Annotated in this window: 57 protein-coding genes and 1 tRNA gene (2 of these 58 cut by a window edge); 19 read left to right on the top strand and 39 right to left on the bottom strand. The window is 62.5% G+C overall.

From position 1 onward, the window contains the following. Together A0W34_RS20100 and A0W34_RS20105 are read right to left on the bottom strand one after the other, a co-directional pair. Nucleotides 1-693, bottom strand: the 5' portion of a protein-coding gene (locus A0W34_RS20100) for an ABC transporter permease (protein ID WP_047268975.1). 66 nt of this gene lie to the left of the window's left edge; the window shows 693 of its 759 coding nt (coding positions 1-693); the start codon lies at nt 691-693; its stop codon lies off the left edge, out of view. Next, nucleotides 693-1,682 carry an ABC transporter ATP-binding protein gene (locus tag A0W34_RS20105; protein WP_081558160.1) on the bottom strand — a complete coding sequence of 330 codons (990 nt, stop codon included), beginning with the start codon at nt 1,680-1,682 and terminating at the stop codon, nt 693-695. The genes A0W34_RS20100 and A0W34_RS20105 overlap by 1 nt, the downstream gene beginning before the upstream one ends. A 211-nt stretch (nt 1,683-1,893) precedes the next feature. Here A0W34_RS20105 and A0W34_RS20110 point away from each other — a divergent pair, with 211 nt between their 5' ends. After that, a complete protein-coding gene (locus tag A0W34_RS20110; RefSeq protein ID WP_007726246.1) occupies nt 1,894-3,114 on the top strand; it encodes an HNH endonuclease in 1,221 nt (406 codons plus the stop codon). Here A0W34_RS20110 and A0W34_RS20115 read toward each other — a convergent pair. From A0W34_RS20115 to A0W34_RS20150, 8 genes are all read right to left on the bottom strand, one after another. After that, entirely contained in the window at nt 3,111-4,712 is a 1,602-nt protein-coding gene (locus A0W34_RS20115; protein WP_042926345.1) for a substrate-binding and VWA domain-containing protein, read from the bottom strand. The two genes, A0W34_RS20110 and A0W34_RS20115, sit on opposite strands and share 4 nt — an antisense overlap. Before the next feature lie 213 nt (nt 4,713-4,925). Beyond that, complete coding sequence (locus tag A0W34_RS20120) at nt 4,926-6,338, bottom strand: acyl-CoA synthetase (RefSeq protein ID WP_081558844.1); 1,413 nt, start codon at nt 6,336-6,338, stop codon at nt 4,926-4,928. A gap of 12 nt (nt 6,339-6,350) precedes the next feature. Next, nucleotides 6,351-7,031: a hypothetical protein gene (locus A0W34_RS20125; RefSeq protein WP_030536218.1), complete on the bottom strand. Its 681-nt coding sequence runs from the start codon at nt 7,029-7,031 to the stop codon at nt 6,351-6,353. Nucleotides 7,032-7,095: 64 nt separating this feature from the next. Further along, nucleotides 7,096-8,199: a succinyldiaminopimelate transaminase gene (gene dapC, locus A0W34_RS20130; protein WP_039972669.1), complete on the bottom strand. Its 1,104-nt coding sequence runs from the start codon at nt 8,197-8,199 to the stop codon at nt 7,096-7,098. 5 nt (nt 8,200-8,204) lie between these two features. After that, a complete protein-coding gene (gene fdxA, locus A0W34_RS20135; protein WP_003945248.1) occupies nt 8,205-8,528 on the bottom strand; it encodes a ferredoxin in 324 nt (107 codons plus the stop codon). 146 nt (nt 8,529-8,674) lie between these two features. Then, nucleotides 8,675-9,433 (bottom strand): hypothetical protein, encoded by a 759-nt coding sequence (locus tag A0W34_RS20140; RefSeq protein WP_007726264.1) that lies wholly within the window; start codon nt 9,431-9,433, stop codon nt 8,675-8,677. Further along, nucleotides 9,433-11,991 (bottom strand): bifunctional FO biosynthesis protein CofGH, encoded by a 2,559-nt coding sequence (locus A0W34_RS20145; protein ID WP_003945208.1) that lies wholly within the window; start codon nt 11,989-11,991, stop codon nt 9,433-9,435. The genes A0W34_RS20140 and A0W34_RS20145 overlap by 1 nt, the downstream gene beginning before the upstream one ends. Nucleotides 11,992-12,109: 118 nt before the next feature. After that, nucleotides 12,110-12,298 carry a hypothetical protein gene (locus A0W34_RS20150; protein WP_003945217.1) on the bottom strand — a complete coding sequence of 63 codons (189 nt, stop codon included), beginning with the start codon at nt 12,296-12,298 and terminating at the stop codon, nt 12,110-12,112. Nucleotides 12,299-12,380: 82 nt separating this feature from the next. On the opposite strand from A0W34_RS20150, the gene A0W34_RS20155 reads away from it, so the two are divergent. Beyond that, entirely contained in the window at nt 12,381-12,884 is a 504-nt protein-coding gene (locus A0W34_RS20155) for a PH domain-containing protein (protein ID WP_042926352.1), read from the top strand. After that, complete coding sequence (locus A0W34_RS20160) at nt 12,881-14,452, top strand: PH domain-containing protein (protein ID WP_081558162.1); 1,572 nt, start codon at nt 12,881-12,883, stop codon at nt 14,450-14,452. Before A0W34_RS20155 ends, A0W34_RS20160 begins: the two co-directional genes overlap by 4 nt. Here A0W34_RS20160 and A0W34_RS20165 read toward each other — a convergent pair. From A0W34_RS20165 to typA, 6 genes are all read right to left on the bottom strand, one after another. Then, nucleotides 14,412-15,257: a uroporphyrinogen-III synthase gene (locus A0W34_RS20165; RefSeq protein WP_007726271.1), complete on the bottom strand. Its 846-nt coding sequence runs from the start codon at nt 15,255-15,257 to the stop codon at nt 14,412-14,414. The two genes, A0W34_RS20160 and A0W34_RS20165, sit on opposite strands and share 41 nt — an antisense overlap. A gap of 51 nt (nt 15,258-15,308) precedes the next feature. Beyond that, the gene (locus tag A0W34_RS20170; RefSeq protein WP_030536224.1) at nt 15,309-15,725 is read right to left on the bottom strand and encodes a hypothetical protein; all 417 of its coding nucleotides are present in this window, start codon (nt 15,723-15,725) and stop codon (nt 15,309-15,311) included. A gap of 92 nt (nt 15,726-15,817) precedes the next feature. Further along, nucleotides 15,818-15,976, bottom strand: coding sequence for a hypothetical protein (locus tag A0W34_RS33215; RefSeq protein WP_003945210.1), 159 nt, complete (start codon nt 15,974-15,976; stop codon nt 15,818-15,820). Nucleotides 15,977-16,083: 107 nt separating this feature from the next. Next, nucleotides 16,084-16,968 carry an N-acetyl-1-D-myo-inositol-2-amino-2-deoxy-alpha-D-glucopyranoside deacetylase gene (gene mshB, locus A0W34_RS20175; protein ID WP_081558163.1) on the bottom strand — a complete coding sequence of 295 codons (885 nt, stop codon included), beginning with the start codon at nt 16,966-16,968 and terminating at the stop codon, nt 16,084-16,086. Next, nucleotides 16,965-18,749, bottom strand: coding sequence for an ABC transporter family substrate-binding protein (locus tag A0W34_RS20180; RefSeq protein ID WP_030536226.1), 1,785 nt, complete (start codon nt 18,747-18,749; stop codon nt 16,965-16,967). Before A0W34_RS20180 ends, mshB begins: the two co-directional genes overlap by 4 nt. A 152-nt stretch (nt 18,750-18,901) precedes the next feature. Next, complete coding sequence (gene typA / locus A0W34_RS20185) at nt 18,902-20,809, bottom strand: translational GTPase TypA (RefSeq protein WP_007726276.1); 1,908 nt, start codon at nt 20,807-20,809, stop codon at nt 18,902-18,904. 324 nt (nt 20,810-21,133) lie between these two features. On the opposite strand from typA, the gene A0W34_RS33220 reads away from it, so the two are divergent. Then, entirely contained in the window at nt 21,134-21,310 is a 177-nt protein-coding gene (locus A0W34_RS33220) for a hypothetical protein (protein WP_003945207.1), read from the top strand. On the opposite strand, the gene A0W34_RS20190 is transcribed toward A0W34_RS33220, so the two are convergent. Continuing rightward, complete coding sequence (locus A0W34_RS20190) at nt 21,288-21,713, bottom strand: (deoxy)nucleoside triphosphate pyrophosphohydrolase (RefSeq protein ID WP_007726279.1); 426 nt, start codon at nt 21,711-21,713, stop codon at nt 21,288-21,290. The genes A0W34_RS33220 and A0W34_RS20190 overlap by 23 nt on opposite strands. A gap of 16 nt (nt 21,714-21,729) precedes the next feature. Here A0W34_RS20190 and A0W34_RS20195 point away from each other — a divergent pair, with 16 nt between their 5' ends. The 3 genes from A0W34_RS20195 (at nt 21,730) to A0W34_RS20205 (ending at nt 23,524) form a co-directional block, all read left to right on the top strand. Next, a complete protein-coding gene (locus tag A0W34_RS20195) occupies nt 21,730-22,032 on the top strand; it encodes a 4a-hydroxytetrahydrobiopterin dehydratase (RefSeq protein ID WP_003945236.1) in 303 nt (100 codons plus the stop codon). A 271-nt stretch (nt 22,033-22,303) separates the two neighbouring features. After that, entirely contained in the window at nt 22,304-23,047 is a 744-nt protein-coding gene (locus tag A0W34_RS20200; RefSeq protein ID WP_003945233.1) for an Rv1157c family protein, read from the top strand. A gap of 78 nt (nt 23,048-23,125) precedes the next feature. Continuing rightward, nucleotides 23,126-23,524 (top strand): hypothetical protein, encoded by a 399-nt coding sequence (locus A0W34_RS20205; protein WP_042448789.1) that lies wholly within the window; start codon nt 23,126-23,128, stop codon nt 23,522-23,524. Here A0W34_RS20205 and A0W34_RS20210 read toward each other — a convergent pair. Further along, the gene (locus tag A0W34_RS20210; protein WP_003945257.1) at nt 23,515-23,973 is read right to left on the bottom strand and encodes a MarR family winged helix-turn-helix transcriptional regulator; all 459 of its coding nucleotides are present in this window, start codon (nt 23,971-23,973) and stop codon (nt 23,515-23,517) included. The genes A0W34_RS20205 and A0W34_RS20210 overlap by 10 nt on opposite strands. Nucleotides 23,974-24,058: 85 nt before the next feature. Here A0W34_RS20210 and A0W34_RS20215 point away from each other — a divergent pair, with 85 nt between their 5' ends. Beyond that, nucleotides 24,059-25,489: an MFS transporter gene (locus A0W34_RS20215; protein WP_063316831.1), complete on the top strand. Its 1,431-nt coding sequence runs from the start codon at nt 24,059-24,061 to the stop codon at nt 25,487-25,489. A gap of 235 nt (nt 25,490-25,724) precedes the next feature. After that, nucleotides 25,725-26,225, top strand: coding sequence for a nuclear transport factor 2 family protein (locus A0W34_RS20220; protein WP_042920826.1), 501 nt, complete (start codon nt 25,725-25,727; stop codon nt 26,223-26,225). On the opposite strand, the gene A0W34_RS20225 is transcribed toward A0W34_RS20220, so the two are convergent. Next, nucleotides 26,212-26,994 carry a DUF1906 domain-containing protein gene (locus A0W34_RS20225; protein ID WP_030536231.1) on the bottom strand — a complete coding sequence of 261 codons (783 nt, stop codon included), beginning with the start codon at nt 26,992-26,994 and terminating at the stop codon, nt 26,212-26,214. The genes A0W34_RS20220 and A0W34_RS20225 overlap by 14 nt on opposite strands. 876 nt (nt 26,995-27,870) lie before the next feature. Between A0W34_RS20225 and A0W34_RS20230 the strand changes: the two genes are divergently transcribed. Continuing rightward, nucleotides 27,871-28,101, top strand: a complete 231-nt coding sequence (locus A0W34_RS20230) for a PLD nuclease N-terminal domain-containing protein (protein ID WP_007726301.1) — start codon at nt 27,871-27,873, stop codon at nt 28,099-28,101. On the opposite strand, the gene A0W34_RS20235 is transcribed toward A0W34_RS20230, so the two are convergent. From A0W34_RS20235 to A0W34_RS33670, 8 genes are all read right to left on the bottom strand, one after another. Beyond that, nucleotides 28,089-29,030: an antibiotic biosynthesis monooxygenase gene (locus A0W34_RS20235; RefSeq protein WP_081558164.1), complete on the bottom strand. Its 942-nt coding sequence runs from the start codon at nt 29,028-29,030 to the stop codon at nt 28,089-28,091. The genes A0W34_RS20230 and A0W34_RS20235 overlap by 13 nt on opposite strands. A 1-nt stretch (nt 29,031) precedes the next feature. Next, nucleotides 29,032-30,432: an amidohydrolase family protein gene (locus A0W34_RS20240; RefSeq protein ID WP_081558165.1), complete on the bottom strand. Its 1,401-nt coding sequence runs from the start codon at nt 30,430-30,432 to the stop codon at nt 29,032-29,034. A gap of 69 nt (nt 30,433-30,501) precedes the next feature. Next, nucleotides 30,502-31,200, bottom strand: a complete 699-nt coding sequence (locus tag A0W34_RS20245; protein ID WP_020908494.1) for a CPBP family intramembrane glutamic endopeptidase — start codon at nt 31,198-31,200, stop codon at nt 30,502-30,504. Between the two features lie 168 nt (nt 31,201-31,368). Continuing rightward, nucleotides 31,369-32,331, bottom strand: coding sequence for an ABC transporter substrate-binding protein (locus A0W34_RS20250; RefSeq protein WP_232329890.1), 963 nt, complete (start codon nt 32,329-32,331; stop codon nt 31,369-31,371). 109 nt (nt 32,332-32,440) lie between these two features. Then, complete coding sequence (locus A0W34_RS20255; protein ID WP_007726307.1) at nt 32,441-32,920, bottom strand: VOC family protein; 480 nt, start codon at nt 32,918-32,920, stop codon at nt 32,441-32,443. An 85-nt stretch (nt 32,921-33,005) separates the two neighbouring features. Then, on the bottom strand, nt 33,006-33,992 hold the full coding sequence (locus tag A0W34_RS20260) for an alpha/beta hydrolase (protein WP_232329891.1): 987 nt from the start codon (nt 33,990-33,992) through the stop codon (nt 33,006-33,008). Beyond that, on the bottom strand, nt 33,989-34,993 hold the full coding sequence (locus tag A0W34_RS20265) for an alpha/beta hydrolase (RefSeq protein WP_050656017.1): 1,005 nt from the start codon (nt 34,991-34,993) through the stop codon (nt 33,989-33,991). The genes A0W34_RS20260 and A0W34_RS20265 overlap by 4 nt, the downstream gene beginning before the upstream one ends. Nucleotides 34,994-35,308: 315 nt before the next feature. Continuing rightward, nucleotides 35,309-35,434 (bottom strand): hypothetical protein, encoded by a 126-nt coding sequence (locus A0W34_RS33670; protein ID WP_019744544.1) that lies wholly within the window; start codon nt 35,432-35,434, stop codon nt 35,309-35,311. 271 nt (nt 35,435-35,705) lie between these two features. On the opposite strand from A0W34_RS33670, the gene A0W34_RS20270 reads away from it, so the two are divergent. Together A0W34_RS20270 and A0W34_RS20275 are read left to right on the top strand one after the other, a co-directional pair. Then, the gene (locus A0W34_RS20270; RefSeq protein WP_081558167.1) at nt 35,706-36,827 is read left to right on the top strand and encodes a winged helix DNA-binding domain-containing protein; all 1,122 of its coding nucleotides are present in this window, start codon (nt 35,706-35,708) and stop codon (nt 36,825-36,827) included. Nucleotides 36,828-36,941: 114 nt separating this feature from the next. Beyond that, the gene (locus A0W34_RS20275; protein WP_007726313.1) at nt 36,942-38,639 is read left to right on the top strand and encodes a fumarate hydratase; all 1,698 of its coding nucleotides are present in this window, start codon (nt 36,942-36,944) and stop codon (nt 38,637-38,639) included. A gap of 60 nt (nt 38,640-38,699) precedes the next feature. On the opposite strand, the gene A0W34_RS20280 is transcribed toward A0W34_RS20275, so the two are convergent. From A0W34_RS20280 to A0W34_RS20310, 7 genes are all read right to left on the bottom strand, one after another. Further along, nucleotides 38,700-39,050, bottom strand: coding sequence for a hypothetical protein (locus A0W34_RS20280; RefSeq protein WP_058226011.1), 351 nt, complete (start codon nt 39,048-39,050; stop codon nt 38,700-38,702). Between the two features lie 52 nt (nt 39,051-39,102). Further along, the gene (locus A0W34_RS20285; protein ID WP_081558168.1) at nt 39,103-39,666 is read right to left on the bottom strand and encodes a mismatch-specific DNA-glycosylase; all 564 of its coding nucleotides are present in this window, start codon (nt 39,664-39,666) and stop codon (nt 39,103-39,105) included. A gap of 20 nt (nt 39,667-39,686) precedes the next feature. Then, nucleotides 39,687-41,015 (bottom strand): WS/DGAT domain-containing protein, encoded by a 1,329-nt coding sequence (locus A0W34_RS20290; protein ID WP_081558169.1) that lies wholly within the window; start codon nt 41,013-41,015, stop codon nt 39,687-39,689. Nucleotides 41,016-41,047: 32 nt separating this feature from the next. Continuing rightward, nucleotides 41,048-41,524 (bottom strand): SRPBCC family protein, encoded by a 477-nt coding sequence (locus A0W34_RS20295; RefSeq protein ID WP_030536240.1) that lies wholly within the window; start codon nt 41,522-41,524, stop codon nt 41,048-41,050. 75 nt (nt 41,525-41,599) lie between these two features. Continuing rightward, nucleotides 41,600-41,965, bottom strand: a complete 366-nt coding sequence (locus A0W34_RS20300) for a VOC family protein (RefSeq protein ID WP_042448820.1) — start codon at nt 41,963-41,965, stop codon at nt 41,600-41,602. Then, the gene (locus A0W34_RS20305) at nt 41,962-42,348 is read right to left on the bottom strand and encodes a phage holin family protein (protein WP_003945275.1); all 387 of its coding nucleotides are present in this window, start codon (nt 42,346-42,348) and stop codon (nt 41,962-41,964) included. Before A0W34_RS20305 ends, A0W34_RS20300 begins: the two co-directional genes overlap by 4 nt. Before the next feature lie 40 nt (nt 42,349-42,388). Beyond that, the gene (locus A0W34_RS20310) at nt 42,389-43,354 is read right to left on the bottom strand and encodes an L-lactate dehydrogenase (protein WP_081558170.1); all 966 of its coding nucleotides are present in this window, start codon (nt 43,352-43,354) and stop codon (nt 42,389-42,391) included. 107 nt (nt 43,355-43,461) lie between these two features. Here A0W34_RS20310 and A0W34_RS20315 point away from each other — a divergent pair, with 107 nt between their 5' ends. Together A0W34_RS20315 and A0W34_RS20320 are read left to right on the top strand one after the other, a co-directional pair. Further along, on the top strand, nt 43,462-44,304 hold the full coding sequence (locus A0W34_RS20315; protein WP_037126338.1) for a PE-PPE domain-containing protein: 843 nt from the start codon (nt 43,462-43,464) through the stop codon (nt 44,302-44,304). Between the two features lie 62 nt (nt 44,305-44,366). Continuing rightward, nucleotides 44,367-45,464, top strand: coding sequence for a glycerophosphodiester phosphodiesterase family protein (locus tag A0W34_RS20320; protein WP_198035664.1), 1,098 nt, complete (start codon nt 44,367-44,369; stop codon nt 45,462-45,464). A gap of 296 nt (nt 45,465-45,760) precedes the next feature. Here the strand turns inward: A0W34_RS20320 and A0W34_RS20325 are convergent. Next, nucleotides 45,761-45,836 (bottom strand) — tRNA-His (locus A0W34_RS20325). Nucleotides 45,837-46,024: 188 nt separating this feature from the next. Here A0W34_RS20325 and A0W34_RS20330 point away from each other — a divergent pair. After that, the gene (locus tag A0W34_RS20330) at nt 46,025-46,987 is read left to right on the top strand and encodes a pseudouridine synthase (RefSeq protein ID WP_081558171.1); all 963 of its coding nucleotides are present in this window, start codon (nt 46,025-46,027) and stop codon (nt 46,985-46,987) included. Nucleotides 46,988-47,005: 18 nt separating this feature from the next. Here the strand turns inward: A0W34_RS20330 and ychF are convergent, their stop codons facing one another. Together ychF and A0W34_RS20340 are read right to left on the bottom strand one after the other, a co-directional pair. Continuing rightward, complete coding sequence (gene ychF / locus A0W34_RS20335; RefSeq protein WP_030536245.1) at nt 47,006-48,085, bottom strand: redox-regulated ATPase YchF; 1,080 nt, start codon at nt 48,083-48,085, stop codon at nt 47,006-47,008. 70 nt (nt 48,086-48,155) lie between these two features. Next, the gene (locus tag A0W34_RS20340) at nt 48,156-48,674 is read right to left on the bottom strand and encodes a CD225/dispanin family protein (RefSeq protein ID WP_442971940.1); all 519 of its coding nucleotides are present in this window, start codon (nt 48,672-48,674) and stop codon (nt 48,156-48,158) included. A 92-nt stretch (nt 48,675-48,766) separates the two neighbouring features. Between A0W34_RS20340 and A0W34_RS20345 the strand changes: the two genes are divergently transcribed. The 3 genes from A0W34_RS20345 (at nt 48,767) to A0W34_RS20355 (ending at nt 52,951) form a co-directional block, all read left to right on the top strand. Further along, nucleotides 48,767-50,344 (top strand): FMN-binding glutamate synthase family protein, encoded by a 1,578-nt coding sequence (locus A0W34_RS20345; protein WP_081558846.1) that lies wholly within the window; start codon nt 48,767-48,769, stop codon nt 50,342-50,344. 112 nt (nt 50,345-50,456) lie between these two features. Continuing rightward, complete coding sequence (locus A0W34_RS20350; protein ID WP_007726338.1) at nt 50,457-52,739, top strand: carbon starvation CstA family protein; 2,283 nt, start codon at nt 50,457-50,459, stop codon at nt 52,737-52,739. 2 nt (nt 52,740-52,741) lie between these two features. After that, entirely contained in the window at nt 52,742-52,951 is a 210-nt protein-coding gene (locus tag A0W34_RS20355) for a YbdD/YjiX family protein (protein ID WP_003945213.1), read from the top strand. A gap of 6 nt (nt 52,952-52,957) precedes the next feature. Here the strand turns inward: A0W34_RS20355 and A0W34_RS20360 are convergent, their stop codons facing one another. Further along, complete coding sequence (locus A0W34_RS20360; protein WP_003945253.1) at nt 52,958-53,362, bottom strand: hypothetical protein; 405 nt, start codon at nt 53,360-53,362, stop codon at nt 52,958-52,960. Nucleotides 53,363-53,514: 152 nt separating this feature from the next. On the opposite strand from A0W34_RS20360, the gene A0W34_RS20365 reads away from it, so the two are divergent. After that, nucleotides 53,515-54,708 (top strand): AI-2E family transporter, encoded by a 1,194-nt coding sequence (locus A0W34_RS20365; protein WP_081558173.1) that lies wholly within the window; start codon nt 53,515-53,517, stop codon nt 54,706-54,708. On the opposite strand, the gene A0W34_RS20370 is transcribed toward A0W34_RS20365, so the two are convergent. Further along, nucleotides 54,709-56,854 carry the 3' portion of an AAA family ATPase gene (locus A0W34_RS20370; RefSeq protein ID WP_081558174.1) on the bottom strand. It continues 833 nt past the right edge of the window, so 2,146 of the gene's 2,979 nt are visible here — the last part of the coding sequence; the start codon falls outside the window, past its right edge — the gene reads right to left on this strand; it ends in the stop codon at nt 54,709-54,711. It abuts the gene before it with no gap.

The following is a 56,854-nucleotide window of genomic DNA, read 5'->3' on the forward strand; positions in this document are numbered from 1 at the left end:
GTAGATCAGGCTGCCCCATGGTCCCCAGTGGAAATCGACGCCACCGCTGGAACCGAGAAAATTGTTGGCGTTCATGAACGGCAGGAACGGCATGATCTTCTCGCCGATACTTCCGAACAGGTTGAAAAGATTCTCGATCAGCAAGGGCCACAACAGCAGAAGCGCGATCGCACCTGCAGACTGCCGGAGCAACGCGCCCACTCCTACGGCTAGAACTACGCAGAAGAACGCGTAGATCGGTGTTCCGTAGACGACCCGCCAGTTCTCGTCGCCGGACAGAGTCAAGAATCTTCCGGCGTCACCTGCCGTGGCCTTCGTGAGGGCGAAGGCGCCGAACGACAACACGAGAGTCAGCACCGCTCCGAACCCACCGATGAGGCCCGCTTTGGCGATGAGCACCGAGGCGCGGTTCGGAACTGCCTGGAATGTGGTTCGGATTGTCCCGAAACGATATTCGCTGGTGATCGCGAGGGCCGCCATGATCATCAGAACCAACACACCGAAGCCGGTCACTCCACTGAGTGCCCCCGACACTGTCGGCATCATTGCACCGTTGGGGTTGCTGAGCGACGACTTGGCGCTCAGTCCGAAAACGGTAGCGAGTCCCAACCCGAGCACGATGATGATGACCGAGCACCACAGCGGCGACTTGGTCGTGGTGATCTTGATACGTTCAGCACTGAGAACAGCCATTACAGTGCACCTCCCATAGCCTGCTGCGTGTTTGCCTGCTGTGTATTTGCGTGGTGGGCTCCGGCACCCGGATCGATACCGGATGCGTGGTACTGGACATCGTCCCCGGTCAACTTCATGAACGCATCCTCGAGCGACCCCTGCTGAGAAGCCAACTCGTACAACACGATCCCCTGCGAACCAGCCAAACCACCGATCACATCGGTGGTCGAATCCACGACCACCAATGCCGGGGCAACGCCGGAACCGTCTTCACGCACCGTCAGCCCCTGCGAGAGCAACACACTGCGCAACGCATCGAGCTGTGGGCTGCGCACGCGCACCGTCGACTCCGACGAACGATCCACGAACTCCGCCACCGTCGAATCCGAAATCAACCGACCCCGACGGATCACCACCAACTGCTCCGCCGTGAGCGCCATCTCCGACAGGAGGTGACTCGACACCAACACCGTGCGGCCCTCGGCCGCCAACCGCTGCATGAACTTACGAATCCAGACGATGCCCTCCGGATCGAGACCGTTGACCGGCTCGTCGAACAACAACACCTTCGGATCCCCCAACAACGCACCCGCCAACCCCAGACGCTGCGACATACCCAACGAGAACCCGCCGGCCTTCTTACCCGCCACCTCGGACAACCCGACCAACCCGAGCACCTCGTCGACGCGGGACTTCGGGATCCCGTTCGAAGCAGCCATCCACTGCAGATGCGCACGCGCACTGCGATTGGGGTGCACCCACTTCGCATCCAACAACGCACCCACCGTCCGCAACGGCGTCTTGAGCTCGCGGTACGGCTTGCCCTCGATCAACGCCACACCCGACGTCGGCTGATCCAAACCCAGGATCATCCGCATCGTCGTCGACTTACCAGCACCGTTCGGGCCCAGGAAGCCCGTCACGATGCCCGGCTTGACCGTGAACGACAAATCGTCCACCGCTTTCGTCGGTCCGTAAACCTTGGTCAATCCCCTCAGCTCGATCATGAGGACCAGTCAACCACGAAAACCGAACTGTCGGAACTTTCAGACGCCAACGGAGAAAGGCGTTGCGTCCGTTCGCTATCGAGGCTAGTATCGAATGTATGTTCGACACTACCGGGGGGTAAAAGTGACGACGCAAGTATCTGAACAGGCGATATCCAAACAGGCGATATCCGCAGAGACCATCGGACAATTCCGGGCATCACTCGCCAGCATGGACCGATCCATCGACAACGCAGCACGCGTGGATCTTCTGCGCGCATTGGAAGAGTTGAAGGCCAGTTGCGCTGGTGCCCAGGCATTGCTGGCTGCCGATCTCGACGCGTTCACCCGCAACGACCGCGGCGAACGGGGAGTGCCGCGCGCATACCAAGGCCGTGGAATCAACGCGCAGATTGCCCTCGCACGGCGAGAGTCGGCTTGGTTCGGAACTCAGCATCTGAACCTGGCCCGCGCACTGAACGACGAGATGCCTCACACACTTCGACTACTCGTCGACGGCTCCATCAGTGAGCATCAAGCGACGATCCTCATGCGCGAGACTTCATGTCTCACCGCCCAGGATCGCGCTACATTGGATCGCGAGTTCTGCTGCGACGCTGCAATCTTGGACGGATGCGGCAACCATCAACTGACACAAAGAATCCGCGCACGCACTGCCGAAATAGACTCCGATAGTATTGCCAGACGAGCACGCAAAGCCGTGGGAGACAGACGAGTGACGTCACGGCCTGCGCCCGACACGATGTGCTGGCTCAATGTGTTTCTTCCCGTGGCCGAAGGTATCGCCGTGCACGCCACGCTCAGGCGCGACGCAGATTCCGTACTTGCCGGCGGGGACAAGCGCACCCGAGCGCAAATCATGGCTGATCTCCTGGTCGAGCGAGTTACCGGAATCGGCCGCGCCACACCGACACCCGTCACCGTGAATCTGGTTGTCTCCGACCAGTCATTGTTGGGCGAAAATTCCGACCCGGCGTACGTCCACGGGTACGGACCTGTACCAGCCGCTATTGCACGCGAATGGATCACCAAGGCCAGCGAAGACTCCGAAACGGTGGCAACGCTCCGAAAGCTCTACGCACGCCCCGATACGGGCGCACTGACCGCAATGGAATCCACGGCGAGAACCTTCCCGAAGGGGTTGGCGCGATTGATCGAACTCCGTGATCGAAGCTGCCGTACTCCGTGGTGCGACGCGCCGGTTCGCCACCGCGACCACATTCGCGATCACTCGAGGGGTGGCCTCACCAGCGCAGCCAACGGTGCCGGGTTGTGTGCGGCATGCAATTACGCGAAACAGGGCTCGGACTGGACTGCCGAACCTGTACCAGGTAACCGGCACACCTTCACCACAACGACACCTACCGGGCACCGGTATTCGTCTGAGGCTCCGCCACTTCCGGCACCCTGGACCAGTCCGGATGCGGCCTAAGTTCCTCGGTGAGCCAATGCGTTCACGAACACCTCGGAAATCTCCGAGGGGTCACGAGCGATGTACGTCGAACCGCCCGTCACGCGGGAGATATCGGCGAGCGCCGCCGCATCTGCGTCATCGGTGATGCCGATGGTGACGATGATGACCGGACGCGCCGGATCCTGCTCGCGTGCAAGTACATCGAGCAACTGTTCACGGCTGATGCTGTCAGGATCTTCGTTTGCGCCGTCGGTCAAGATGATGACGCTGTTGACTGCTCGCGGATCGTACGATTCCTGAACCTTACGGAATGCGGCCAGCGTCGTGTCGTACAAACCTGTGGCGCCACGTTTGAGTTCGGTGAGCCGGTTCGCCTGATCTGCCATCAACTTTCGTTGAGTCACACCGTCGACGATCGTGTCGTAGCGCCTGATCGGCACCAATTCTTGGAAGTCCTGGGTTCCGTTCATACCTTGGGAAAACGCCCAGAGACCGGCAGCGACGCTGTCTGGGAAGACCTGATTGCCGGCCAGAGCAGCAGCAGTGGTCAACTGCATGCGCGTCTTGCCGCCTGCCGCCGGGTAGTCCATCGACGCAGACACGTCGATCGCAACGAGTGTCCGGATCGGCTTGGCCATCAGAGCCCAAGCGCCCAGTGTCTGATCGGCCACCGACTGTTCGGACACGGTCAGTGCCGTGACGTCACCGACTCCACCTTCGACGGCTCCACCGCCGGAAGTACGGAACCCGCTGCGCGTCAGCACTTCCTGAGCAGATTCACTGTGCAACAGCTCGGCGATGGCGTCACTCTTCTTGGCTGCGGCGTAGTGCCGGTCCGGTGCCGAAGCACTGACCACCAGGGGGTAATCCATGATCATGGTTCCCGTCGCCGGTACTGTCGCGGAAATCTTCGACTCGGCCTTCGTGAACTCGACGACCTGTTGCTCGGTCGAAACACCGACCTTTCCGGAGCTGACCAATTCGGTGAGCATCTTCTGTCCTACCGGCTGATCTTCGGTACGAACACTCTCCGCTTGCGCATGGGGTACGAGTGCCGCTCGAACGGATTCGGAGGTGGCCCCGGTTTCCGCGAGAGCTCCGAGAATGGGCGCCGACGCAACCCCTGTGAACAACGGATTGCCCAACGCCAGATCGGGAACCTGTAGCGCCGCGAGCCAACTGGCAAACTGTTCGCCACCGCCGGAGGCGAGAACGACAGGCGAGGTGGCGATCGAACCGCCGGCGGCAGCGACCGGCCCCTTGGCCGTCAATGCAGCTTTGCCCACCCACGCTGTCGAATCCGGTATCCACATGTCCGGCGCGTCCACGCCCTTACCCAGGGTTCCCGCAACGTCCCCGGGCAGCGCAGAGGTAACCGTGATCCGCGAACAGCCTGTCTGCTCCGGCGACGATTCTGCGAGGATCTCTGTGACTGCCGGCGCGATCGCAGGATCCGCTGCCAGCGAGTACTCGTCGACGCTCTCGCAGGAATCGGACTGTGTTGCCTTGAAGACCACCACCCCGGTGGCGATTACCGCGACGGCAACCAACCCACCCACTGCGTAGAACCCGATCGACCGCCCGCTGTCAGGACTCGAATGCCGTCCGCCCGCCATGAAATCTGCCCTTCCGAGGCCACTCGCACTCAGGCATACCGACGGTATGCGCGCGACTGGAACTGTCCCTACCGGGCGGTAGTGTAGCCAAGAACACAGAAATTCCAACTAGCGCTGAATCGTCGGAGAACCGGCGAGCCCACATTTCGGGACAGGCCGGCCGAATTCACGAACCTTCGAGCGTCGCAGCGACTTTTCAGCAAACTGACCTACCTAGAGCAGCTCACGCTTCTGAACCTTGCCCATCGCGTTACGTGGCAGAGTCTCGGCAAATCGAACCTCACGGGGACGCTTGTGCGCCGACAACTCCGCCCCGACCAACTCGACCAATTCGGCTTCGGTGACCTCGGGAGTCCCGGGCTTACGGACTACGACGGCGATGATCCGTTGCCCCAGATCGGCGTCGGGGACACCGATCACCGCAACTTCGGACACCGAAGGGTGCCCGAGGATGGCGGTCTCGATCTCGCCGGCGCCGACTCTGAATCCACCGGATTTGATCAAGTCGATGGATTCGCGGCCGACGATTCGGTGGAACCCACCCTCGTCGATGACGGCGACGTCACCGGTCTTGAAGTAGCCGTCCTCCGTCCAGGACTCGGCGGTTGCGTCCGGACGGTTCAAGTAGCCGTCGAAAAGCATCGGCCCACGTACCTGTAGGCCGCCGATACTCTCGCCGTCGTGCGGCACATCGTTGCCCTTCTCGTCACGAAGACGAGTCTCGACTCCGCGCAGCGGCACGCCGACCCACCCCGGGCGTCGCTCGCCGTCGAAACGCGTGCTCAGGGTCAGCATCGTCTCACTCATGCCGTAACGCTCGATGGGCGTCAATCCTGTTCGCTCCCGCAGCTTTTCGAAGACCGGCACGGGAAGCGGCGCACTACCGGAGACCAGAAGTCGGGCACCGGACAACGCGCGGGCAGCTTCTTCGTCTTCGGCGATACGCGACCAGACGGTGGGGACACCGAAGTAGAGGGAGCCTTTGGCCCTTGCGTAGTTTTCCGGCGTCGGCTTGACGGTGTGGATCACCCGGCTGCCGATCCGGAGGGGGCCGAGGATTCCGAGAATCAGTCCGTGCACGTGGAAGAGCGGAAGCCCGTGTACGAGGGTGTCTCGCCGCGTCCAGTCCCAGGCCTCGGCGAGCGCGTCGAGCCCGGCTGCGATAGCCGAGCGACTGAGCAGAACGCCCTTCGGTGGGCCGGTAGTTCCGGACGTGTACAGGACGAATGCTGTGGACTGCGGTGCCGGTTCGGGATAGCTGTGCCACGAGCGAGCGTGCAATCGGACGGGAACCACGGGCAGGCCTTCGCAGTGGTCGTCCGTTTCGCCGAGCCACGCCTGGGCACCGGAGTCACGCAGAATGTGCTCTCGCTCAGCCTTCCCCGAGTCCGGCGGGACCGGCACAACGGTGACGCCGGCAATCAACGCCCCGACGACGGCGAGAATCGTTTTTGCTGTGGGAGTTGCCAATACGGCAACCCGATCGGCTTGCGCCACTCGCTCCGCGACCGAGGTCGCGGCACCGAGAATGGCACTCCGCGAGAGAACCGTGTCACCGATCGTCACGGCGTCATCGAGGTCGTCACCGCGGGCAACAGCAAGGGGGTTCAAGGATCTCAGCAGCACCACGACAGCATCTCACAGCGCGGATGGTCGCAAACTTTCTCCTGCCCGACGCGCGTCCATCGAGTGCGGAGGGAACAGCGTCACCAGCGCAGCCCCCAAGAGCGCCCCGGAAAGTACCGCGAATCCGTGTGCGTCGTCGACCGTCACCAATGTTGCGCCGCCGACGACAATCAGGACCGTCAGAACAATCTCAGGCATTCGCGGGCGCACCAGAACGCCGATGCCCGCGGCCGCCGCTGCCAGAGCAAGCGTGGCACCGGAGTTGCCTGCGCCGGTCGACGGGAAGACTGCGGTGGTGAGCAAACCGAACAACAGTTGACCGAGCAGGAAGAGAGCCCAGCCACGTGCGGCGCCCCAGAGCCGAAACGCAAGCGGTGCAACCACGGCCAGCGTCGCGAGATTGGTGACAGTTCCTGCGGCCCCTCCGTCCTGAACGAGCACGGAGGTCAGAATGCGCCACCATTGCCCGTCACGAATCAACGCGGGATCACGACGAAACATCTCGAGCAGTCCCGGCATCGCCGCCTGCAAGATGGAAGGCACTGCAACCATCAGCCAGAGGAGAGCTGCCGAGAGTGGGAATTCTCCGAAAACTCGACGACTTTTCAACCACACGAGCATCAGTGCAACCGAGGCAGCAACGACAGCAAAAATCAGTACCGCGTCCAAGCCGCCGGTCCCTGAGGTGGTCACAGCGCGACCTTACATCGGACCGATACCGACATCAGGGAACCTGACACCTGGGAAAGCACACGATTCAGGCGGAGAGGCGCTTTGCTGCCGCGGCGATTCGTTCGTCTGTTGCAGTGAGCGCGATCCGCACGTGCTTGCTCCCGCTCGGTCCGTAGAACTCACCGGGGGCAACGAGGATCCCACGATCGGCGAACCAACTGACCGTCGCTCGACATTCCTCGCCGCGCGTCGCCCAGAGGTACAGACCTGCCTCGGAATTGTCGACGGTGAATCCGGCGCCTCGAACAGCTTCGATCAACACACTACGACGCTCGCGGTACCGCTCGCGCTGGATGTTCTCGTGTTGGTCGTCGCCCAAGGCTGCGGTCATCGCCGCCTGGATCGGTAGCGGCAGGATCATGCCCGCATGCTTGCGCACCTCGAGCAGTTCCGACACCAGAGCCGGATCACCGGTGACGAACCCGGCGCGATAGCTCGCGAGATTGGACGTCTTCGAAAGTGAGTGGACCGCAAGCAAACCGGTCAGATCACCGTCGTTGACACGAGGATCGAGAATGGAGAGCGCATCGGCTTCCCACGTCAATCCGAGGTAGCACTCGTCGGAGACGACGATGGCGCCGCGCTCGCGCGCCCAGGCCACGACCTTCTGCAAGTGCTCGAGGCCGAGCACCTTGCCGGTGGGATTCGAGGGCGAGTTCACGAAGATCATCGCCGCCGACTCGGGACCGAGCTTGTTCAAGCCGTCGGCGCGCAGGACACGAGCACCTGCCAGTTTCGCTGCGACCTCGTACGTCGGGTACGCCAACTCCGGAATGACCACCAGATCGCCGGCTCCGAGACCGAGCAATTTCGGCAGCCACGCGATCATTTCCTTGGTACCGATGGCCGGCAGCACCGCTGCCGGATCGACGTCGGGAATGTTGTAGCGGCGATCCAGTGACTCCGCCACGGCCTCGCGAAGCGCGAGCGTGCCATGAGTCGTCGGGTATCCGGGCACCTCGGCAACAGAGGCCAGAGCCTCCTGAATCACCGGGTCCACCGGATCCACCGGCGTCCCCACGGACAGGTTCACGATGCCGTCGGGATGAGAGTGCGCCTTCGCCGTGACATCGGCGAGCGAATCCCACGGAAAATCAGGAAGCCCAGCGGCCACCGGAGTACGAGACAAGATCTCTATTCCTCACCCATGGGAGGCAGCGCTTTGATAAACGGCGTGTCGTAGTCGACCTTGCCGAGCTTGGCCGCTCCACCCGGCGAGCCGAGATCGTCGAAGAAATCGACGTTGGTGCTGATGTACGCGTTCCACTGGTCCGGGACGTCGTCTTCGTAGAAGATGGCTTCGACGGGACAGACAGGCTCACACGCGCCGCAGTCGACACACTCGTCGGGGTGGATGTAAAGCATGCGTCCACCCTCGTAGATGCAGTCGACAGGGCATTCTTCGATGCACGCCTTGTCCATCACATCTACACACGGTTCAGCAATCGTGTAGGTCACTGCCGATCTCCCTGCCTTCCTGTCGTGCATCGCCGCCGCAACACGCAGTTGCAAGGGGCCGAAAATCCGATACGACTCTCACGTACCGCGGGAACAGCCTATTATCCCCCTGCCGACCGACTCTGAGCAGGCGGGGGTAACACATTTCAGCCTACTGCGGTGATGTTCCTCGACCGAATCGCGATCCACTTCTCCCCCAGAGCGGCCGCGCGTACCAGTGCGCCCCGCTCACCGAGGTAATCCGCCACGACGCCGACCACCGGAATCTTGCCGATGATCTCGTACGGTTTTGTCCGAGACGGCCGCTTGTGCAACTCGTCCGTGATGGCACGAAAAGTCTTGGACGTGCGCCACAACATTCCGATGAGCGCGAACGGGCGCCAGGTCTCGTCGGCGCCGCCGGCTGATTTCTCGGCGAAGTCCTCTCCGGTGAGAAGCTCTCGAGACTTCGTCTCACGCCGGCACAGCACCGACGCCAGGAGGTCCACCTGCTGATCCCGTTCGGTCACTCCGTGTTCACGGGCAACCGCAACGAGCACAACGGCCTGATTCGCGAAGGCCAGCAGGTCCTGGATCGGCAACCGATTGAGGAGGACGCCGAAGATGCCGGGGAACGCCACGGCAACGGTGTTGAGTGCACCCAACCGGGTCGTCCACCACTTCGAGCGCTGCTCGTCGGTCATCACCGACCACGCCGCCGTCCCGGGGAACTTGACGACGTCGAGGACCCAAGCGGCCGCGTCCAACACCATCGCAGCAGCGTTTCGCTCGGGATCGGTCGGCTCGAACGTCCGACGCTTGATACCGAGCGGATCGCTGTAGGCGAGGTCGAGAACCGGGTTGATCCCCCACACCGCTCGATCGAGAACCTCGACGACCTTGCGGTCCCCCAGTACGTCAGCCATCAGGCAATCGCTCCTTCGCGTCGTGCATGTGTGGTGGTTCGTTCGCGTGCCGGACGTCCGATTCCCTCGGCGATGGCGCGCAGTTCTGCGACGGTCTTCTCGGAACCGTGTTCGGAGCCGGCCATCCGCGAGATCGTCTCTTCCATCAGCGTTCCGCCGAGGTCGTTGGCGCCGCCGTTGAGCATCATCTGCGTTCCGGTGATGCCAAGTTTGACCCAGCTGGTCTGGATATTGGGTATGCGGCCGTGCAGCATGATGCGTGCCAACGCGTGTGCAGCGCGGTTGTCCCGATTGGTCGGCCCTGGCCGGGAAGCGCCCGCCAGGTACAGGGGCGCGCTCTGGTGAACGAACGGCAGCAGCACGAACTCCGTGAATCCGCCTGTACGGTCCTGGATTCCGCGAAGAACGTTCAGGTGCCCGACCCAATGGTGCGGCTGATCGACATGCCCGTACATCATCGTCGAACTCGACCGCAGCCCCACCTCGTGGGCCGTGGTGACCACTTCGATCCATTCCGCCGTCGGCAGTTTGCCCTTGGTGAGGATCCAGCGCACCTCGTCGTCGAGGATCTCCGCTGCCGTACCGGGAATGGTGTCCAGGCCCGCCTCACGAAGGGCTGTCAGCCAATCCCTGATGCTCTCACCACTGCGCGATGCACCGTTCACGATCTCCATCGGAGAGAACGCGTGGACGTGCATCGACGGCACGCGCTTCTTGACGGCCCGGACCAGGTCGGCGTAACCGGTGACGGGAAGTTCCGGATCGATACCGCCCTGCATGCACACCTCGGTTGCGCCGGCGACGTGCGCTTCCCACGCACGGTCGGCGACCTGCTCTGCCGACAGCGTGAACGCGTCGGCGTCACCCTTGCGCTGCGCGAACGCACAGAATCGGCAGCCCGTGTAGCAGATGTTGGTGAAGTTGATGTTCCGGTTCACCACGTAGGTGACGTCCTCGCCGACGGCATCCTTGCGCAGCGCATCCGCCAGTGCCACAACGGCTTCCAGGCCCGGGCCCTCCGCCGTGGCGAGGGCCAGGTACTCGTCGTCGGAACATCCGGCCGGGTCGCGTTCGGCACTGCGGAGCGCAGCCAGCAGATCGGTGTCGACGCGAATCGGAGCACTGAGTTCGAGGACCTGTTCGCGCACGGTCTCCCAGTCGCCGAACGCACTGCCCAGGTCACTGCGGGTCTCGGTGTTGCGCCCGTCCGTGTCGATCTCGGTATTGAGATCGACGCGTCCGCTCGATTCCCACGACTCGTCCGGTTCCTGCCACGGCCGGCCCACCGGCTTGGTGTCGGGCAGGGCGAGGCCGGTCTTGGGATCCGCCAGCGCTTGCACGTGACCCGCAATACGCGGATCGATCCACGGAGCCCCGGCCAGGACATATGCCGGCTGAGCCGCAGTGCGTTCGGTCAGCGTGAAGCCGCCCTCGGCGCTGATCTCGGCCAAGGTCTCGAGATTCGGCCAGGGACGCTCGGGGTTGACGTGATCGGGGGTCAACGGTGATACCCCGCCCCAGTCGTCGACGCCTGCGCCGAGCAGCGCGAGGCACTCGCTGTTCGAGACGAGATTCGGCGGACTCTGAATCCGCATCGTCGGCCCGAGCAACAGGCGTGCGACGGCGATGGCCGCGAGAAACTCGTCGAGTCCCGCATCAGGCGTATTGCGCATCGCGGTATCAGGCTTGGCCAGGAAGTTCTGAATGATCACTTCCTGGATGTGGCCGAACGCCTTCTGCGACTTGCGTATCGCCATGATCGACTCGGCACGTTCGAGGAAGTTCTCCCCGATGCCCACAAGAATTCCCGTGGTGAAGGGGATGTTCAGTCGGCCTGCGTCGGTCAGGGTGCGTAGCCGAACCGCCGGGTCCTTGTCCGGGCTGCCGTAGTGGCACTCACCCTTGTCGGTGAACAGCCGGGTAGCGGTCGTCTCGAGCATCATGCCCATCGACGGCGCAACGGGCTTGAGCCGCGAGAGTTCCTGCCAGCTCATCACACCGGGATTGAGGTGTGGGAGCAGGCCTGTCTCCTCGAGTACCCGGATCGACATCGCTCGCACGTAGTCGAGGGTGGAGTCGTAGCCGCGTTCGTCCAGCCACTGCTTTGCTTCCGGCCAGCGAGCCTCGGGGCGATCCCCCAGCGTGAACAACGCTTCCTTGCAGCCCAATTCGGCGCCTGCCCGGGCAATGTCCAAAACCTCGTCCGGTTCCAGGAACATGCCGTGCCCAGCGGCACGCAGCTTCCCCGGCACCGTGACGAATGTGCAGTAGTGGCACTTGTCCTGGCACAGACGGGTCAGCGGAATGAAAACTTTTCGCGAATACGTCACGGTGTTCGGCCGACCCGCTGCCAGCAGACCGGCATCGCGAACCTTGGCCGCCGAAGAACACAGATCGGTCAGATCGGTTCCCCGTGCCTGCAGCAGCGTTGCCGCCTCGTCGACGTTCAGGGTCGCTCCGTCGCGTGCACGACGGAGAACTCGCCGCATCGCCGACGCTGACGGGCCGGGCGACGGACTGGACGAGGCGGACGCGGAAATACCTGGCATCGGAAGCATGGTGGGTTTGCCGGAGTCATCACCAGTTCGGTTCACCTAGCGATCATGCGCCATGTGGGACGACTAGTGCCACCCGGTGCCAGAAGTAGGAGGCCTCACCGCCCCCACACCGCCTCGATCACGACGGCCGGTAGTCGTCGTCGACCGCAACCTCGACTCGTTGATCCACCACGTCAGCCACTGGCGCGTCGAGCGGAATGTCGGTCAGATCGGGTTCTTCAGGGGCGTTCGGATCTACGGGTGTCGATTGTTCGAGCGCATCTGATTCCGGAGCCTCCGGGTCGAATGTCGCATCTTGTTCGGTCATCACGTGCTCCCTTCGCGGTCGCCACACTCCACGATAGGGCCGATGTCGACAGATCGCCCCTCACTCGACCAAAGTAGTGCCCATGACTGCGCCGCAACCGCTGACCATGGCCGACCCGTTATGGCGACCCAGCACCAAAGCCCCGAGGCTGTGGGCAATCACTGCCTCACTGTTCTGGGTACCCGTCATCGTCGCCGAAATCGTCTGTGCCGTCTTGGTACCCGGAATCCCGTCCTGGGTGGTCGGCACCGTATTCGCAGTCACCGTACTCTTCGCTGCCACCTACATTCTGATGGTCCCGGCGTGGCGGTATCGGGTCCACCGATGGGAGATCAGTGACACCGCGGTATACACCCGCACCGGCTGGTTCACCCAGGAGCGACGCATCGCACCGATCTCGCGCGTGCAGACCGTGGACACCGAGCGCGGACCGATCGACCGCATGTTGGGTCTGGCAACCGTCACGGTCACGACAGCGTCGTCGGCCGGGGCCGTGAAGATCTCCGCACTCGACCAGGAAGTCGCCGACCGCACGGTGGCTCAACTGACGGAGATCGCGGGTACCAACGTGGGAGACGCGACGTGAACGAGAAACAGTTGGGCGACCCGACCGCGATCGAGATCCCGGTAGAGGCGGAAACGGCAGCTGCCGAGGCCGCGGAAGAGGAACAGCCCTGGCTCCGCCTCGACCGACGCATGCTTCTGGTCCACCCCGTCAACGAAGTCGTCAAACTGCTCCCGGTCCTACTCGTCTCCGTAGTTCTCGGCAGCCACTCCGGAAACCACTGGTGGGGACTCGGCGTCGTCACTCTGCTCGTCATCTTCGGTTTGTTGCGGTATTTCACCACCACGTACCGAATCGGACCCGTCCACGTTCAACTGCGCACCGGGGTCTTCCAGAAAAAGCTGCTCTCCGTCCCGCGTAGCCGCATCCGATCCGTCGACGTCGAGGCCGGGGTCATGCACCGGTTGCTCGGACTGTCGATCGTGCGCATCGGTACCGGCCAGCGCGCCGGGAGCGGCCACGATTCGAACAAGTTCGAGCTCAACGCCCTGTCGACCGCCCTGGTTCCGGACCTACGCGCCGCACTGTTGGCCGGCGCCCAGCAAGCACGGCGACTGGAAACCCCGGGCACGCCGGTCGAAAGCATCACCGAACCGGTCGACACCGAAATCGGTCACTGGGAACCGAGTTGGGTTCGCTACGCCCCCTTTTCGTTCACCGGAATCGCCATCATCGCAGCCATCATCGGCATCTCGTTCCAATACGGCATCGGCACTGCCGTCGCGAAATCCTCGGCAGTGAGCGACAGCTTCGACTCACTCGAGAGCCTCGGCATCGCACTGATGGTCGTCATCGCACTCGTCGTGCTGCTGGTGCTGTCGAGTGCACTCGCCTGCGTCCAGTACCTGATCGCGTTCGGCAACATGAAACTCACCGACAACGGCCGCATCCTGCATGTCAGTCACGGCCTGTTGAAGACTCGGCAAACCACACTCGACCGCGCCCGCCTCCGCGGCACGACGCTCAAGGAACCGCTCCTGCTGCGATTGGCCCGCGGCGCGCGGCTCGACGCCATCATGACCGGGGTCAGCGCCGAGAAGAAGGAATCTTCGCTGCTGCTCCCGCAGGGACCGCGCAGGGAAGCCGAGCGAGTGATGGCCACCGTGATCGGTGACTCACGCCAGGCGTCCGCCCCGCTGATCCCGCACGGCCCGGCCGCGCGGCGTCGCCGGTACACCCGAGCACTGTTCCTCGCCGCGGTGGCGTTCCTGGTCTGTGTGGCATGCGCGGCTTCTGGACTCGATGTACCGATCTACGCGTGGTTCGGGGTCGCCGTACTCGCCATCGGTGGCACCGCCCTCGCCTACGACCGATACAACGGCCTCGGCCACGCAGTACTACCCGGATGGTTGATCACCCGAAACGGCTCGCTCGATCGCCAGCGTCACAGTCTCGAATCCGAAGGTGTCATCGGATGGACGGTGCGCGAGACGTTCTTCCAGAGGCGCGCGGGAGTGGCAACCGTCGTCGCCGCGACGCCCGCCGGCACCGGAAGCTACGAGGTGATCGATCTCCCCGCCGAGAACGCGTGGGAATTGATCGAAGCCGTCACTCCGGGCGGTGGCGACGTGTGGGCAGGTCGTCGATGATGAGCCTCGCCAGCGAACCGAGACGCGATCGCTCGGGCTGGATGGTCGGAACACCGAGGAGTTCCAGCGGAGCGGCCGTGACCGGTCCGACGCAGTAGGTCGGTACCGGTCCGCGCATCGCTGCGACGAACCGCTCCAGCTCGCCCATTTCTTTTGCCGTGCTGAGCATCGAGGAGACCGCGGGGGCACTGGTGAAGGTCAGCGCGTCGATCGCACCGGAACGAACTGCAGCGACCAACGCGCGGACCGGCGACTGATCCGGCGGCCGGATCCACCGATAGACCGATACCGGAGTGACAACCGCGCCGATGTCGGCGAGGGAGGCGCTCAGGTCCGTCAACGGCTCCCATTCGGTGATGGTGCCGTGCAACTGGACTGCGATGCGCAAGCCTGCCACTCCCTCGCTTCCGAGATGTGCCAGAACTTCCTCGGACGACTCACCCGAAGGCGACCATTCCTCGCGCAGTCCGGCGCCTCGGATGGCGCCCGTCGCCTTGGGGCCGCGGGCGATGATGCGCGTGTGGGCGAGCGCCCCGAGGAACTCCTCGGTCAAACCCCACGAGGCGACGGCCTCAAGCCAACCCCTGAAGCCGATCCCGGTACTGATCACGACCAATTCCGGAGGATCGGCAATCAAAGCGGACGTCTGAGTCCTCAGGTCTCGATCGTCCACCAAGGGCAGCACATGGATCACCGGTGTCCGCACGATCTCCGCGCCTCGACGTTCGAGGAGCGTCGCAAATTCTTCGACACGCCGTTCTGCGGTCAAGGCGATAGTCGCACCCGCCAAATCATGTTCAGCCACAGGCTGAGTGTCCCTTATGCACGGGTCAGTTTCCTACGCGCGCGCCGAGAACTATTGCGAGCTGAGGGTGGCAAGTCTGTTGATCGCCACTTTGAAGAGGAAAACGGCGGCCGGAGCGATCGCACCGACCAGCAGCAGGAAGGTCAGAGGGGACGAAAGCACGAGTACGTCGCCGCCGGGGCCGCCCACCATGCACACCAAGAACCCGACGATCCAACCGGCGAGCGGCAATGCGGCCCTACCCGGCGTCGTAACCGTGCGGGCGGCGATCACCAATACGAGGTTCGCGGTCGCGGCTACGAGAATGCTGATGGGAAATGCCGTCGTACCGAGATGAGTCGGCAAGAACAGGACGGACAACACCGCGCACAGAAATCCGTCGAAAATCAGGACGCCGAGGATGACAGGGTCGAGCCACGACAGCGACGTTCCTGTCGAGGCGTCCGTGTTGTTCTCGACGGTCGTCATGGTTTTGATAGTGGTCTATCGGTCGTCATCGCGCGAGCGCGGGGTCCCTCCCGACAAGCACCCCGGCTCGCGCCCGAAAAGCACGAAGCTGATCAGGGAACCGGCGGGAACCCGAGCAGAGTCAGCAAATGACTCTGCTGATCTGCGAATGCGTAGAGCGACCCGTAATACAAGTCGTGGTAATAACCAGCCATCGGACGCAACGAATCGACGAAGGCGACGATCTGGTTCTGCAGGTCCCAGTTGTACATTTCTTCAGCCCCCAGGCTTTGCTGTTACCGAAAGGACCACCCATCCGGTGACACGCATCACACACCACTACGGCGTCGATCGCAATGCCTGTGAGCCGACGCCCAGGTCAGCTGTGCAGCCCGCCGAACAGATCGCGCTCGCGGCCGTCCTCACCCACCGGACCGAGCGCGCCGGCGGCCAATACGAAATGCTCGACCGTCAGGATCGGTTGGACCACGTTGTTCGACAATGCGAACTCGGCTCGGCTCGGGGCTACCGTCACCTGAGTGGCGTGGGCGCTCAATGCCCTCGCCTTCGCATCGATGACGCCTCGAACGTCGATTGCCGTCGTCACGTCTGCGTCCTCGATACTCGGCAATTCCCCGGGCTCGGGCAGGCGCCAGTTCTCCGGGAACTCGGAAATCGCCGCGATGCCGCGTTCGAGTCCGCTGCGCTCGGCTACGGTCCAGTAGAACTTCGGAGTCGACCACGGCTCGCCGGTCTCGGGATACGCGGTCGTTCCTGCAGCTTCGACCGCCGCTGTCGTGATCGCGTGCGCCTGGATGTGATCCGGGTGCCCGTAGCCGCCGTTGGGGTCGTACGTGATCACGACGTGCGGCCGAATCTCACGAATGACGGCGACCACCGCGCCAACTGCTTCGTCGAGTCGAGCATTGACAAAAGCACGGGGATTGGCGGCCGAAGGTGTGCCGATCATTCCGGAGTCGCGATACCGACCGGCACCGGCGAGGAAGCGAGGAGCGGCACTGCCCAAAGCCGACAAAGCAGCGCTCAGTTCCGCGATCCGGTAGCCACCGAGTTGATCGGCCTCGGAAGCCACGAGCCCGGCCCACGCATCACCGATCACTTCGCCTTCCTCCCCCAACGTGCAGGTGAGGACTGTGACCTCAACGCCTTCGGACGCGTATCGCGCGATGGTGCCACCGGTGGTGATCGTTTCGTCGTCCGGATGTGCGTGTACCAACAGAAGTCGCTTCGCCGACGCGGTCACTTTTCCACCCTCACCCAGTCCGTAGCGTTTCCGAATATCCCCACCTGCACCGGCCCGTCGAGGACCACGCCCTCGACTCCGGTCCCGACCGCGACCAGCGCTCGGCTCTGCACGATCGGCAAAACCGCCGCAAGATCCCACAGCTTGGGTTCCGCATCGGCGATCAACGACCCCAGATCCCCGATGCCACTGAGCGCTTCGTCGATCCGACCTTGCAACGCCGGATCACACAGCCCGGACAGGTTGCTCGGAGCCTCGACGCTTGTCGTTCGGATGGGCTCCGGTGTCTGCGACGGCGTCGGTGCGGGCACTGCCGAACTTGTTGCCGGAGTGGAAGGTGCGCTCGGGCAACTGAACCGCGAGGCCAGCGAAGTGGCCGTGTCGGCGCCTGCCCGGCTCCAACCGACGATCATGTCGACGCGTCCTGTCGTCAGGTCCTCGCCGTAGAGTTCCTCCGGCGCCACCGATTCGACGGTCGCCAGGATTCCCACGTCACGCAATTCGTCGGCAGCGGTGTTTGCCACGGCGATCGCGATGTCGTCGTTTTCGGGAGCGCCGATCAGCAGTGTCAACTGGGCGCCGTCACGGACGATCGATCCGACCGTTCCAGTGCCCGTGACGATTCCGGTGGGCGGTGCCGTCAGGTAGCCGGCTGCAGTCAGCTCGCCCAGCGCCTGCTCCCTGGTCGGTTTCGGCGGCGCGGTGGGCGCATATCCCGGATCCGACGGAGCGAGGATCTGAGCTTTCACCGGGGCGGACGCCGATTCACTCCCTGCCGCCACCACGGCGAGCAGGTCCGGATCGAGCAGTCCCAGAACACCTTTACGCACCCGAACATCTGCGAAGTTCTTGCTTCGCCCGTTCACGTTGATGTCGAGAGTGCGCGGAACGTAGGAGAATGCCGTCCTGACACCCGGGATTGCAGACAGCTGAATATCCGTGGCACTACCCGAATGAACCTGCGCCACTTGGGCATCGTCGGTACGCAGCGCATCCGCCAACTGTGCAGCCGTTCCTCCGCGTCGCAGAACTATCTGATCCGGGTCTGAAGGCTTGCCCCAGAATCGGTCGTTGCGTTCGAGCACGATTTCGTCCCGGCCGCGGTCGACCGAGCGCACGTGAAAGTGGGCTCCCGACACCGGAATCCCCTCACTCAGGCCGGTGCTGAAACCGCCGGGAGTGTCCTTGATCAGGTGGGACGGAAGAATATCGGTGAACAACTCTCGCCATGCCGGATACGGCGCACGCATCACGACGTTGACCGTTTTGCCGCCGCCGGACGAGTTCACGTCGTCGATCATCTGATAGCCCGCGGGATTGACCACACCGGGAACCGAGATCATCTGCTGCCACAGGTAGCGAAAGTCTTCTGCCGCAATGGGAGCGCCGTCCGACCATTGGGCTTCGTTGCGCAGTTGGTAGCGAATCGTGAACGGGGCCTCCGACGTCACTTCAGCGGAAACGAGGAAAGAATCGTCGATCGCCCACTCCGTCGCGCCAGGTTGTGTGGGCGAATTGATCGGGCGAAACGCACTGGGCAGTACGAGGTTGCCGACTGCGGAGTTGACCGGCGACTGATCCGCGAGCAGGTGCGGGTTGAATCCGCCTCCCACCTCGTCGATTGCCACAGTGACCTGCTTCATCGCCGGAACGACCGGAGTCGGTGTGGGCTTGACGGTTTCGGTGCTCTCGACCGGAGGCGGCGGATCGGCTGTACATGCAGTCAGTGACAACGCCGTCACTGCCACTGCCAACGCCAGGTAGCGACGTCCTGAGGCCACAGACAATTCCTTCCGTACGGGGCCGCGTCGCCCCTTTGCAACTCGATTCCCTGGCAGATCTTTCGCCTGGAAACCATGAAGGCGAATGTACCTTTCCGCCGAAAACTCGGCTGAAAGGCACATCCGCCTGTCAGGTTGTAACCGACGAAAGACTACAGAGCAGCCTTGTCGCGTGCCTTGCTACGTGAACGCTCGCGAGCGCGCTCGGTTGCGTTGAGGTGCACCTTGCGGACGCGAACGTCCTCCGGGGTGACCTCGACGCACTCGTCGCTGGAGCAGAACTCCATCGCTGCTTCGAGTTCGAGCTTGATCGGCTTTGCGAGGGTCTCCATCACGTCTGCGGACGACTGACGCATGTTGGTCAGCTTCTTCTCGCGAGTGACGTTGATGTCGAGGTCTTCCTGACGCGGGTTGATACCGACGACGTGTCCCTCGTAGGTGTCTGCGCCGGGCTCGACGAAGAAGGTTCCGCGGTCGGCCAACTGGATCATGGCGAACGGCGTCACCGTGCCGGAGCGGTCCGAGACGAGCGAGCCGGTGTGGCGCGCACGGATCTCGCCGGCCCACGGGCCGTATCCGTCGAACACGGCGTTGGCGATACCGGTTCCGCGGGTTTCCGTGAGGAAGTCCGTGCGGAAGCCGATGAGGCCACGCGAAGGAACGATGAACTCCATGCGAACCCAGCCTGCGCCGTGGTTCGACATCTGGACCATCTTGCCCTTGCGGTTGGCCAGGAGCTGCGTGATGGCGCCGAGGTACTCCTCGGGGCTGTCGATGGTCAGCTCTTCGAAAGGCTCGTGAACCTTGCCGTCGACGAGCTGCGTGACAACCTGCGGCTTACCGACGGTGAGTTCGAAGCCCTCACGACGCATCTGTTCGACGAGGATGGCGAGTGCGAGCTCTCCACGACCCTGGACCTCCCACGCATCGGGGCGACCGATGTCGAGGACCTTGAGCGAGACGTTACCGACGAGCTCCTGGTCCAGGCGGGACTTGACCATGCGTGCAGTCAGCTTGTGACCCTTGACGCGACCGACGAGCGGTGACGTGTTGGTGCCGATCGTGACCGAGATTGCCGGCTGGTCGACGGTGATGCGGGGCAGTGCGACCGGGTTCTCCAGATCAGCGAGGGTGTCGCCGATCATGATGTCCGGGAATCCTGCGACGGCGCAGATGTCACCGGCGACGGCGACCTCACCGGGAACGCGCTCGACACCGATGGTCGTGAGGAGTTCGGTGATCTTGGTCTTCGTGACGACGGGCTCGCCGTCGACCTCGCGGCACCAGGACACGGTCTGGCCCTTGCGCAGCTCGCCGTTGTGGATGCGAACGAGTGCGAGGCGACCGAGGAATGCGGATGCGTCGAGGTTGGTGACGTGAGCCTGCAGCGGTGCGTCGACCGAGCCCTTCGGCGCGGGGACGTACTCCATCAGCACCTGGAAGAGTGCGGTGAGGTCCTCGGCGTCGGGAGCCTTGCCGTTCTCGGGCTGCACGGTCGATGCCTTGCCTTCGCGACCGGACGCGTAGAGGACGGGAAGTTCGAGTGCGAGCTCAGCGGCTTCGGCGGCCTCGTCGGACAGGTCCGATGCGAGGTCGAGGAGCAGGTCCTGAGCCTCGGTGACAACCTCTTCGATGCGGGCGTCGGGGCGGTCCGTCTTGTTGACGACCAGGATGACGGGCAGCGAAGCGGCGAGTGCCTTGCGCAGCACGAAACGCGTCTGCGGCAGGGGTCCCTCGGAAGCATCGACGAGCAGGACGACGCCGTCGACCATGGACAGGCCGCGCTCGACCTCGCCACCGAAGTCGGCGTGGCCGGGGGTGTCGATGACGTTGATGACGGTGATGGAACCGTCTTCGTTGACCTTATGTACTGCGGTGTTCTTCGCGAGAATGGTGATGCCCTTCTCGCGTTCGAGGTCGCCGGAGTCCATAACGCGATCGACCAGCTCGGCGCGCTCCTCGAACGCGCCGGACTGACGAAGCATGGCGTCGACGAGGGTGGTCTTGCCGTGGTCGACGTGTGCGACGATGGCAACGTTACGGAAGCTGGTGATGGTCACGCGATGGCTCTCCTGGCTGAGTTGATTCGGCCACGCGAAAGTCAAGTCGCACGGCTCTTCTGGTGGCCGCTGCACGAGTGTGTGATCCGAATCAGGGCACGAATCGCCTGAGAAGGCACCGCGGCCTAGTAAATACTACTCGCTCCGGGCTGATACTCCTGCATTGTGCGGCCTCTATCACCGCCCCCACCAGCGAATAGTGATCTGCACCACGCCGATGCGCGTAGGATTACGACCTGGAGAAACAGGTCATTTGAGGGTACGCTAACCTCGTTCCAAGAGCGGGCTCTCCGCCGTAGTGAAACAGGAAAGCCGCAGCGTCACATGGGAAAAGTCAAGGCAAGCAAGGTCTCGCAGCTCAAGCCGAAGAAGAAGTGCTGCCGCAAGAAGACGCGGTGCATCAAGTGTCCCGTCGTCATCATGCGGATGAAGAAGCTCGAGAACGAGGGCGCATCCAAGAAGGAACTGAAAGCGGGTCTCAAGAAGGCTCGTGCGGCGTAAGCGCGCTCAATTCCGCGAGTAACTCGGGGATCCAGGCTCGATCGTTGTCCACCAGATCCATCGACAACAGTTCTTCGGCGTCGACCCATGTCAATTGAGCATGGTCGAGCGCGACCGGTTCTCCCGACACCAACTCCGCCCGGTAGGCCCGCAGGACCAACCCCGGCGACAGTGGCACGTCGACACCGATTCTGGCGCCGCATCTCACCTCGACCGCCAGTTCCTCGAGCAGCTCCCGCGCCAACGCGTTCTGTGGCGATTCGAATTCTTCGACCTTCCCGCCCGGCAGCTCCCAACGACCGGCCAAAGCCGGCGGACTCGTCCGCTGCGCGAGGAGCAGCCTTCCCTCGCGGAAGATCGCACCGGCGACAACTTCCCGATCCCTTGCAGGTGCATCACTCATCGCACCATGATGGAGTATGGCCACTTTGTTGTCCGACTCCGCGATCCAAAACGCTCTCGACGAACTGCCCGCCTGGCAACTGTCGCCAGGGTCGATCACTCGCACGGTCGACTCCGCGACATTCCCGGACGCCATCGCGCTTCTTCAACGCATCGCGGCAGTCGCCGAGGCCGCGGATCATCATCCCGACATCGACGTTCGCTGGCGAAAGGTCACGTACACGCTTTCGACACACTCGGCGGGCGGTCTCACGGAACTGGACTTCGACCTTGCCCGTCGAATTGACGTACTCGTCGACGATTCGGTCCGTTTCGACTGATCTTCGAGTGAACAAACCTCGCAATCTGACGTAACAGTTGCATCAACTTTCACATAGATCACTTCAGTCACAGGTATGGTCGCCGTAAATCACGATCGAGGCCGGTCATGCCATAGACTCCCCCCGGTGCGTAGCTGCTCAGCAACTGAACAGCTGTACAACCCGGGGGCTCTGTACATAGAGTGACCCCTCGAGCCGTCAAACGCGGAGCTCGCCTAGGCGCCCGCGCGGTATGACTAAGGATGGGGAAACAGTGCTTCGAACCCGAGGTATGCGAAAGGCGTTCACCGCCGTCGCTATTGCCGCAGTAGCAGGACTGGCATTGCCGGCACAGGCAATGGCCGATCCGGCAGCACCGCCCGCACCCGAAAGTGTGCCGATCGAGTTCCTCGCATCGTTTGCGCCCGCCATCATCGGCGCCGCCGCAGGTCCGGCCGATGTTGCAGGCGGACCGCAGCAAGCGTTGCTCGACCAGGCTCGCGCGATCCTGAACTCCCCAGGCATTCCGCCCGAGATCAAGGCCACCCTCGAGAAGGTCATCACCTTCCTCGACGGCAGCGGCGGCGGCGGACCGGCGATCCCGGACGAGAACGCCCCCGTCATCGCGCAGTTCCTCTACCCGACGCTTGGCAAGGGCTGCATCTCGGCCACCGCCGATTCGGTCGGAACCGCACTTGCCGTTCCCGGCCCGGCTCACCTGCCTCCTCCCGGTCCCGCTGCCGGTCAGGCTGGATTCGTCTTCACCGCTCTCGGTACGGCTCCCGCCGTCGACGACCAGCCGGTGCCGATGACCGTCACCTGGGTCAACATCGACAACCAGCGCAGCGCCACCCAGAACTTGACCAACGCCGCACGCATCAACCCGGACGGCCCAGCCACTCTGTCGGCTATCGCCGATACCGGCCCCGGACGCGTTCTCTCGGTGATCAGCGGTTCGCTGACCACCCAGCCGGAAGGCGCAGATCGCATCACCTGCAGCTTCCTTCCGACCGTGGGCATGTTCGCGGTAGCTTGATCGAAGTCTTGTGAAAGGGACCCACCGAATTTCGGTGGGTCCCTTTTGCATCTCCGATCACCGTGATAGACCCGATAGATGGGACATCTACGAGTGGACATCACGCACGGTCGTCCAGAGAAGAAATCCGGCCCAGACCAGTCGATACGGTCACACAAGTCGACGCGATCGATACTGTCCATCCGATCCGAGGGGTCCATTCTCTCGATCGGATCGGCGTACTCGATCCTGTCGATCGGTAGCGTCGGCTCTTTTCTTTCGATCGGAAGCATCGGGTCTACGGCGTCGGTCCTGAGTTCGGGCTCGTTCGCCAGTCTCGGGTCCGCGCTGTCCGGTCTCTCACGTTGGTCACTGCTCTCCTGGCGTGGAAATCATGCAGCCCCCGAAGAACACCCGAAACTTGTTGTCATTGCGCCGGAATCGGATTCGAGCGATCCGGACCGCTCACTACGATCCGTCTCGCACTCTCAGACCTGATTCGGTCGCGGCCATTCGCGGCCTTCCAGCGCTTCGACCGAGGTATTGAATTGCCGCAGTAGGTCACCGAGCGCGAGACGCTGCTCCGGCGTCCACTCGCGGAGGACCTTTTCGACACCGGCTGTCGAATGTTCGCGATCAGCACGAAGTTTCGACAGCCCCTGCGCCGTCGGCCGGACCTTTCGCGCGAGCCCTCCGTCCGGATCCTCCACTCGCTCCACCAAGCCCTGACGCCTCAGCGCGCCGATCTGCCGGTTGATGGTGGAGATGTCGAGCGAGAAAGCGCAGGAGAGCTCCTTGAGGCTCATGGGATGTTGCAATTCCAGTCGACCGAGCAGTAGATACGCCGACCGGTCCAGATGAAGTTCGGCCCGTTGTGCGAGCGCGTGGTAACGCGAGAGCAGAGTCAACTCGTACTCGATATTCACCAGATCAGGGTCCCGGTCCATCCTCATATTGTGCAGACTACACACGATGTGTAGCGTGCACACTGGGGCGAACGCACCAATCAGAACACGCCATGGCGGGAGCCGCATGTCCGTTCACGCAGGGTCGTCCAATGTCGACGAGAAAATCCCCGACACGAACTACGCATCCTCGGGTCCAGTGCTCACCGTTCTAGGACTGTGCGGAATCGTCGTCGCCTTGATGCAGACGCTGGTAGTCCCCATCATTCCGCAATTGCCGCACCTGTTGAACTCCACTCCCGCCGACACCTCGTGGGCGGTCACCGCAACACTCCTCGCCGCCGCGGTGATCACGCCGATCAGCGGGCGCCTCGGCGACATGTTCGGCAAGAAACGAATGCTGCTGGTCAGTCTCGGGATGGTCGTTCTGGGCTCGGCCATCTGCGCGATCGCACCTTCACTGATCATGCTCGTTGTCGGCCGAGCACTTCAAGGAGCATCGGTCGGGGCAATTCCATTGGGCATAGCCATCATTCGTGACGTTCTTCCACCGAAGAAAGTGGCCGGCGCCATGGCGGTCATGAGCGCCACCCTCGGCGTCGGCGGTGCGATCGGACTGCCGATCGCCGCCGTGATCGCCCAGAATGCCAACTGGCACTTCCTCTTCGTCACATCGGCAGCGTTCGGGCTGATCTGCATCGCACTGGTTGCGTTCGTCATTCCCGAATCGACCGTACGACGCCCGGGACGTTTCGACTTCGTCGGTGCGCTCGGCCTCACCGTTGGTCTGATCACCCTGTTACTCCCCATCACCAAGGGCGGAACCTGGGGATGGGGCGACGCGAAAACCCTGGGGCTCCTTGCGGTTTCCGCGCTCAGCTTCCTGGTGTGGGGATGGTGGGAACTTCGACGCAACGCACCGCTGGTGGACCTCCGCGTATCGGCCCGGCCGCAAGTTCTCTTCACCAACTTCGCGTCGATCGCCGTCGGTTTTGCCATGTACGGCAATTCCCTGACGCTCCCCCAACTGCTCATGGCACCGACGTCCACCGGTTACGGACTCGGACTGTCCATGGTTGCAGCGGGACTCGCACTGGCCCCCGGCGGACTCGTCATGATGGCGCTCTCGCCCGTCTCCGCTCGAATTTCGGCTTGGCGCGGCCCGCGAATCACGTTGATGCTCGGCGCCCTCGTCATCGGATTGGGTTACGCCTTCGCATATTTCACGGTGTCGAGCGTCTGGCAGGTCGCTGTGGCCGGAATGTTCATCGGAGCGGGCGTCGGGCTCTCGTACTCGGCCATGCCGGCCTTGATCATGGGCGCAGTCCCCATCACGGAATCTGCAGCCGCGAACGGACTGAACTCACTGATGCGATCGATCGGCACGTCGACGTCTGCCGCGATCGTGAGCGTCGTTCTGGCCGGAATGACCATCACCGTCGGCACCGCAGTGATCCCCTCGTTCGAGGCGTTTCGTGCCACGTTCCTGATCTCCATCGCCGCCGCCGTCGTGACGATGGTGTTCGCCGGGTTGATTCCCAAACAGAAAGTCTCGTAGGGGAATCAACCCGGCGGAGGACTCACTTCTCCGAAGAGCCTTCGATGCTGCCCGTCTGCAACTTCGACAGAAGTGTGTAGATGAAATTGATGATGATATCCACGTGGTGCCCTCTCGCATAACGGGTCCCCGACCCGCCAACGACGGTACCGCAGAACCCTCCTGCATCGAATCGCCGACAATCAATTCTGCAACGTGTTCTAATTTGAGGCGACGACTACCCGAGGAGCCTTTCATGACCTGGACACGCACCGAACTCGAAGACGCCTTCGCGGGTTACCAGAACACCGTTGTCGAGTGCACTCGTTCCGGCGATTGGAACGCCTTCGCGGACATGTTCACCGAGGACGTCGTCTACGTGGAACACGCTTTCGGCACCCTCAATGGCCGAGAGGCCGTACGCAAGTGGGTCACTCGCACGATGACGGAGTTCCCGGGGCACCGCATGACCGAATTCCCGGCCAACTGGTTCGTGATCGACGAGCAGCGCGGATGGATCGTGTGCGAGATCGACAACCCGATGGAGGATCCGGGTGACGGATCCAAGCACGGAGCCGCCAACATCACGATCCTGCACTACGCCGGCAACGGACTGTGGTCTCGCGAAGAAGACGCCTACAACCCGATGAACTTCCTGTCGATGGCAAAAGCATGGTGCCTCGCCGCGGAAGCGGCGGGCACCCTCCCCGATGACGCCAAGGCCTGGCTCGCCAAATTCGGCGCTATGGTGCGATAGATCCTGTCGGCAACGAGGATCCGACCGGCTGGGCCGGACCGACCGCACCGGCCAACGACCACTGCCCGTAGTCCCGAGTGAGGATCGAGTTCAGATCCACGCCGACGCCGTCGACCTTGCGCTTGTCGATCTCGAACTGATGCAGGTTTGCCCGCGGGTGCACATACCCTGCGGGTGAGCCCCAGTTGTGCTGCCAGAACCAGGTTCCGACGCCGGCACTGATCATTGCGTCGATCACGCGAGTGTTTCCGTAGACGCCGAGCGCTCCGTTGCCGACAACCGAGGCCCACCCCTCGAGGTACGGCGTGATCAGCGTAGTGATTTCAGTAGTGGTCGGGTTGTCGTCGATCGACGCGTAGATCGGCCGACCGGACGGCCCACCAGCCGCCGCATGTAGTTCGAGGCCACGGGCAGCATGACGCTTGCCCGCTTCGCGGGCCCCGCGCCAGTCCGCCGTTCCGCCCTTGCCGAATTGATAGCAAGAAACGACTTGAAGTCCGGCCGCGGTCAACGCGTCGGTTTCCCGAGCCAGTACGGGCTTGCCGACCATCCAATCGGCGCCCGGGCGCCTGTCCGAGACGTATCGAATGGCGCCCGCATACCCGGCGGCCTTGATTGCCTGAGCGGACGGCACACCGGCGGCGTAATCGAGCAGGGTCCCGAGCGAACCGGCATTGGCCACCGACGTCGTACCGCTCAATGCAGCGAGTCCGGCAGCCGCCGATCCAGCCGCTGCGTACTTGAAGAGGTTTCTTCGCGAGACGTGCACAAAGCTCCGATCATCGGCGTGTCCCGCTCGAAGTGGCGGGCAGGCAAGCTATCTTCTTTCGCTCGCATTCCACCACAGTCACATCAACCCCGCCATGCACTTGGTCAACAATGCTCACATTGTCACCAAATTGGACGCCTGACAGACAACAGTGGCCCCCGAAGGCATCGCCTTCGGGGGCCACTGAGTCGGCCTAGCGGCCGGAAGCTATCAGCTGAGCGAGGTGAAGAAGCTCAGAGCGCTGAAGAGATCAGACGCGTTGCTGAAGAAGTCGTTGAGGAAGGTGAAGGCATCCGAGAATTCTGCGCTGCTCATGCGATGTGCTCCTGTCGAAGATACGGTCCAGAGGATTGCCGCCACGTGAGTGGCTGCTGGCGATAAGAGTAGAGGCCTTCCGTTACTTCCGCGACACCAAATGTGTCCGGGACGTTACATTTCGACCCCTTCGGGGCGCGGACATACACACAGGTAACACCCACCGGCAGTGATCAAACTGTCACCTAAGGACGATTTATTGACGTATTCCGAACATCGTTCCCGATAGCAGCAACCGCACAGCATCAAACCTGTAGGGCGACCACAAGATTGGCAAGCCTTACTTAACAGGATGGGTGTTGCTCCCGATAGAGGGCGTACCAGCAGATTGGCCAAATCCCCCGCGGCAATGTAGCCACGCGAGCTTAGTGCGGGCGCAAACATTCAGCCACAGTTCGAGTTAGCGAGATCTTTACGCCGAAAACGACCGGCCCGACGGCCCGCGGGACCGTACCTATCGGTCATCATGGTGACGCTATTCACACTGATTTGAGGAACTCCCGGCACCGATAACAACCGGATCTCGACACCGATTGGACGTTCGAGGGCACAGTGGAGTTCATGAACCTCACAAAGAAGAAGTCCTGGAGTGAGCTGTCACCCGCGCAACGCCGCGTCGTCGCCGTGCTCGCCACGATTCAGTCCCTGTTGGCGATCGCCGCGTGGACAGACCTGGCGCGACGCCCTGCCAATACGGTCAACGGCAGCAAGAAGAAGTGGGCGGCGATCATCTTCGTCAACTTCTTCGGGCCACTCACCTACTTCCGCCGAGGCCGGATTCAGTCGAAGTAGTCCCAGAACTGCAGCCACTTCACCGACGCAAAGAGCGTCAGAGTCACTGCGTACACCGCAATTACCGCTGCGACGCCGCGCCAGTTGGTGCGGGGAACGGCGCCGTCGACCGGGTCCAGCCAATGACGGAACCATCTCGTGACCGTCGGCATCAGGAACCACGTCATGGCGCCGACGCTGACTATCTGGCTCAACCACATCGACAGCCACGGCGGCGCTCCGATCCCGTCGAGCAGCGGCCCGAGAAACCTCGACAGCGTCATCACCGTGGGATAGAGGACGAGCAGGATGATCATCGCCGTCTTCCAATTCGGCGTCGCGCGAGTCTGCCCGTTCTCCGTGCGCAGAATGGTGCCGAACGGTGTCGACCGCGTGGTCTCGGTGAAGTCCTCGGCCAACTCGGCCCGCAGTTTCGGTAGTGCTGCGGCCCTCTGGGGCGACGCCATCCACACCGCCAACTGCTGCTCTGTCCGAAACCGAAGGACGGACTTCCACTGGGTGGAGTCGGTGACCGACCGCAACAACATCACCGACTCGTAGCCGGAGAATCGCGAACTGAGATCGATGAGGTGTCGTTGCGTTCGCAGAAACTCGTTCTCCTTACCCACGACGACGGCGTGGTCGTACACACCGATACCGGGCGGCGGCAGCACGCCGTCGATCAGAACGAGATCACTCGTCTGCGCCAGAATTCCCGTTGCAGCAGCTGATCTTTCGAGATCGCGGCGATCAGTCGACTCCAGCCAACGATGAAGATCGTCGGCACTGTCGAAAGTGACGGACACGCCGTGCGACACCGGTTCCGGTTGATCACTGATGCCACAGCTCAGGTAGCCGTCGAATCGACCGGCGGTCTCGGCCGCACGCTCGACCCACGCCCGGAATCCCGAACTCGTTCGGTGGTACCCGGTGATGGCAGTTGCGGACACGTCAGCCCGATATCCGGCGCCCTTGCACGTACACGTGCGCAATCGCGGGCTCGCGCATCGCCATCAGGAGCCCGAAGAGCGTCTGGTCGCGGGCGAGTATCGGATCATCCGAACGCGTTCCGTAGTTGACGAGCCCGGCGAGCGGCGGCCACCCGGACGGATCGATCACCAGGAAGTCGGCCTCTTTGCCCTCGTCGAAGTTGCCGATCCGGTTCTCCATGTCCAGCGCGCGAGCACCGGCGAGTGTTCCGGTGAACAGCAGTTCGGCAGGGTGCATCGACACTCCGTCGTCTCCGGCTTCGGAGATGTGAACCTTGAAGGCGTCGCCGAGGACTCGGGTGAGCAGGCACTCGTCGCCGCCACCGAAGTCCGATCCGATCGCGATGTTGACCCCTGACGCAACGGTTCGTTTCCACGGCATGGTGCCGGAGCCGAGAAACTGCTGGGACGTAGGGCAATGTGCGATCGAGGTTCCGGTCTCGGCCATTCGTGCGAGTTCGGAGTCCTGGCAGTGCACCGAGTGCGCGAGTATCGCGCGTGGACCCAGGAAGCTCTTTCCGCCGACCTGTGAGCCGGGGAGGAACTTGCCGTCGTACGTGTCGAGATAGGTCTCGACCTCGTACTCGGCGAGTGTGGTCGCCACCTCGCCGGTTCCGGGCCGATTGTTCTCGTTGAGATGACTGTGGAAGTAGACGCCCCGGTCACGGACGGAGTCGTACAACTCCCCCAAATCCTTCAGCGTCCGTGTTGTCACCGCGAGAGAGAAGCGGGGAACCACTGCGACGTGAACGAGCGCAGTGTTCACGTCGCCGGTGTCGGCCGCGTGCCACTTGTCGATCTCCTCGCGGGTGAGTCTGATCGCGTCCTCTTCCGAGGTGATCAGCGCGGCGGCGGAGGCCGGGCCGGTGGTCTGAACCCCACGTCCGCTGACCACCCGAAGGCCGCGTTTCAGAGTTTCCGAGAACAGGGCGTCCTGCGCGTGCGGGAAGGCCGATCCGAACACCATCGCGGCCGTGGTTCCCGTGGCGATTCGGCGAGCGCAGAAGGCCTCGGCAGCGTGCTGGGCGAATTCCGGATCAGCGAATCTCGATTCGGAGGGAAAGACGCACAGGTCGAGCCACTCGAGGAGTTGGCCGCCGCCGTACGCGTCGCCGGCGTAGGTCTGCGGGAAATGAATGTGTGCATCGACGAATCCGGGCAGCAGGAAACCCGGTCGGTGGTCGTGAATTTCGCCGCCCGCGAGGTCTCCGGGGAGCGATTCGAATTCTCCGCAGTAGACGATCGTTCCGGCATCGTCGATCGCCAAGACGCCGTCGGGGATCGAGACGAGCGACTGCGCCGCATCCTCAACCGTCGGACGACCGGAAATGTGGAAGACATGGCCTCGATGAAGGTGCGTCACTTACTGAGCAAAGCACAAAACTACCCGGCGTCGCGCGGCGAATGCTGTCCTTTTTGTCAGATATTGGGATCAAGCAAGAGTTGCATGCCAAACAAGAGCCGCAGCCAGCGCACCGGCACCGTTCAACGACCAATGCAGAGCAATCGGCGCAATGAGGCTGCCGCTGCGATGACGAAGCCAGGTGAATACGAGACCGGCCGCAGCGGTGGCGAGAACGGCTCCGAGGATGCCGGCGACCTGGCCGACGACTCCGGTACCGAGAAAGCCGGACAGCCCTTCGTTACCGCTGGTCAAACCCATCGACGACGCGATGTGCCACAGTCCGAACATCAGAGAACCGGCAGCGGCGACGCCGCGGAATCCACTGACCCGGTTCAACGTGCCGTGCAGGACGCCACGGAAAGCCAACTCTTCGGGAATGACGGTCTGCAGCGGGATCACGATCATCGACGCGATGATCGCGCCGGAAATAGTGGCGTAGCGATCCGCCATGAAGAAAGGACGTGTGAGCGGAAGCAGGGCGCCGACGGCGACAACGGTCAGCACCAGGCCGACGGCAGCAAGCGCGTACTTCGAACCTCGCCGCAGGTCACGAGGGGACAGCCCCAATTCCGCCCACCCCATTCCCCGGCGCTTGGTGAGCGCCAACAGGACGAGAGCAGAGATGGGTACCGTCGCGATGCTTGCCCAGGCGGTGGTGAAATGCGCGATCAGATTGGTTCCCACCAGCACCACGATCACAACAGCGATATCCACGTATGCATGCATCCGCGGAAAACGAGGAGCGGTCGCTTCGATCTCCACTGGACCGATCTCCACTGGGCCGCCGCTCGTTAGCTGAAAGTTCACTTTTTCCAGTGTACTGACGCACGAGAACTGCCCGCCACTGTTTGCGAACACGCTCACAGTGACGGGCAGGTCCCGAAGCACCTCTGATCAGGCGCCGAGCGTGCTCGCAAACTTCGGAACGGCGTTGTCGATTGCGTAGGTCAACCCCGGTACCGAGCCACTCGAGAACGCATTGACGAGTGCCGGGTCATCGAGGATCAACAGATGTCCCTCCTGGGCCGACGGGATTGCGCGCAGTAGCGGATCGTTCGCAAACGCACTGCTGTCGAGGAAGATCGGGAACAGCACGGTCAGGTCGGCGTCGAACAGATTCAGGTTCTCGTTGGCAACCGGGATGTAGAAGTTTCCGGTGGCTTTTTCGGTGATCGCCGTCGGGATCGTGAAGCCGAGACGGGTCATGAAGTCTGCGCGTGCGTCGCCGGGTACGTACGCGCCGTAACCGTCGGTACTGTAGGCGCCGACGGCCGCTGTCTTACCCGCAAAACTCGGATTGGCGGCAATTGCAGCGTCGAACTTGGCGTCGAGGCCGGACAGTAGCGCCTTTCCTTCTGCTTCCTTGCCGAGAGCCTTCGCGACGAGTTCGGTCTGCTGCTCGACCGTCGTCCCGTACGCAGTGGACAGACCCGGCGGCGGCCCGACCGTCGGCGCGATGGCGCTGAGCTTGTCGTAGGTGGCCTGCGTGTTGTCGCTTCTCGTCCACAAAATCAGGTCCGGGTCGAGAGCAATGACGTCCTCGATGCTCAGGTCCATGGTTCCGAGGATCTTCGGGTCCGTGGTGAACTCGTCCGCAATCCAGGGTCCGACGCCCTTGCCACCGAACGCCATCCAGTCCGCGACGCCCACTGGTTGAGTGCCCAGAGCGAGTGCCGTCTCGGCGTCCGACCAACCGAGCGCGACGACGCGCTCCGGGTTGGCCGGGACCTCGACGTCACCGAACATGGTCGAGACGGTTGCTCCCGCCTCCGCGGGTGCGTCAGCGCTGTCGCTGCTGCAGCCGGCAAGTCCGGCGACGGCGAGCGAGGCCGCCAAGGCGGTGACTGCAATCTTCATTCGAGAGACTTTGATTCGCATGGTTACCAGCACTCCTCCAACGCTCCAGCGAGAATTAGGGAAGGCTAGCATCAGTAACGAAGGCTGTCGCCCATCGGCCAGATCGTGTTCAGGACGCGTCTGCGGCCCGTTCGAGCTCCGCGATGTCGATCTTCTTCATCTTCATCATCGCGTCCGTGGCGCGTTGCGCCTTGGCCCGATCCGGATCCTTCATCAGTTCGAGAAGGCGATTCGGGACTACCTGCCAGGACAATCCGAACTTGTCCTTGGCCCATCCGCACGGGCCCTCTTCCCCACCCTCGGTCAGCCTGGACCAGTAATGATCGACCTCAGCCTGATCGACGCACGGAATCTCGAAAGACACTGCTTCCGAGAACGTGAACATCGGTCCGCCGTTCAATCCGGTGAATCGCTGACCGCCGAGTTCGAAGCTGACGGTCATCACCGAGCCTGCCGGCATTCCGGAGGGCGATCCCTCGACGTACCTTTCGATTCCGAGTATCTGCCCGGAACCGAACACCGAGATGTAGAAGTTGGCTGCTTCTTCTGCTTGGTTGTCGAACCACAAACAGGGAGTGATGGAAGGCATGTTCTGTCCTTGTCGGAGAGGTTACGAAACAGGTGTACAGGGTTATAGACCCGACCCGAAACGAAAACTCATCGCCAGGAACTGCTCAAGCGGACAACGCAGATTCGAGCATCGGCCAGGAACGAACGAGTTCGTCGCGCCAGTACGGCCAACCGTGCGTCCCCACCGGCTGAGCGCTGCGGGTGACATCGACTCCGCGATCACGCAACACCTGAGTGATCTGGTCGGTGCACAGGTTCGATCCCAGTTCCATGACCCCGCCAACGACCAATACCCGGCCCAGGGCAGGAGTATCGAGAGTTTCGTGCGGACCTGGTAGTCCCGATCCCGAGGCGAGATACACCTTGGTGCCGCGCAGCTTGTCGGCATTGGCGAAGATGTCGTGCTCTTGCCAAGCCTCACTGCCGGCCGGACCCCACATCTGCTCCGAACGGGCATTTCCGTTGATCACCACAAGATCGGTCAACGCCTTGCCGAATCCCCCGACAGTTGTGTAGCAGCCGCTGTAGCCGGCGACCGCGTCGTACAACCTGGCTGAGCGCTGGGCCAGAATCAGCGCGGCTTCTGCGCCCATCGAAATCCCGCCGATTGCGTTGTGCCCGTTGGTGGCGAACCTCGTGTCGATCAGTGGGGGAAGCTCTTTCGTCAGGAACGTCTCCCACTTCAGACGACCGAATTTCGGGTGGTCTTCCTGCCAATCGGTGTACATGGTGCCGGTTCCACCGATGGGGAGTACGACGTTCACGTTTTTGTCGGCAAAGAACGGGACGATATCGCCGTTAGCCGGAGCCAGCCAGTTGTTCTCTTCGATCTGCCCGGAATTGCCGTCCAGGAGATACAGCGTCCCGCGCGGTTCCGAGCGGTCGGCAGGAAGCAGCACTTTCACCTGCATGGTGCGCCCCATGGCGGGACTCGCGACGTCGAGAAGAACCAAGCGCGAAGACAGTTCGGTGACACTCGTTATCTTCGGGGTCTCGTCGGCGAGCGCGGTCGAGGGCAACGCAAGTAGTGAAATCAAGGCGAGCGCGCCGACGAGAACGACGCTTCGAAGGCTTGCTCGATGGGGCCTCACACGCCGAGCGACGCGGCGATCATCGGCCACGAGTCGTGTAAGTCGTCTTCCCAGTATCCCCATGAATGCGTTCCTGCCGGCTTGAAGTTGTAGCGAATGTTGTTCATACCCAATGCGTTCGTCCTGTCCGCAAGCTGGGTGGTGCAGTAGTGAGTTGCCGCCTCGATTCCGCCACCGAGAACAAGTTGCAACGCCAAATCTGTGACGTCGTTGTCGATCCGCGGATCGGCAAGTGTGTCGTACGGACCCGGAATTCCGGTTGCTGTTGTGATGTACATAGGGACTCGAGGTAGCTTGTCCGCGTTGACAACCGGATCGTGAGCCGGCCAACCCGGACCATGGTACGGACCCCACATGTTTTCCGCGTCACCCCCACCCACGGCGACCACGAGTTTCACGAAGTTCTGCCCGATGCCCGGACTCGTCATCGCGCACCCGCTGAAGGACCCGACACTGTTGTACAGCGCGGGCGCCGCCATAGCCAGATCCAGTACCGACGTGCCCGCCATCGACAGGCCTGCCAGTGCGTTCTCGCCGGTCGTCGCGAACATTGAATCAATGACTGGCGGTAGTTCTTCCGTCAGGAACGTGGTCCACATGTTGACCCCGTTGTTGTTGCCGGATTTCGCGAGGCCGGGGTCCGGCCGCTCCCAATCGGTGTAATAGCTGAATGCTCCACCGAGAGGCGTGACCACGTTGACGTGCTTGTCCGCGAAGAACTTCGGTGCGTCGGTCCGCACCGACCACGTCGCGTCGTCTTTTCCTCCGTCTACTCCGTTGAGTAGGTAGAGCGTCGGAGCAGGCGTCGAAGTATCAGCCGGCCGCAAGACCTGCAACGGAATGTCGCGCCCCATCGACTGTGAGTACACCGAGATGTCGACCAGCCTGCTGTCCGCCGACTGAGCGTGACCCGGTGCGGTGAGGAGCTGGAGCCCACACACTGCCGTGGCCAACGCCACGAAGACACGGAAAACCGTTCGTAACGCACGAGTCTCGATCATCCGGGTCACTCTCTTCGGCAGCGGAACCTTTCGAACGGTACCGCCTGAAACAGGCAAACCCGACGTGATCGGAAATACTCGATCCGGTCGACACGGAAAGGCTCACGCACCGAGTGCGTGAGCCTTTCTCGTCAGACGACGCTTACTTGGGCGTAACCGTGCCGCCGCTGAGCGTGGTCAGTGCGTCGACGAGACGCTGACCGAGGTTGTTGACGCTTCCGATGGCTTCACCGAGAGATCCCATGAGTTTCCTCCTGCAGTTTGTCGAAATTGAAGTAACTACACCCGGAGCGGGCGTGGCAATGTCGCGCTGAATTAGGGGGTGGGGTCCTTGGAGATGGTCTCTACCGATCCCATGAAGGTCTTGAGCAGACCGTCAGCGCTGAACAGTGATCCCAGGCCCTGAACAACAGCGCCGAGAATTCCTTCCATTGAACCCATGTGAATCTCCTTGAGAGGTCAGAGGTCAGCTGCCAAAAGCACCCGACAGTGCTGTGACAGCTGCGTCACATCTGTAATGTATCCGTGACGTGGGTAACAGTAATCATACGAACGACCAGTTGGCAAAGGATTCCGACAATGGGGTCATTATTTCGACTAATAAGGTCTGCTACTGAAAAAATTCCGGCCAATCGGTCGAATTTGACCAATTCTGTCGCCGCATTGATCAACCGCCCCAAATCCTGCGGTTACCCACCAGTAAACTGAAATCATGTCTAGCGCAACCTCACTCACGCAGGTAGCTAATTTCCGGTGGCACCGCCATCAACTCGACCGCGCGGTTGTCGGTGACGCCGATCACAGCGATTGCAGCATTCTTGATCTCGGGATTCAGAACACCGGACCTGACGGAGCCGCCTGGGCCCTGCGGATCCGCGGCGTCCGCGTCGACGCCACTGAGCTCGCTCTTGCCTGGACGTTGCGCGGAGCCCCCCACTATTACCGTCGGGGCGACCTGCCTGCCGTCGCCGCCGCCACGTCGCCGTTCAGCGAAGCCGATGCAGCCAAGCGCATTTACGACGCGAATCGGCCCCTGAAGGCCGCCGGCATCCCGACGCTGACTGCCCTGCAAACAGTTGCTGCTGCGATGCGGGACATCGTCTCGAAACCAACCGTCAAGGGCGAGATGTCCGCGCAATTGACCACGCGGGTCACCGAGCCCTATCTGAGATTCTGCCGCCCGTGCAATGCCACTCATCTGTACGAGATGCCGTTCCGGCTCGCGGCACTCCAGGCAGGCCTCGAGCTACAGCCGGACACATCTCCCCCAGTGCTCGAACGCATTCCGGGTTGGCGCCGACGCCCATTCAGCGCCACGGGCGCAGACGCAGATTCCCGCTTCGACGTGATCCGGGGTTATCTGCGGTTCTACGGCCCCGCGACTCCTGCTCACGTCGCGTCGTTTCTCGATGCTCCGGTCAGGGACGTCAAAGCCCACTGGCCAGTCGATGCCGAGGAGATCGAGGTGAACGGCGAGAAGCGGTGGATTCTCGAACAGGACCGCGAAGACTTGTTCGGCTCCCCCAGCGATTCGAGTACGCGCTTGCTCGGGCCTTTCGATCCGTATGTACAGCTCAAGGATCGGGAGACCCTGGTTCCCGATCCGACCGCCCAGAAGACGGTGTGGCCGACCCTCGGGCGACCGGGCACGGTGGTGGTCGGTGGCACGATCACCGGATTGTGGCGACCACGAGCATCCGGAAAGAAGCTGAAGGTCGCGATCACCCCGTGGGGAACGTTGTCACGATCGGCCCGCGCAGCAGTGGCCGAGCAGGCCGAAATACTTGCCGAATTTCGCGGCGTCGAGCTCTCCGAACTGGTCGAAGTATCTTGATCGAGCCAGTGGCATCCGGATAATTCCAGCTCACACCCGCCCCGATTCGGAGAAGGAAACCCCCAACGATAACCTGAATGCGACCTTCGCACGCACCCTTGTTCAGGAGAGATGATGGCCGACTTCCTCTATGAGGACCTGTTGCCGATCGGTGATGACACCACCGAGTACCGATTGCTCACCACCGAAGGGGTGTCGACAGTCGAGGGACCGGACGGCCGCACCTTCCTGCAGGTCGAGCCGGAAGCGATGCGCTTGCTGACTGAAACGGCGCTGCACGACATCTCTCATTACCTGCGCACGGATCACCTGACGCAACTCGCGAGCATCCTCGACGATCCCGAAGCGTCGAACAACGACAAGTTCGTCGCGCTCGATCTGCTCAAGAACGCCAATATCGCCGCTGCCGGCGTTCTGCCGATGTGCCAGGACACCGGAACCGCCATCGTCATGGGCAAGCGTGGACAGCATGTGCTCACCCCCGGCGACGACGAGAAGTCCATTGCCCGCGGTGTCTACGACGCCTACACGCGTCTGAACCTGCGCTACTCGCAGAACGCCCCCATCACGATGTGGGACGAGAAGAACACTGGCAACAACTTGCCCGCGCAGATCGAGCTGTACGCCGATACTGCTGCCGGACATGAGAACTCGTACAAGTTCCTCTTCATGGCCAAGGGCGGCGGAAGCGCCAACAAGTCCTACCTGTACCAGGAAACCAAAGCGATCCTGAACCCCGACTCGATGATGCAGTTCCTCGAGGCGAAGATCCGCTCACTCGGCACCGCGGCCTGCCCGCCGTACCACCTCGCGATCGTCGTCGGCGGTACCTCGGCCGAGTTCGCGATGAAGACGGCCAAGTACGCGTCCGCGCACTACCTCGACGAATTGCCCACCGAAGGCGCCATCACGGGCCGCGGCTTCCGCGATCACGAACTCGAGAAGAAGGTCTTCGAGCTCACGCAGAAGATCGGCATCGGCGCACAGTTCGGCGGTAAGTACTTCTGCCACGACGTCCGCGTCGTCCGACTCCCCCGCCACGGCGCTTCGTTGCCCGTCGCCATTGCGGTGTCCTGCTCGGCAGATCGACAGGCGAAGGCCAAGATCACCCCGGAGGGCGTGTTCCTGGAACAGCTCGAATTCAACCCGGGCCGTTTCCTGCCCGAGGTCACGGACGCTCAGCTCGACGAAGAGACGGATGGCATTTCGGGTACCGGCAAGGGCGCTGCGGTCAAGATCGATCTGACCAAGCCGATGTCGGAGATCCTGGCCGAGCTCTCCAAGCACCCGGTGAAGACTCGTCTCTCCTTGACCGGTCCGCTCGTCGTGGCACGCGACATCGCGCACGCCAAGATCAAGGAACGCCTCGACGCAGGCGAAGAGATGCCGCAGTATCTCAAGGATCACCCGGTGTACTACGCCGGCCCCGCCAAGACGCCCGACGGCATGGCGTCCGGCTCGTTCGGCCCGACCACGGCCGGCCGTATGGACTCGTACGTCGAGCAGTTCCAGGCCGCCGGTGGCTCGATGATCATGCTGGCCAAGGGAAACCGCTCCAAGCAGGTCACCGACGCCTGCAACTCGCACGGCGGTTTCTACCTCGGGTCGATCGGTGGACCGGCCGCTCGCCTGGCGCTCGACTGCATCAAGAAGGTCGACATCCTCGAGTACGCCGAACTGGGAATGGAAGCCGTCTGGAAGATCGACGTCGAGGACTTCCCCGCCTTCATCGTCGTCGACGACAAGGGCAACGACTTCTTTGCGCACACCGGTGAAGTGACCCTGACGATCGGCAAGCGTCCGGGTCTGTAGACACGTCAACAGCAAAGAGCCCCGGCGAGTTTCGATCGCCGGGGCTCTTTTGTGTCTTTGTCAGGTCCAGAGCGCGGCCACGAATACGGTCACGATCGACAACCCGCCGACGACGTGCACCAGATTCGGATTGGGCTGGTCCTTCTTCTGCTTCGCCCGGGTGATCTCGGCAAGCGCCACGATGACCAGCGAAAGCACCAACTTCACAGCGATTTTCGCGTGAATGTAGTTCTTGTCCAGGGCGCCTTCGCCCAACCCGACGATGATCAGGCCGGACACGAACTGCATCCTGGCACCCCACACCATGACCTCGGTGATCGAAGGAGCCTTGAGGACGGTGAAGTAGCTACCGACCAGGGCAGCCATGCCGAGTAGGTGAATCACTACAAAGACGTTGTATAGAACAGACATACAAGCACTTTAACTTGTACCTTGTTCTGGCCGAACGGAACTGCGACTTCTCTCAGAGAATTCCGGCTTCGGATGCGGCGGAACGATATTTCGCTGCCAAGGTGTCCACCGTCTCGTGTGCGTTGAGACCACTGGGATTGGGCACGATCCACAGTTTTGCCCCCTCGAAATCACGGTCCTGACGCCCGGCCTTCGCCTTCTTGTCACCGAAAGCTGTTCGATAGGCGGTGATCCCGGCGAAGGCAACGACTACTGGATTGGTTGCGCGCACGATGTTTCGGACCCGAACTCCGCCAGTTGCGAGTTCCTCCGACGTCAATTCATCGGCGCGCGCAGTTGCCCGCACCGCCAAATTGGTGATGCCCACTCCCCGATCGATCAGATACTGTGTGTCAGCGTCCGACATACCCGCGGAAGGATCGATCGCATGCTCGATGATGCCTGCCCGCAGCAGTGCCGGATAGAACCGATTACCCGGCCTGGCGAAATGCGCGCCGGTCGCCGCCGTCCACAGTCCCGGATTGATACCGACGAACAACAGCCGACAATCCGGCCCGATCAGATCCTCGATCTCGGCGTCTCGGAACGATTCCAGTTCGGCGCGCGTGAATCCCATGCAGCCAGTACATCAGGCCGTCACGACAGCGCTTCGCGCACCTCGTCGATCGCGTCGTGCATCATCTGCTCGTACACATCGATGTCCGGAATCGAGGCCGGACTGCTGGTGATGCTGATCGTCACAGTGTCCCCGATCCCGTGTACGCCGTGGGTCAACGACATGACCGGCGACAAACTCGGGAAGCCTGCTGTGAACCGAACGACGCCGCCTCCGAGCACCAGATCCGCGTCACCGCGCGCGACACTCGACACCACGGTGTTTCCAGTGACCTCGTCGGGTACTGCCGTGAAATCGTATTGCTGCACGCCCCAACGGACCAGCGGGCCGGGAACAGCGTTCAGCGCGAGATCCGACGCTGCGCTGGATGGATGGGACGCACGTGCGCGACGCTCGTCCATCGACTCCCTGATCAATTGGGCTCGCTCACGAAGATCATCGACTTCCGGGAACAGCCCGACACCTGCATTGCGGAAGTGATTGCGCGCCGTGGGTGTACCTGCCTTGGCGATGGTCACCTCAGCTCCCAATTCGGGCGGTACCGAGCCGTCTCGCTCGGTGAGGTAGTTCGCCATCGCTACCGAGATGGCTGTCATCGCTCCGACTGTGACGGATACGCCGTCGCCACGGAAATCTGCGCTGTCCCGCACGACCATGCGCACCAGTCGGTGCGGTCCGGGAGGGATGTTCGAGCGCACCTTCGCACGGCTCGCCGCCTGCGGCGCAACAACTCCCGATTCGGTGTCCGCCTGCAGCTGTAACTGCGCGCGGTGCCCCGCCCGGCCGTCGCGGAACAGCGAAACAAGTTGGCCCGGAAGGCGCAGGGCGGCGCGGCCCAGAATCTCGGCTGATCCGCTACGCCGCACGTCCGTCTTCTGCTTCGCGGGCGGTTGCGGCGAGAACAGCTGGCGAGCAATCGCCGACGCGCGTTTGCCGTCCGCCAGAGAATGAGCGACCTGCAGAACTGCGATCAGCGCCGGGCCACTGCAGCGCGGCACGCCGGTGACGCCGTGAAACAGGTGCAGCGTCCACGGGGACTCGCGCGGGTCGACGTGGTTCTCGAGTAGTTTCTCGATTCCGTGAATGCACGAGAGCCACGAGCTTTCGGGCAGCTCATGCACTCTCACCAAGGAGGCGTCGACCGGCATGGGCTCCCACACCGGATAGTCGAGGTGCCACGGTGATTCACGAATCCGAACATTGAGATCCGGAATGAGCGACGCTCTTTCGACCACCGAGCGTCGTAGCTCGTCCATGTGCTGGCTCTGCCCGTCGAAACAATAGAGCAGCAGCTGATCGTTCGGGATCTTCTCCGAAATCCAGAAGGTTTGGGCATCGGTGGGCGTCATCCGTAACACCGGGAGACGGTACCACCGGCTTGTCAGCTCTTTTCTGCAGCAGCTTTCAGCTGGGACAGGCCCTTCTCGAAATCCTTTCCGACAAGCTTGTCCATGCTGAAGATGAAACCGAAGATCTTGAAGAACAGATTCTTCTTTCCGGTCATCTTCCACGTCACCTGAACTTCACCGGAATTCGGCGAGATGAGAAACGTGGTGACGTTCTGCGCCTTGAACGGCTTGAGGAAGGCCAGGTCCAAAACTACTCGTTCATTCGGGACGGATTCGGTGATCACCATCGAACCGGAGCCCGCCTTCTTGTTTCCCGCCCAGGCGTACGAAGCCCCGACGCCCGCGTCAGGCCCCGCGTACGTACGCTGCATCGCCGGGTCGAGACCTTCCCACGGCGACCACTGAGTCCACTGATGGAAATCGTTGATCAACGCGAAGACGACCGGTGCTTCTGCCTTGACGATCTTCGTACGTTCTACCAGGAATTCGTTGGAATTCTGCGAAGCCATCGTCGATCTCCAATTCTCGGGCGTGACAAGTGTTCGGAATTATCCACGGTCGACGAGATCGGAGCGAGTCGACACTCAGTCCCGCAGGCACAGGCAGAAATAGTGACCGACCGGGTCGCGGTACACGCGGAAAGTCTGATGCTCCGGAATGTCGGTCACCCGCTGCGCTCCAAGGTTCGTCACCCAAGCCTCGGCGGGGTCGAGAGAATCCACGAACAGATCCAGATGGATCCCGACACCGGAGGTCGGCCAGTCCACCGGAACAAAATCCGGAGCGAGCTGAAACGCGAGCCGCTCCCCGCCGGGTCCTTCGATCACGTGCCAATCATCCTCGTCGCGAACACTTTTCCACTCGAGGACCTGGACGTAGAAGCTGGCCAATGCGGCCGGATCCGGGCAGTCCAGGACTGTGTAGTCCATACCGATGTTCGGGCGCGTCACTGTGCCTTCTTCTCCTGAACTTTTTTACGCACGAACAACAACGGAAGAACCAGCGTCGCAACGGCGGTTACCAGCCACACGACGACGGTTCCCAGAATCCACGTCGAGACACCGGAGATCGACAGATTGGAGAAGAGCGACGCCACCAACAGCGCGACAAATGTCGACACCAATCCGATTCCGCCGAGAAATGCCGGTGCATGGCGCTTTGCCACCGTGGCGATGAACGGCGCCAGGACCGACTGCGCAATCGCAAAGATCACGACCGCAACGATGAATCCGGATGTGGGCGCCGAGAAGCCCGAAAGAATCAACGACGCAACTAGAAGCCCGACAGCGGCAGAACCCAGGAAGATCGCGGCGCGAATCAGGAAGCTGATCATTTGTTGATCCTATATGTCGGATATCAAGGAGAACAGATATTCACAATCCCAGAGATTCCTGCACCTCTCGCAATGTCCGGGCAGAAGATCGGAGCCCCGAAGCCTCCATTTTCGATAGCGGCACTTCGAGGACTCGGCCGGCACCAGCACGACCAACCATCGTGGGAAGGGACAGGCAAACGTGCTCGAGTCCGTGGACGCCGCTCTGCAAAGTCGACACCGGCAGAACCCGTTGTTCGTCCCGCAACACGACTTCCGCGATGAATGCGCTCGACAATCCGATGGCGAGGTTGGTCGCACCCTTACCCTCGATGATCTCGTAAGCACTCTCGACTACAGACTTCGCTACTTTCGCGCGTAGGTCGGGGCCGAGGACGCCACCCGACGGTCCCACGAACGAGGTTGCCGGCACTCCGCCGATGGTTGCGCTCGACCAGAGCGGAATCTCGGAATCCCCGTGCTCGCCCACGATGAAGGCATGAACGTTCTCCACCGCGACTCCGAGTTCGGTAGCCAGCAGGAATCGCAATCGGGCCGTGTCCAGCACGGTCCCAGATCCGAAAATTCGGCCGCGGTACGACGGTCCCGCAGCCTGGATCGCTGCGTAGGTCGCCACGTCGACCGGGTTGGTGACGAAGAGAAGGACCGCGTCCGGTGACACCGCCAACAGTTGTTCGGTCAGTGTCTGCGCGATCTTGACGTTCACCGCGGCAAGTTCGAGCCGCGACTGACCGGGATGCTGTTTGGCGCCCGCGGTGACGACGACCAAGTCGGATCCCGCGGTGACCGAGATGTCATCGCCTCCGTCGACAGTGCACGGCGGTGTGAACTGGGTGCCGTGGTTGAGATCGAGAACTTCGGCCCGGACCTTTGCCCTGTTGGTGTCGTAGAGGGCGAGCGCGTCGGCCGATCCGCGTATCAGGCACGCATACGCAATTGCGGTGCCGACACTTCCCGCACCGACAACGGACACTTTTCGTCTGGATGAACGATTCGGCGTCGTCATGGGTAAATGGTGCTCGCTCGATAACGATTTCGCAGTACAACGGATTGCCAGTCTCTTCTCAGGGTTTGGATGCAGACCTCTCAGAATCGACGTGGATGATCGCTGACATGGCTGAGGTAACCGTTCTTGCAGTTGGCGGCACCGGCGAATCCCACGTCGGCGACCACGGCGCCCGTGTGCGCGGACTCCTCAGTGCCGTCACCGACGAACTCGACAGTCGATTCGATTCTCGCTGGGTCGCTTATCCCGCATCGTACGGTCCGGTCGCCGACGGTGGCCTGAGCTTTCGGCACAGCACCGCGATGGGTGTGAAGGCCCTCACCGCCGAAATCGCACAGACAGACGGCCCGGTCATGCTGATCGGATACTCACAGGGATGCACCGTGATCCGCTCGGCTCTTCCGACGCTGAACCGCGCCAACATCATCGGAGTCGGACTGATCTCCGATCCTCAACAACCGGCAGGCGTGATCGAAGGTTGTGAGGGACACGGAGTTGCCGGCGACGGACCCGAGATCCAGCCGTGGATTCCGGTCAAGTGGATCGGGCACCCGCAGGACATGATCTGTAATGCCAGCGACGACAGCTACATTCGCGACATCGCAGACTTGACGCGCTGGATGTCCTTCTCGCAGGCACGCGTGTGGGCAGGAAAGGTTTGGGAACTACTTCGTAGCAATGCTTTCCAGAATGCGCAGAAGACTCGTTTCAGTCCGAAACAGTGGCGTACCGATCTACGACGTATTCGCACCGCGTTCCTCGAAGTACTTGGTTACCTGCCGACGAAGTTGAACCTGAACCGATTTCAGCTCAAGAACCCTCGCGGCGGTAGACACATCAGCTACGCGATCGAACCTCTCGACGAGAGCGGACTGACCGGGTGTGAGCTTCTGGCGTCGTGGATGAAGGTCCACGCGAGCGGCGTCGGGCAGCGCATTCACGCGGCCTGACCTTTACCGTTAGTTTACCTAACGAACCCCGGCGAGCCATTCGACGCCTCTACGTTCCTTTCATGCAACTGAGCAGAATATTGTCGTGTGCCGCCGTGACCGTCGCACTCCCCCTCACCGCCCTGGCGGCCCCGGCCGGCGCATCGCCAACCGGCAGTCTCGACTGGTCCGGTTCGTTCGGTAGTTCAGCGCCCCAGCCGGTTTCGACGTTCGACGTCCAAGCCCACCGCGGCGGGCTCGGCCTGTACACGGAAAGCAGCCTGGCCGCGTTCGCGAATGCCCTCGAAATGGGCGTCAGCACACTGGAGCTCGATACACAGATCACCGAGGACGGGATCGCTGTCGTCACGCACGATCGCAAGATCTCGAACAAGAAATGCCTCGACACCGAGCCCGCAACTGCGGGTGACCCGGAGTTCCCGTACGTCGGCAAATTCGTCAACACGCTGAGCCTGCAGCAGATCAAGACCATGGACTGCGGCACTCTCCCCCTTGCCGGATACCCTGAGCAGCAGAATGTTCCGGGAGCGAAAATGCAGACGCTCGAAGAAGTGCTTGCCCTGGTGAAGTCGTACAACGCACCCGGAATCAAGCTCAATATCGAGACCAAGGTGGAAGCGGGAGCGCCTCACGAGACCGCCCCGCGTGAGCAGTTCGTCTCTGTTGTCCTCGATACGATCCGGGCAGCCGGATTGTTGGACAGCGTCACCATTCAGAGCTTCGACTGGGGCTCGCTCATGCTCACCCGTCAACTCGCGCCGAGTGTGCCTGTCGTCGCGCTCACCAATGGCGACTTTCTCCAGGTAGGCAAGGACGGAGTATCACCGTGGCTCGGCGGTCTGGACATCGATGATTTCGGTGGCGACGGCATCGCGGCGGTAGCAACCTTTGGTGCCTCCGCCTACTCCCCCGTCCAAGGAACTCCGCAGGGCGGAAAGGTCGGGGATCCCGGTTTCACCCTCTATCCGACAGCCGACATGATCGCGAGCGCACATGCGCGTGGCATGAAGGTCATCCCGTGGACCGTCGATGATCCCGCCACCATGCACGCCCTGATCGACCTCGGTGTCGACGGGATCATCACCGACTACCCCAATCGTCTCCGAGCCGTTCTGGCCGAGCGAGGCATGCCACTACCTGCACCTGCGGTCAAGAAGTAGCCTCCACCGCGCACCGAAGCAGGTACCTGAACAGGTACTACGGCCGATGTCCCCGGGGTCCCGTCGGCCGCATCCTGGACAGGTACTTGCTCGGGTGATCGGAGGTGAATTCTGATGATGTCTTTGAAGGATCAGTTGGACAACTGCGAATACCTACTTGCCGACGCGGAAATGGCCGGCGACTGGAATGCTGTCCGGCGATTCAGGGAATACCGGCTCAGACTCGTTCGACAACTGTGCAGGCAAAGGGCCGCCGGCCTCTGCGCCTAGAGGCCCGACCTCAACCGTATCTGAGCTGGTCCCTCTGGGCGGTTACGATCCGCCGTCGCCCGAGTCACAGTCGGGTGCTCTCACCAATTGAGCTACAGAAGGTATGGCCCGCAGTGCTTTTCGACTGCGATCTTTCTCTGCCGAACCATACGGGCCCGCATCTCGTCCGCGCTACTGATTTTCGAGTAGACGATCTACACCGACCACCGCTGTGAGTTCGGTTTCCGCGTCCCCGCGGGGACGTCCCCGTCGAGGCCACACCGAATCACCGCTGACCAGTAGTCGATGGGATGATGACCTGCGTGTCCATGTCCCCACCGCTGCCCGTCAAGAACGGGGTTGGCCCGACGCGCCTACGCATCCCGCTCTCTGGGCCGTGGGCGACGATCGCCGAGTACGTCGTGGCCAAGTTCGACCATCTGGACGCCGAGAACCTGTATCGGCGGTTCGACGACGGCGAGTTCGTGGGTATCGACGGCCAGTCGCTCTGCCGGAGCACAGAACTCAGTGCGCACCGGTTCGTCTGGTACTACCGCGAGTTGCCGGCGGAGGACCCGGTGCCGTTCCACGAAGAGATCCTGCACATCGACGACGATCTCGTCGTCATCGACAAGCCACATTTTCTCCCGACCACCCCCAGCGGGCGCTACCTGCGCGAGTCGGCACTAGTCCGACTGCGCGTCCGCCTCGACAACCCAGATCTGACTCCGATCCATAGACTCGACCGCGGCACCGCAGGCGTGGTGATGTTCTCGGCCCGCCCCGCGACGCGCGGCGCGTATCAGTCACTGTTCGAGAAGCGTCAGGTCACGAAGGTCTACGAGGCGGTGTCGGCGCGACCCACCCGGCGGGGCCAGGATTCACCAGCGCTCGACGTCCCTCTCGTTTACCGCAACCACATCGAAGCTCGACGCGGCGAGTTGCGAGTCGTCGTCGACGACAGCCGTGAACCCAACTCCGAGACCATGATCGAGGCACGAGGGACGGGCGTGAGCGCCTCCGGACGTGCTGTGCTGCACACGGTTCTACGTCCGCGCTCCGGACGGATGCACCAGTTGCGGGTGCATCTGGCGGCTCTCGGCGCCGGGATCCTGGGCGACCGGCGATACCCCGACCTGCTTCCCGACGCCCCGGACGATCATTCTCTCCCACTCCAATTGCTCGCGAGGGAACTCGAATTCACCGACCCGCTGTCGGGGAAAGCGCGGCGGTTCGTCACCCGTCGGACGCTCAGCGAGATGCCCGTGGGGTGACGACCAGAAGCCGCGGATTTAGACGTTGAAGCGGAACTCCACCACATCGCCGTCGGCCATGACGTATTCCTTGCCCTCCATGCGGACCTTGCCGGCAGCCTTGGCTGCGGCCATGGAACCCGCCTCGACGAGATCGTCGAAGGACACGATTTCAGCCTTGATGAAGCCACGCTCGAAGTCGGTGTGAATGACGCCGGCAGCCTGGGGAGCGGTGTCACCCTTGTGGATGGTCCAGGCGCGAGCTTCCTTCGGACCAGCCGTCAGGTAGGTCTGCAGCCCGAGAGTGTGGAAGCCGGTGCGAGCGAGAGCGTGCAGGCCCGGCTCGGTCTGACCGATCGAGTCGAGCATTTCCTGGCGATCTTCCTCGTCCAGCTCGAGCAGTTCCTGCTCGACCTTCGCATCGAGGAACACGGCATCGGCCGGAGCGACGGAAGCGCGCAGTTCCGCGACCTTCGCCTCGTCGGTGAGCACCGACTCGTCAGCGTTGAAGACGTAGAGGAAAGGCTTGGTGGTGAGCAGGCTCAGCTCACGCAGCAACGAGAAGTCGAGCTTGTCCTTGACGCTGAAAAGCGTCGTGCCCTCGTTGAGGAATGCCTGAGCCTTGAGCGCCTCGTCGTGGGCCGGCTTGAGCTCCTTGTTCTTGCGAGCTTCCTTGTCCAGACGCGGGAGAGCCTTCTCGAGAGTCTGCATGTCGGCGATCACGAGCTCGGTCTCGATGACCTCGATGTCCGAGGCCGGGTCGACCTTGCCGTCGACGTGGATGACGTCGTCGTCGGCGAAGACGCGAACTACCTGGCAGATGGCGTCCGCTTCACGGATGTTGGCCAGGAACTTATTACCCAGGCCTGCGCCCTCGGACGCTCCCTTGACGATGCCGGCAATGTCGACGAACGACACGGTCGCGGGGAGGATGCGCTCGGAGCCGAAGATCTCGGCGAGCTTCTGCAGCCGCGGATCGGGCAGCTCGACCAGACCGACGTTGGGTTCGATGGTCGCGAACGGGTAGTTCGCTGCCAACACGTCGTTGTTGGTCAGTGCATTGAAAAGGGTGGACTTGCCGACGTTGGGCAGTCCGACGATTCCGAGGGTAAGGCTCACGGTCTGTGGATTCTACGGCCTCGCAGCGACGTGACGGGTACTCGCCCCACCGTCACGTCGCGGCAGGTGATCAGTTGTAGGTATACGAATCGACGGACGACACGATCGCAACCAGGAAGATGACGTAGAACGCGATGAACAGCACCCAGCAGATCACGGCTATGAGGAGCGAGATCTGACCGAGCTTCTTCACCCGCTCGGACGCGTACTGCGCGCCCTGGTGATCGCCCATCGCCCACTTCGGGTAGATGTCGTGGAGATGATTGAACGCGGCGAACGCGATAGGCCAGAAGAACAGGATCGACGCGACGGCCCATCCCGCGTTGGACTTCGGCGGACCGTACTGAGGCGCCGCGTACGTGGGAGCGGCCCTGTACTGCTGGGTCGCGCTGTACTGCTGACCGGTCGGATACTGCTGTCCGGCTGAGTACTGCGGGTCGGTCGGGTACTGCTGGCCCGTCGGATACTCCTGGCCTGCTGAATATTGCTGACCGGCTGAATACTGCTGGCCCGCCGGATACTGCTGTTCCTTCGGATACTGCTGCTCCTTCGGGTCCTGCGGGTCGGTCGGATATTGCGGTTCGGTCATCATTCCCCCAGAGAGTCGGATTCGGTTCTCTATCGCAGAACCTAGTGGAGACTTACCGCTGCCGTGTCACAGTGAGCGCCTACGCTCTCGAGGTGACTCGGATGCTGATCGTGCTCTTGATATGGATAGTGGGTCTCGGCACCGCCGCGCTCGCAATTGTCGCCTCGCCCGGATGGTGGGTGATCGCTGTCGTCACACTCGCGCTGGCGGCGATGGGCACCTACGACCTCACTCAGAAGTCCCACAGCATCCTCCGTAACTATCCGGTCCTGGGGCACGCGCGATTCCTCCTCGAGAAGATTCGACCCGAGATCCAGCAGTACTTCGTCGAATCATCCACCGATGGAATGCCATTCGATCGCGAAACGCGAGATCTGGTTTACGAGCGGGCAAAGGGAACACTGGCGGAAGAGCCCTTCGGGACCGAGCGCGACGTCAATGCGATCGGCTACGAGTTCATGACGCATTCGATTCGCGCACGGACCGCCCCCGACACCGTTCCCCGAGTTCGCCTCGGCGGACGCGATTGCACGAAGCCGTACGACATCGCTCTCTTGAACGTCTCCGCGATGAGCTTCGGGTCGTTGTCCGCCAACGCAATCGAGGCCCTCAACGCCGGCGCAGCCAAAGGCGGTTTCGCTCACGACACCGGTGAAGGCGCGATCAGTCCGTATCACCGCAAACACGGCGGCGATCTGATCTGGGAAATCGCTTCGGGATACTTCGGATGCCGGACCGAGGACGGCCGATTCGATCCTGACCGTTTTGCCGAGCGTGCCGGCCTCGATCAGGTGAAGGCCATTTCGATCAAGCTCTCGCAAGGTGCGAAACCCGGTTTGGGGGGCGTGCTTCCCGGAGTCAAGGTCTCCCCCGAGATCGCCGAAACCCGCGGGGTACCCGTCGGCCAGACCGTGATTTCGCCACCCGCGCACACCGCGTTCAGCACCCCGGTCGAACTGGTCGATTTCATCGCGGCCCTGCGAAAACTGTCGGGAGGCAAGCCGGTCGGGATGAAACTGTGTGTCGGCTCGCGTCGTGAATTCCTCGGAATCTGCAAGGCGATGATCGAACGCGGTATCACGCCCGACTTCATCATCGTGGACGGTTCCGAAGGCGGCACCGGCGCAGGTCCGGTGGAGTTCGAGGACCACATGGGCATGCCGTTGACCGAGGGCCTGATGCTGGTGCACAACGCTCTGGTGGGAACTGGTTTGCGCCCTCTCGTGAAAGTCGGCGCTTCCGGAAAGGTGGCAAGCGGTTCCGACATCGTCAAACGCATCATCCAGGGCGCAGACTTCACGATGGCGGCCCGCGCAATGATGTTCGCAGTGGGCTGTATTCAGGCCCAGATGTGCCACACCAACCGCTGCCCGGTCGGCGTTGCCACTCAGGATCCGGCACGCACCCGCGCACTCGACATCCCCGACAAGAGCGAGCGCGTCTACCGCTTCCAGAAGGCAACCGTCGCCAGCGCACAACAGATGATCGCGTCGATGGGCATCGATTCCTTCGACCAACTGCAACCGGGAATGCTCAACCGCCGCGTCGACGGTCTCACCACTCGCACCTATGCCGACCTGTTCGACTGGCTGATGCCGGGCGAACTGCTCGACTCCCCGCCGCAGAGCTGGCTCACCGATTGGATCGACGCCGACGCTCACCGATTCTGACGTCGGTCGACTCCCGCGTTTCAGATCGCGCGGATTCACCCTTCTGGTCCTACAGTGACAGATGGCCCGCTGTGACGGCGGCCACACGTGCACTAGTGGACGGAGTTCGACGATGAGCTTGACGACTGCGCCGGAACCAAATGTCGAGTACCTGAAAACCGATCCTGACCTGCCACCTGTCGGCGTCATCGACAAAACACCCATCTCCACGACTGCGCGCGTCGTCTTCCTTGTTCTCGGACTGGTCGGCGCGGGCGCCTGGTACATGATTGCGATCGTCCGCGGTGAACACATCAGCGCTGTGTGGTTCGTGTTGGCCGCAATCTGTACCTATCTGATCGCCTACCGCTTCTATGCGCGGTTGATCGAACGCAAGATCGTCAAGCCCCGCGACGACGTCGCAACTCCCGCCGAAATCATGGAGAACGGCGCCGACTACATGCCGACCGACCGTCGGGTGCTGTTCGGTCACCACTTCGCGGCAATCGCCGGTGCCGGTCCCCTGGTCGGACCCGTGTTGGCCGCGCAGATGGGATATCTTCCGGGAACGATCTGGATCATCGTCGGCGTCGTGTTCGCCGGGGCGGTGCAGGACTTCATGGTCCTGTGGATCTCGTCGAAGCGCCGCGGGCGCAGCCTCGGTCAGATGGCCCGCGAAGAACTCGGCCTTGTCGGCGGCGTCGCCGCACTGATCGGCGTGTTCGTCATCATGATCATCCTCATCGCGGTGCTCGGACTTGTGGTCGTCAATGCGCTCGCCGAGTCCCCGTGGGGAGTGTTCTCGATCGCGATGACCATCCCCATCGCGCTGTTCATGGGCGTGTACCTGCGGTATCTGCGGCCGGGCAAGGTTTCCGAGGTCTCCCTGATCGGCGTCGTCCTGCTTCTCCTGGCCATCGTCTCCGGCGGATGGGTTGCCGATACCGGTTGGGGCGCAGACTGGTTCACACTCTCGAAGGTCACCATCGCGTGGCTGATGATCGCGTACGGATTCGCCGCATCGGTGCTGCCGGTCTGGCTGCTCCTGGCACCGCGCGACTACCTGTCGACGTTCATGAAGGTCGGCACCATCGCGCTGCTGGCCATCGGAATTCTGGTCGCACGACCCGCGCTGAACATGCCGGCAGTGACGCCGTTCGCCTCCAACGGAGAAGGCCCGGCCTTTGCCGGTTCACTGTTCCCGTTCCTGTTCATCACCATTGCCTGTGGCGCACTCTCGGGCTTCCACGCACTGATCGCGTCCGGTACGACGCCGAAGCTGCTCGAGAAGGAAAGCCAGACCAAGATGATCGGGTACGGCGGCATGCTGACCGAATCGTTTGTCGCGATCATGGCTCTGGTCACCGCCTGCATCCTCGATCAGCACCTGTACTTCGCACTCAACGCTCCCGCGGCACTGACCGGTGGAACACCGGAAACCGCAGCCGAATACGTCAACAATCTGCCCCTCGGCACTGCCCCCATCACACCGGACGTGCTGACTCAGGCAGCCGAGGCCGTCGGCGAAGAATCGATCATCTCGCGAACCGGCGGCGCCCCGACGCTCGCGTTCGGAATGTCCGAAGTGCTCAGCGACGTCTTCGGCGGCGACTCGCTGAAATCGTTCTGGTACCACTTCGCGATCATGTTCGAGGCGCTCTTCATCCTCACCACGATCGATGCCGGCACCCGCGTCGCTCGATTCATGCTCTCCGACTCGCTCGGCAACTTCGGCGGTCCGGCGAAGAAGTTCAAGGACCCGTCGTGGCGCATCGGCGCGTGGCTGTGCTCGCTGATCGTCGTCGCTGCCTGGGGCGCGATTCTGCTCATGGGTGTCACCGATCCGCTGGGCGGAATCAACACACTCTTCCCGCTCTTCGGCATCGCCAACCAGCTACTCGCCGCGATCGCACTGACGGTGGTCATGACGATCGTCATGAAAAAGGGCCTGTTCAAATGGGCCTGGATTCCCGGCGTGCCGCTGGTGTGGGACCTGGTCGTAACCATGACCGCGTCGTACCAGAAGATCTTCTCCGACAACCCCGCGATCGGGTACTGGGCTCAGCACAACGTGTTCAAGGACGCGAAGGCTGCCGGCGAGACGGCGCACGGTTCCGCGAAGACTCCGGAGGCCATCGATGCCGTCATTCGCAACACCTTCATCCAGGGCACGTTGTCGATCATCTTCGCGTCACTGGTGATCGTCGTGGTCATCGCCGGGATCATCGTATGTGCCAAGGCAATCCGAGCGGGCGGGCTGCCGACCACCGAGTCCCCGGAAGAACCGTCGAAAATCTTCGGACCCGCCAGCTTCATTCCGACGCCCGCGGAGAAGGAAATCCAGAAAGAATGGGACGAGCTGATCAAAGCCGGGAAAGTCCGGGCGCCCGGCGCCGCACACGGAGGTGGGCACTGACCATGACGACGGCGACCATGACGGCAAAACTCACCACAGCGTTCCGCGGAACGCTGTGGTGGGTTCGCTCGGTGATGGGTGATCTCGACTATCAGCGCTACGTCGAGCACACCCGACGCCACCACGCCGACTCACCGGTGATCAGCGAACGAGAGTTCTGGCGCCGCCGACACGCAGCAGCCGACGCCAACCCAGGCGCCCGCTGCTGCTGAATCCGGTCAGGGGCAGGTGGCCTTCGCGAGTTCGTAAATGTGGCCGGCCTGCTCGTCGGTGGGCTTGTTGCCGTTGTTCTCGGCCAGGTCGGTGATCTTGGTCTTGACCTCCGCCTCGTCCGTGCCGTTGGCGACCTCGGTACACGTGGTCGTCAAGATCTCCTCGATGTCTGCGTCGTCGCGGTTCTCCGCCAACGGTGCGTAAGCCCCACGGAACGTGGCGACGAACAGCGCCGTCTTGCCCTGATCGATGGCGTTGCCCGCTGACTGTTTCGCCGTCTCGAGCGCCTGTTGCCCGCTCGTGACTGCCTCGCTGATCTTGTTCTGCGCGTTGTCCTGATCCTCGGTGCTACACGCGGTGAGCCCGAGAACGACGATTGCTGCTGCCCCGACTGCTGCTGCGATTCTCATGACGGAAATGTTAGTCCGATCAGCATGCTTCAAAACACAGTATTGCAGCGCAACACACGAGTTATCGCATGCAGTCGTTACGATCAGCTCAGCTAGATCACCGGATTCGCACATCGGCGAGGAGATCCCTGCGCCGACGGAAAGGACGATCAGTGAGCGAGCAAGACAAGGGGACGTCCGCAGGGGTGCGCAAGCGCGACCGCGGCGAGATCATCGGGCAAGGGGGTATGTGGCTCGCAAAATGGTCGTTGGTGTTGGCGTCGATTTCGCTGGGCGCCTGGATTTTCGGCTGGCTGATCGAAAAGCTCTGGGTCATCATCCTGCCGGTGGCTCTGGCTATCGTTGTTGCGACAGTCATGTGGCCGCCGACCCGCGGCATGATCAAGCGCGGTATGCCACCGGCCGCGGCAGCCGGCATCACCCTGGTGCTCTCGATCGGAATCCTGGCCGGTGTGATCGCAGGCATCGTTCCGTCAGTGGTCAGCCAGGCCCCCGAGCTCGCGAACAAGACCACCGAGGGCATCAACCAGGTTCAGGACTGGCTCCAGGGTCCGCCGCTGAACCTGAAGGACGACCAGATCGACAACGCCGTCCATGCCGTCATCACCAAGGTGCAGGAAAGTGGAACCGCCATCGCTTCAGGCGTTTTCAGCGGCGTGAGCACAGCGAGCTCGTTGTTGGTCACGCTCGGTTTGGTCCTGATTCTCGCTTTCTTCTTCATCAAGGACGGACCGAGGTTCATCCCCTGGCTCCACGCTGTCGGCGGCGGCCGTGCCGGTCGGCATCTCGAAGAGGTCCTCACCCGCATGTGGGACACGCTCGGCGGATTCATCAGGACACAAGCACTGGTGAGTCTGATCGACGCGGTCTTCATCGGCGCCGGATTGCTGATACTCGGGGTCCCGCTGGCACCGGTGCTGGCAATTCTCACGTTCATCGGTGGCTTCATCCCGATCGTCGGTGCCTTTGTCGCCGGCGCCCTGGCCGTGTTGGTTGCGCTGGTGGCCAACGGTCTCACCACCGCCATCATCGTGTTGATCATCATCCTGGCCGTTCAGCAGATCGAAGGAAACGTCCTTCAGCCTGTGCTGCAGAGCAAGTCGATGAAACTCCACGCCGTCATCGTGCTGCTTGCCGTGGCCGCCGGTAGCTCGCTGTACGGCATCGTCGGCGCCTTCCTCGCAGTGCCCGTCGCCGCTGTGGCAGCAGTTGTCATCCGGTACATCGGCGAGCAGATCGACGAACGCGCAAGCGACAACGAGCCGATGCCCGCCGGCGATGCGTCGGACATCCTCGAGGATCAAGACGACGACGCCGAGTCAGAGGTAGAGAACGAAAAGGCCTGATCAGCCCGCGATCACCTTCACCGAGGAGCCTGCACGTCCGCGAATGACGTGCAGGCGACTCGGGATTCGCTGCCTCATCTCGTCCACGTGACTGACGATGCCCACCACTCGTCCACCGTCGCGAAGCTCGTCCAACACAGCCATCACCGAGTCGAGGGTGTCGGCGTCGAGAGTGCCGAATCCTTCGTCGATGAACATCGTGTCGAGAACGATTCCGCCGGACTCCGCCGCAACCACATCGGCAAGTCCGAGGGCCAAAGACAATGACGCCAAGAATGATTCACCGCCCGAGAGCGTCTTCGCCGAGCGAACGACACCCGTGAAGTCGTCCCGGATGTCGAGCCCCAGACCGCCGCGGCGACCCCGAGAACCTGCCTCGTCACTGTGCACGAACTCGTATCTGCCCCCGGACATCCGCTGCAGCCGAACCGATGCCGACACCGCGATCTCTTCCAACCGCGACGCGAGTACATAAGCCCTCAGCGACATCTTGCGACTGTTCTGCCCTTTACCGGCGATCACGTCGGCGAGGCCAGCGAGTTCGTCGTGCAGTTCCCGCTCAGGTGCAACCGCTTCGTATGCTTTCTCGAGTTGTCCGCTGAACCGTTCGAGATCCGACACACGGTTCTCGGCCAGGGAAGCAGCTGCAACAGCCGAGTTCACCACCTCGGCGCACTGAAGAGCACGCTCGCGAGGACCGTCGACGTCGACTGTCTCGACTTCGCTCACCGCAACGACCTCGGGGTCGTCGAGGACCGTCCGAGCGGCCACCTCGAGGTCGCGTGCCTTGGCGAGTTCCGTTTCGATCGCCGCGATTCGGGCCGGCGATCTCACCCCTTCGATCGCAGCCTCGACCGAATCGAATCCAGCAGCGGCCGCCGCAGCGGCCAGTTTGGTCGACAGTTCCGCCGATCGCGCCTGCGCACGAACGGCGTCGTCACGCATCTCAGACGCCGCCGAGGCAGCGGAGGCAAGCCTTTCGAACCGCGAGCGCTGAGCAGCGATGGTCGAATCTTCTCCCACCGCAGCGACGATCGCCGCTCGAATCTGCTCGACCGCGGCCGACAGAGTCGTCGTACGCTCGGTCAGTGCCGCCAATTCGGCCGTCAGAGAAGCGGATTCCTGTTGCAGCTCGCCGTCACGCTCGTTGAGATGCCCGAGCTTGTCGGCCAACCCTCCAACCTGACCGGCAGAGTGGGTCGCCTCGTCAACGGCGTTCCGAGCCGCGGCGCGGAGCCTGTCGAGTTCTGCGACGTCGCCGTCCCCGCCGCGGGCGATCACCCGGTCGATGTCACGGTCGACGGTTACCTGGCGGTCGACTACCTTGCTCAGGGCTTTCTCAGCCGCACGCTCGGCTGCGGACGCGACTTCCAGATCGGGCTCGGTGACCGTCACGACATCAGACTGCGCCGGCGCAGGGTGTTCACGCGAACCACACACCTGGCATGGGTCACCGGGCGCGAGTGAACTCGCCAACTCCGCAGCCATGCCCTCGATACGCTTCTGCACGAGGTCGAGCCAGCGCCCGCGAGCACTCTGATGGGCGTCGCGCGCATCCAACACCTGCACACGAATCTTCTCGGCTTGCGTACGCAGAGAGACGAATTCATGACCCGCTGCCGCAGCATCCGATGCTTTGGCCAGTGCAGCTTCGAGGCCGGGCAGAGCCGCGTGCGCGCGTTGCGCATCCTCCAGCCGTTGGCCGGCCGAGCGCACCATTTCTGGCAGTTGAGTGCGTTCAACCGCGATGGCATCGATGCGCTCGGACAGAGCGTCTCGCCGAACTCCGAGTTTCTCGATCTCGGCTTCTGCCGCATCGGCTCTGCGAGCATCCTCCGCCATTGCGTCCAGGCGAACGATCTCGTCACGCCAGGTCCGGATCCGAGCTACGACGCGTTGACGCTCGTCGTCGGTGGGTGGCCACACCTCCGGCACGAAAATCTCCGGACCGCCCGTTGCGGAGTAGGTCGACATCGCTGCGGTCATCGATTCGAGTGCGGCAGCGAGGTGCAAGCCGGCAGCGTCCACATCGCCGGCGACAGCGGCCACCGGCAGTGCGCGCTTGGCGGTCTCGAGTTCAGCGCCGATCACAGCTCTTTGGGCGGTGCCCGTATTGAATGCTGCGAGTTCAGCGGTCGCACGATTA

This window comes from Rhodococcus sp. BH4 (assembly GCF_002079265.1).
Classification (GTDB): Bacteria; Actinomycetota; Actinomycetes; order Mycobacteriales; family Mycobacteriaceae; genus Rhodococcus_F; species Rhodococcus_F qingshengii.

Excerpts from the sequence above, each read along its gene's own strand:
- A0W34_RS20105 (WP_081558160.1), bottom strand. The coding sequence starts at position 1,682 with ATGATCGAGCTGAGGGGATTGACCAAGGTTTACGGACCGACGAAAGCG.
- A0W34_RS20110 (WP_007726246.1), top strand. The coding sequence starts at position 1,894 with ATGGACCGATCCATCGACAACGCAGCACGCGTGGATCTTCTGCGCGCA.
- A0W34_RS20115 (WP_042926345.1), bottom strand. The coding sequence starts at position 4,712 with ATGGCGGGCGGACGGCATTCGAGTCCTGACAGCGGGCGGTCGATCGGG.
- A0W34_RS20140 (WP_007726264.1), bottom strand. The coding sequence starts at position 9,433 with ATGGCTGACGTACTGGGGGACCGCAAGGTCGTCGAGGTTCTCGATCGA.
- A0W34_RS20145 (WP_003945208.1), bottom strand. The coding sequence starts at position 11,991 with ATGCTTCCGATGCCAGGTATTTCCGCGTCCGCCTCGTCCAGTCCGTCG.
- A0W34_RS20150 (WP_003945217.1), bottom strand. The coding sequence starts at position 12,298 with ATGACCGAACAAGATGCGACATTCGACCCGGAGGCTCCGGAATCAGAT.
- A0W34_RS20155 (WP_042926352.1), top strand. The coding sequence starts at position 12,381 with ATGACTGCGCCGCAACCGCTGACCATGGCCGACCCGTTATGGCGACCC.
- A0W34_RS20170 (WP_030536224.1), bottom strand. The coding sequence starts at position 15,725 with ATGACGACCGTCGAGAACAACACGGACGCCTCGACAGGAACGTCGCTG.
- A0W34_RS33215 (WP_003945210.1), bottom strand. The coding sequence starts at position 15,976 with ATGTACAACTGGGACCTGCAGAACCAGATCGTCGCCTTCGTCGATTCG.
- A0W34_RS33220 (WP_003945207.1), top strand. The coding sequence starts at position 21,134 with ATGGGAAAAGTCAAGGCAAGCAAGGTCTCGCAGCTCAAGCCGAAGAAG.
- A0W34_RS20190 (WP_007726279.1), bottom strand. The coding sequence starts at position 21,713 with ATGAGTGATGCACCTGCAAGGGATCGGGAAGTTGTCGCCGGTGCGATC.
- A0W34_RS20195 (WP_003945236.1), top strand. The coding sequence starts at position 21,730 with ATGGCCACTTTGTTGTCCGACTCCGCGATCCAAAACGCTCTCGACGAA.
- A0W34_RS20200 (WP_003945233.1), top strand. The coding sequence starts at position 22,304 with ATGCGAAAGGCGTTCACCGCCGTCGCTATTGCCGCAGTAGCAGGACTG.
- A0W34_RS20205 (WP_042448789.1), top strand. The coding sequence starts at position 23,126 with ATGGGACATCTACGAGTGGACATCACGCACGGTCGTCCAGAGAAGAAA.
- A0W34_RS20210 (WP_003945257.1), bottom strand. The coding sequence starts at position 23,973 with ATGGACCGGGACCCTGATCTGGTGAATATCGAGTACGAGTTGACTCTG.
- A0W34_RS20215 (WP_063316831.1), top strand. The coding sequence starts at position 24,059 with ATGTCCGTTCACGCAGGGTCGTCCAATGTCGACGAGAAAATCCCCGAC.
- A0W34_RS20220 (WP_042920826.1), top strand. The coding sequence starts at position 25,725 with ATGACCTGGACACGCACCGAACTCGAAGACGCCTTCGCGGGTTACCAG.
- A0W34_RS20230 (WP_007726301.1), top strand. The coding sequence starts at position 27,871 with ATGAACCTCACAAAGAAGAAGTCCTGGAGTGAGCTGTCACCCGCGCAA.
- A0W34_RS20245 (WP_020908494.1), bottom strand. The coding sequence starts at position 31,200 with ATGCATGCATACGTGGATATCGCTGTTGTGATCGTGGTGCTGGTGGGA.
- A0W34_RS20250 (WP_232329890.1), bottom strand. The coding sequence starts at position 32,331 with ATGAAGATTGCAGTCACCGCCTTGGCGGCCTCGCTCGCCGTCGCCGGA.
- A0W34_RS20255 (WP_007726307.1), bottom strand. The coding sequence starts at position 32,920 with ATGCCTTCCATCACTCCCTGTTTGTGGTTCGACAACCAAGCAGAAGAA.
- A0W34_RS20265 (WP_050656017.1), bottom strand. The coding sequence starts at position 34,993 with ATGATCGAGACTCGTGCGTTACGAACGGTTTTCCGTGTCTTCGTGGCG.
- A0W34_RS33670 (WP_019744544.1), bottom strand. The coding sequence starts at position 35,434 with ATGGGTTCAATGGAAGGAATTCTCGGCGCTGTTGTTCAGGGCCTGGGA.
- A0W34_RS20270 (WP_081558167.1), top strand. The coding sequence starts at position 35,706 with ATGTCTAGCGCAACCTCACTCACGCAGGTAGCTAATTTCCGGTGGCAC.
- A0W34_RS20275 (WP_007726313.1), top strand. The coding sequence starts at position 36,942 with ATGGCCGACTTCCTCTATGAGGACCTGTTGCCGATCGGTGATGACACC.
- A0W34_RS20280 (WP_058226011.1), bottom strand. The coding sequence starts at position 39,050 with ATGTCTGTTCTATACAACGTCTTTGTAGTGATTCACCTACTCGGCATG.
- A0W34_RS20285 (WP_081558168.1), bottom strand. The coding sequence starts at position 39,666 with ATGGGATTCACGCGCGCCGAACTGGAATCGTTCCGAGACGCCGAGATC.
- A0W34_RS20290 (WP_081558169.1), bottom strand. The coding sequence starts at position 41,015 with ATGACGCCCACCGATGCCCAAACCTTCTGGATTTCGGAGAAGATCCCG.
- A0W34_RS20295 (WP_030536240.1), bottom strand. The coding sequence starts at position 41,524 with ATGGCTTCGCAGAATTCCAACGAATTCCTGGTAGAACGTACGAAGATC.
- A0W34_RS20305 (WP_003945275.1), bottom strand. The coding sequence starts at position 42,348 with ATGATCAGCTTCCTGATTCGCGCCGCGATCTTCCTGGGTTCTGCCGCT.
- A0W34_RS20310 (WP_081558170.1), bottom strand. The coding sequence starts at position 43,354 with ATGACGACGCCGAATCGTTCATCCAGACGAAAAGTGTCCGTTGTCGGT.
- A0W34_RS20315 (WP_037126338.1), top strand. The coding sequence starts at position 43,462 with ATGGCTGAGGTAACCGTTCTTGCAGTTGGCGGCACCGGCGAATCCCAC.
- A0W34_RS20320 (WP_198035664.1), top strand. The coding sequence starts at position 44,367 with ATGCAACTGAGCAGAATATTGTCGTGTGCCGCCGTGACCGTCGCACTC.
- A0W34_RS20330 (WP_081558171.1), top strand. The coding sequence starts at position 46,025 with ATGATGACCTGCGTGTCCATGTCCCCACCGCTGCCCGTCAAGAACGGG.
- A0W34_RS20340 (WP_442971940.1), bottom strand. The coding sequence starts at position 48,674 with ATGACCGAACCGCAATATCCGACCGACCCGCAGGACCCGAAGGAGCAG.
- A0W34_RS20350 (WP_007726338.1), top strand. The coding sequence starts at position 50,457 with ATGAGCTTGACGACTGCGCCGGAACCAAATGTCGAGTACCTGAAAACC.
- A0W34_RS20355 (WP_003945213.1), top strand. The coding sequence starts at position 52,742 with ATGACGACGGCGACCATGACGGCAAAACTCACCACAGCGTTCCGCGGA.
- A0W34_RS20360 (WP_003945253.1), bottom strand. The coding sequence starts at position 53,362 with ATGAGAATCGCAGCAGCAGTCGGGGCAGCAGCAATCGTCGTTCTCGGG.